Below are 57372 nucleotides of genomic sequence, written 5' to 3' on the forward strand. Positions count from 1 at the left end.
GCGTTTGATACACTGGTGGCGGCGGGCTATCCGCGCGAGGTGGCGTGGTTTGAAACCTGCTACGAACTGAAATTGGTCGTCGATCTGTTGTGGGAGCGCGGCATGTCCGGCGGCTTCGAGAAGATTTCCAATACCGCTGAATACGGGGCCTATCTGACCGGCCCGCGCATCATCGGTGACGCCTCAAAAGCGGCCATGGACGCGGTGCTGAAGGACGTGCAGTCGGGCGATTTCGTCCGCACCCTGATGGCCGATTACGAAGCGGGGGCGGTCGATCTCAAACGCCGCCGCGCGGCTCTGGCTGACAATGCGCTGGACCAGACCAAGCGGTACTTGGATGGGGTGGCGGACAAGGCGTAGCGCGCGCTATGTGCCTCTACCGCTTCACGTCGATGATCACCCGCTTATAGCGCGTCAGGGCCGGCGTGCCTTTGTCCGTCACGGCCACGATGACGTGCAGGGTGCCGGTGCGGAAGACGCTGTTTTTCGGGATGGTCAGGCTTATTTTGGGCTGATCGGCATTGGCGATGGTCGCCATGCGGCCATTGCGCCCGTTTGAGGTCGTAAAGCCGCCGGCTTCACCATAGACAAACCACTCAAAGCTCAGCGCGTCCTTATCGGGGTCGGTGGAACCCTCGGCGCTGAGTGCCAGCGTATCGCCCAGCCGCGCCGTTAAACGATCCGGATGCGACAGCTTGGGCTCTGGCGGGTGATTGGCCTCGGCATAGGGCTTGATCGTCCAGTCCATGCGTGCGGCAAAGTCGTTCTGATAGGCCTGACGCCAGCGCCAGATGGTCGCGTGATTATCGGTGTGCCAGTTGCCATCGACCCCCAGCACCTCATCCTCGGCATTGGTCCACAGGGGCCGCGTTTCCGGGATCAGGTGCCAGCGGGCGGGCGGAGGGGTGTAGAACTCATAGCGACCGCCCCAACTGCCCCAGTCGGGGTGTTCGGGCGCGCCCAGACCGTTATTGATCAGGTACAGGAAGCTGGGGGTATCGCCTTCCATCAGGTAGATGGGTTTCGGGTATTCGGCCCCCAGCGGCCCTTTGCTCATAATGTGGGTTTGCAGCCACGGCCCATCGACCAGACTGAAATCCGCCCCGACAAAACGCCCGTGAAAACGGTCGCCGCTGATGCCTGACCAGGTGGCGTGGTGATAGGCGCCGCCGTCGTGCATACCGGGGCTGGCGATATAAAAGAGGTCCGGAAAGGTTTGACGCAGCCACGGGCCGGAATCGTCCTGATCCGAGATGGTATAGACGCGCAGCTTGGCCACAAAGCGCTTCAGTTCGGCCTTGCTCCGCGTGGCGCGCACCTTATGCAGGGCCTGAGCCAGCGTGTTGGGCCCGCCCCAGACCAGCACCCACAGGGGGCGCCCATCGCGGCGATCCACCGCCCGGATCAGTTGCTCAGCCCCCGGCGAGGTCAGGCCCTTCCCCACGGCTGTCAGGCCGTAGGCCTGTGGGCCTTCGCTGACCACGGACAGCAGGTGTTCGGCGGACGGATAGCCGGGCTCATGGCGGTTGAGGTTTGGCTGTACCTGCCCATAGGCGCGCACGATCTGACGGATACGCTCCGGGGCCGTATGATGGCGCATATGGATGGAGGTCGTGGCGACCAGCCCCTCTATATCCCACTGATTGGCATAGGTCAGGAACCGCACCAGAGACTCCGCGTCATCCGGTTCATTCTCGATGTCGGTCAGGACGAAGACGCGCGGCTTTTCTGCCGGGGCCGTTGCGGCTTTGGCGACCGGCTCTGCGGCCTGCGCCAGCGGGCTTCCCCACACCATCAGACACAGGGCCGCAGCCCATCCGTGCAGTCTCATCCGTCTCATCCCTTTATTCTTGGCCCGGCACTGTGGTGGGCCACGGGAGGAGCGTCAACCGAATTAATCCCGCAGCAGTTCGTTGATGCCGGTCTTTGAGCGCGTCTGGGCATCGACGCGTTTGACAATGACGGCGCAGTAGAGGTGCGGGGCGTTCGGGTTCTTGTCATTGGCCGAGGGCATGGAGCCCGCCACGACCACCGAATAGGGCGGGACTTCGCCATAGAAGACTTCGCCGGTGGCGCGATCAACGATGCGCGTTGATTGCCCCAGATAGACGCCCATGCCCAGCACCGAGCCTTCACGCACGATGACGCCTTCGACCACTTCGGAGCGCGCGCCTATGAAGCAGTTGTCTTCGATAATGGTCGGGTTGGCCTGAAGCGGTTCAAGCACGCCGCCGATACCGACGCCGCCCGACAGGTGCACGTGCTTGCCGATCTGGGCGCAGGAGCCGACCGTCGCCCAGGTATCGACCATGGTGCCTTCGCCGACATAGGCGCCGATGTTCACGAACGACGGCATCAGCACGACATTCTTGCCCACAAACGCACCATGACGCACAATGGCGCCCGGCACCGAGCGGAAGCCGGCGTCCTGATAGTCTTCGGCCTTCCACTTGGCGAACTTGTTGGGCACCTTGTCCCAGAAGGGACCGATGGGGGCCTCTTCAAACAGGCCGCGACCCGTGTGCATCAGGTGGTTGCCATTGAGGCGGAAGGAGAGCAGCACGGCTTTCTTCAGCCACTGATGCGTAACCCATTCGCCGTCGATCTTTTCAGCGACGCGGAAGCGGCCGTTGTCGATCAGGCCCAGCGCCTTCTCCACCGCATCGCGCACCGGACCGGTGGTGGACGGCGACAGGGTGTCGCGGATTTCCCAGGCGGCTTCGATATCGTCGTGGAAGGCGGCGAGGTCGGACATGGCGGCTCTCATAAGGTCTGTCAAAGAAGGAATGACAGGGCCTTAAGACCTATGATCCTTCGGATCAAGGTTTCTTTTTTTGCTCGCGCTCAGGCGCTGTTTATTGAGAGCGTTTGATCACATACGCCTCTGTGGCCAGTTCGTGTTTGAGCATAAACGCCGACAGGCTCTCATAGGTGGCGGTGCGGATTGGGCCGGGATGATCGTCGGTGCGCAGGCGCGCATCGGCCATCGGCCCCAGCGTGCGTTGCAGGAAGCCGGCTCTGACGGTGGTCGGTTCAAACCAGCGCGTCAGATTGGCCTTGATCTGCGGGTAGGAGTCCGTCTCCCACGCTGCCGCTGCGACGACATCCAGCACAAATTCCACGCAGTTCTGGTATTTCGCATCCAGCGGATTGGATACCAGCGAATAGTCGGTGACGTGCAGGCGCGCATAGGCGGGCGTGCCGATCAATGTCCGCAGCCGCCGCTGCATTTCCGGCGTCGGGAGGATGACTCCGACATCGTCTTCGGCGGAGATGCTGGCGAAGTTCAGCGGGAAGTCCTGCTTCAGGTAGGACTGGCTGACCGGCACGGTCTTTCCGTCGCCATGATAGAGATTATAGACCGCATAGCCCTGAAGATGGCGTCCGTCGGCGGTGGTGATGTCGCTGTGGACCCAGAAGGCCCCGTGCGTATAGGCGATGCCGGGCGGCAGCTTGTCATGCGGACGGCTGGTGCGAAAGACAATGGCCACTCGCGCGCCTTTGGCCGCCAGATTTTGCTCGATCTGTTTGGCGAAGGCGGCGGCTTCGGGCGGGCTGAAATGCGGTTTGGTGTTGGCGGCACTGTCGCCGGATTCGTTGCCCGCCCACGCACCGGTGGGAAGGAGCAGGGATACGGCCAGCAGGGCCGCCCGCCACATCTTACTGCGCCTTCTTTTGCGGTTTTTCGGCCTCGCGCGGGACATCCGGCGCGTCCTGCGCTACCACGGTTTCGGGGCTGACCGTCAGCGGTTTATTGGCTTCGTCCCAGACGGCCTCGCCGGAATCGCGGAGGGCCGCACCGGTGCTTTCGGCGGAAGCCCCAACAGCGACGAAGGGCAATGCGGCGCTGCCCGCGACCACCATCACGCCCGCGCCCGACAACTGGGCGGTGGCTTCGACCGAATTGGCTGCGGCTTTGGAGGTGTTTTCAAGGCTGTCCTGCGCGGCGGCGGGCAGGGCAAGGGCTGACGCGAACAGGATAAGGGCAATCGGTTTGAACATGACCATGAGCTCCGTGACACGCCTGTGAACGGCGTTAGAGCGCACCCCGAAAAGTGTGACGCACTTTTCGGAAAGAGGTGCGCGTCAAAAAAAAAATTTAGAGGGCACTTCCGATCCGGCAGGAGCGGAAAGGCGCTCTAAATGAACATGGTTCAGAATTTCCGGCGCGTCAAGTTAATTTTGAACGCCGTTCATTCCGTAAGGAAAACTTTCAGCGACGCTGCCCGGATATGCACGAAATCATCGGCATTGGCTTCGGCGTGCGGGCCGACGAGAATGGTCGTCATGCCCAGCTCGTGCGCGGGTTTGAGGTTCTTCGGGCTGTCTTCGAAGAAGGCGGTTTCGGGACCGGTCACCGCGTGCTTTTGCATCATGCGGTGAAAGGTGACGAGGTTCGGCTTGGGGATCAGGTCCGCATGGCCCAGATGGAACACGTCCTCGAACAGGGTGGTCATCTCCAGCTTGTCGAGGATGCGATAGGCGTGCTGTTCGTCGCCATTGGTGAAGACCAGCTTGCGACCGGGCAGGGCGGTGATGGCGGCATTCAGGGTCACGTCGGGGACAAGCCCGTCCAGCGACACGTCGTGCACCTCGTTCATAAAGGCATAGGGGTCGATGTCGTGATAGGCCATCAGCCCGGCGAGGGTCGTCCCGTGCTCATAGAGGTATTTTTTCTGGAGCGCTCTCGCCTCTTCGCGCGGCAGGCCCGTCTGACGCATGACGAAATCGGTCATACGGCCTTCGACCAGGGCCATGACCTCGGCTTCGGGCGGATAGAGGGTGTTGTCGAGATCGAACAGCCAGGTGGAAACGTGCGGGAGGTTTTGAACATGCGGGCTCATACCGCCTGTTTCGGATTTTACCTGTTTATGTTCAAGCGATTTGTTGGGCGTAGCGATAAAAGGTCTTGGCCACGAAAAACACGAAAAGCTGAAAAAGTAGGCTTTTTGTGCCTCGTTTTACGAGAGCTAGCCCTGTGTGAAGGAACTGAATTTTCGAGCTTTTCGTGTTTTTCGTGGCTAAATTTAACCTAATCCCGCGTGATCAGCGTGCCCGCGCCGTGTTCGGTAAACAGCTCGACCAGCATGGCGTGTGGGCGGCGGCCATCGAGGATAACCACGGCTTCCACACCCGCGTCGATGGCGGCAATGGCGGTTTCGAGCTTGGGGATCATGCCGCCGACGGCGACGCCGGTTTCGATCAGGGCCTTGGCTTCAGACACCGTCATCTGACGGATCAGGCGCTTTTCACCGTCCAGCACGCCGGCAATGTCGGTCAGCAGCAACATGCGCTTGGCGTTCATCTTACCCGCCACCGCTCCGGCCACGGTGTCGGCATTGATGTTATAGGTCGCACCGTCTTCGGCCACGCCGATGGGGGCTATGACCGGCACATAGTCGTGCTCCAGATCACCGATCAGGGTGCGCAGCAGCTTATCGTCCACGCGCTTGGGCTCACCCACAAAGCCGAGATCGACCACCTGTTCGATCATCGAATCCGGGTCTTTTTTCAGGCGTGTCGCCTTTTCGACGGTAATCAGGCTGGCGTCCTTGCCCGACAGGCCGACGCCACGCACATCGGCTTCCTGACCGGCGCGCGTGATCCACGAGGCGATTTCCTTGTTCACCGCGCCCGACAGCACCATTTCGGCGATTTCCATGGTCGCTTCGTCGGTGACGCGCAGGCCGTCGATAAAGGTCGATTTGACGCCCGCCCGACCCAGCATGGCCGAAATCTGCGGCCCGCCGCCGTGCACGACGATCGGATGGATGCCCAGCAGTTTCAGCAGTACGATGTCCGAAGCAAAGATGCGCGCCGTTTCTTCCTGACCCATGGCGTGACCGCCGTATTTCACCACGACGATTTCGCGGTCGTAGATCTGGATAAAGGGCAGGGCTTCGGCCAGGGTTCTGGCCGTGGCCCAGCCGTTTTCTTCGATGGTTTCGGTCGTGGCGGTCTGAATGATCATTTCAGGAAGACTTACCCCGGTTACACCTGACGGCGTATCAGCAAAAGGTGACAGTACGATGAGCGCGCGCATTACAGGATATGCGGCGGCGTGTCATTAGCGTTTTATGCCTGATGCGCCGCAAAATTCAGGCTAAGCTGAGGGCTGCAAAGGAGACGCGCCATGACCGACGCCCAGGCCATCATCGCCGAATTGAAAATGCAGCAGCATCCGGAAGGCGGGTACTATGTCGAAACCTTTCGGGATAATGTCCATGAAGGGCGCGGCGCGTCTTCGGCCATCTATTACCTGCTTCAGGCGGGGGAGCGTTCGCACTGGCACCGCATAGATGCCGTTGAGGTGTGGCACTACTATGCCGGTGCGCCACTGAAACTCAGCCTGCATCATGAAGGGCGCGGGTGGGATGTCGTGTTGGGGCCGGATGTGCTGAGCGGGCAGAGGCCGCAGGGCGTGGTGCCCGTCGGCGGCTGGCAAAGCGCAGAGAGCCTGGGAGACTGGACTCTGGTCGGATGTACGGTCGCGCCGGGGTTTGATTTTGCCGGATTTGAGATGGCCCCGCCGGGCTGGGAACCGGGATAGACCGCCCAAATCGTTTCTATCCGGGTTTGAAATGGTGACTGGGCACCCTATGTCTGAAAAGAGGCCTGTCGATCCGTCCGGGCCGTCCCCTCGCCACACAGGAGCTACGCGACCGAATGCCAGAAACCCACCCCGAAACCCATAACGATACACGTACCCCTTCGCCGGCAGAGAGCCCCAAGCCGCACAGCCCTGCGCACGCGGTCCTGCCCTTATGGACGCTGGTCGTGCCGTTTCTGGGGATGGGGGCCTATCTGGCGCACCTGTCCTATCTGGGGCTGGCCGGGGTGATCGGAGCAGCGGTGATCATGATGGGCTGCGTTCTGGCGGCTGTGCACCATGCCGAGGTCGTAGCGCATCGGGTGGGGGAGCCCTTCGGTACGCTGGTTCTGGCCATTGCCGTGACCATCATTGAGGTGTCTCTGATCGTGTCGCTGATGCTGTCGGGGTCAGGCGATACCGCGACTCTGGCCCGCGACACGGTGTTTGCAGCCATCATGATCATTATGAATGGCATTGTCGGCATCTGTCTGCTGGTCGGCGGGGTGCGCCATCACGAGCAGCGCTTTGTGCTCAAAGGCGTCAGTTCGGCCCTGTGCGTGCTGGCGGCCATGGCGTCTTTGTCTCTGGTCCTGCCGAACTTTACCTCCTCCGTACCGGGGCCGTTCTTTTCGACGTCACAACTGATCTTCGTCGCCGTGGTGTCGCTGATCCTCTACGGGGCCTTTGTGCTGGTGCAGACGGTGCGTCACCGCGACTATTTCCTGCCGTCGGGTGAAGGTGATCTGAAACCCGACGTCCATGCCGAGCCGCCGACGCTGAAAGAAACCCTGATCGCCTTCGGCGTGCTGATCGTGGCGCTGGCCGGGGTGGTTCTACTGGCCAAGAGCCTGTCGCCGCATATCGAAAAGGCGGTGGTGGGCGCCGGCCTGCCGCTGGCCGTGGTAGGGGTGCTGATCGCGGCTCTGGTGCTGGCCCCCGAAAGCCTGTCGGCCATCAAGGCGGCGCGGCGTAACCGCCTTCAGACCAGCCTCAACCTCGCTTTGGGCTCGGCTCTGGCGACGATCGGTTTGACTATCCCGGCGGTGGCGGTCTTAAGTGTCATCATGGGCTGGCCCCTGTCGCTGGGGCTCGATACCAAGTCGATGGTCCTGCTGCTGCTGTCGTTTGTGGTGTCGATTTTCTCACTGGGCACGGGGCGCACGACCGTGTTGCAGGGCGTGACGCATCTGGTGATCTTTGCCACCTATCTGTTTGTAACCGTGGTGCCGTAAGCCCGTCGCCTTTTGCCCCCAACGCAGGAAGAGAAGGTATCCACAGATTACACAGATGGGCGCTTCGCGCCTCGGATTAATCCAGATAAAGCTGCCGTTAGACGCTCTTGATCTGTGCAATCTGTGGTTTTTAACCCGGGGTTGAACCTTGCCTGTCATCGACTTCACGTGGCTTCGCCGCTTCACAGAGGCAAGGACAACAAAAAACCGGCCCAGTTGCCTGAGCCGGTTTTAAAATCTGCAACTAAGTGCTGAGGCTTACTTCTTAAGCCCATGAGCGTCAGCTCACAGTTACTTCTTAAGGAAGCCGCCGAACTTGTTGTTGAAGCGCGACACGCGGCCGGCGCGGTCAAGCAGGGTGTTCTGACCGCCGGTCCACGCCGGGTGCGTGCGGGGGTCGATGTCGAGGTTCAGGACAGCGCCTTCCTTGCCGTAGGTCGAGCGGGTCTGATAGGACGAACCGTCGGTCAGGGTAACCGTGATCCAGTGATAGTCGGGGTGACCGTCTTTTTTCATCTCTATTAAGTCCTTAAAAACGTCCGGCCAGCAGGGATGCGGACGCGAAGAAAGGGTGAAGCTGTTACAGCGAAGCGCGGCTCATAGCGTAAGCGGCGTTGCGGCGCAAGCCATAACGCATTAAACGCGGGTTTATGACCGCACAGACACCCCCGCACAGCGACGCCGATGCCTTCAAAGACCGCCCCGGATCGGGAGCCGAACTGGTAGGGCAGATCACCTCCGCCGCTGCCGGGCGGGAAAAGACGCGCAACCTCAAGCCATTATTGCGCCTGTGGCCCTATATTGCGCGGCTGAAGGTCGATGCGGTCTTTGCCATCTTCTTCCTGCTGTTGTCGTCGGGGGCCACCCTGTCCCTGACGGTCGCCTCGCGTTACCTGATCGACAATGGTTTCGGCTCTCAGGACGCGTCGCAACTGAACCTGTGGTTTGGGGTGATGGCCGGGGTAGCGCTGGTGCTGGCTCTGGCGACGGCGCTGCGTTACTTCTACATCACCAAGCTGGGTGAGCGGGTGGTGGCCAATCTGCGCAAGGATGTGTTCAACCACATTCTGGGCCTCGATCCCGGCTTCTTCCTGAAAATCCGCACGGGCGAGGTGATTTCGCGCCTGACCACGGACCTTCAGATCGTCGATACGCTGGTTTCGACCTCGATATCCATGGCGCTGAGGAACGGCATTTCGTTCGTCGGCGGACTGATCCTGCTGATGTTCGTCAGTCCCAAACTGACGCTGTTCGTGCTGTGTATTTTCCCGGTGGTGCTGGTGCCGCTGTTCACCTTCGGCAAACGCGTGGGCCAGTTGACGCGCCAGACGCAGGACAGTTTTGCCGCTGCCGTCGGCACGGCGGGTGAAACGCTCGATGCGCTGGAAACCGTGCAGGCCTTTGTGCGCGAAGACTATGCGCGTGGGCGCTTTGGCGACGGCGTGGAAACGGCCTTTCGTCAGTCGCTGAAGCGCATGGGCGCGCGGGCCTTGATGACGGCGCTGGTCATTTCGCTGGTGTTTGGCGGCATTGCCTTTGTGCTGTGGCTGGGGTCGCGGGCGGTACTGGCCGGGGAGATGTCGGAAGGCACGCTGATCCAGTTCGTCATGCTGTCCGTGCTGGTCGCCGGTTCGGTAGGCTCGCTGTCGGAAACCTGGGGCGATGTGCAAAAGGCGGCCGGTGCCATGAGCCGCATCGACGAGCTGCTGACGGCGCAGCCGACCATCGTTGCCCCCGCCAATCCTCTGCCGCTGCCGGAACCGGCGCGCGGCGCGGTGGTGTTTGATCAGGTCGATTTCGCCTATCCGGCGCGCCCGGAACAGCCGGTCCTGAGCGGTTTTTCGCTCAGCGTACAGCCCGGTGAGACGGTGGCTCTGGTCGGGCCGTCGGGGGCGGGGAAATCGACTGTGTTCAAGCTGCTTCTGCGCTATTACGAACCCACGGCGGGTACGATTGCGCTGGATGGTGTCGATATTGCCAAAGCCGACCCCAAGGCGGTGCGTCGCCGCCTGTCTCTGGTCGCGCAGGATGCCGCCCTGTTCTCGACCTCACCCGCTGAAAATATCCGTTTCGGCCGGGAAGACGCCACGCCTGATGATATCCGCACGGCGGCGGTGAAGGCACAGGCGCACGCCTTCATCGAGGCCCTGCCGCAGGGCTTTGATACGCCTCTGGGCGAACGCGCCAAGTCCCTGTCCGGCGGGCAGAAGCAGCGCCTGTCGATTGCCCGCGCGCTGGTGCGTCAGGCCCCGGTGCTGCTGCTCGATGAGGCGACCTCGGCGCTCGATGCGGAAAACGAGCGGCTGGTGCAGGACGCGCTGAACGAGGCGATGAGCGAACGCACGACGCTGGTCATCGCCCACCGGCTGGCCACAGTGCTCAAGGCCGACCGCATTGTGGTGATGGACGAAGGTCGCGTGGTCGAGCAGGGGACGCACGAAGAACTGGTGGCGCAGGGTGGGTTGTATGCCCGTCTGGCGGAGCTGCAATTCGGGGCCTGAGGTGCTGAATGCTGTTACCGCCAGACAAAACACAAGATGTCTGGCGGAGCTGCAATTCGGGGCCTGAGGCGCTGAAGGGCCGAAATCCATCAACAATTGTTACGGTTGTGTACAAACGGTATCATAAGCCCGTAAATCGCGTGATCGGGGATAAAAATCTACTCATGCGAGAAAAATTTTCCCTTTTGAAGTCATGTATTTAACGGACTGAATACGTATTCACGTCTTCATATCATTGATATACTGTACGTACAGTTTTATATAGCGGCAACCCGGAACCTCCCCCATCCGGATGAGTTTGGCCGTCCTCACCCGCACCGGCCGCTTTGGGATCGTGTACCGTGTCAGATGATGTGTTGAACGCCGGAGAGGTTTCCGAAGCGTCGGAAAGCCACCGGGTATGGTTCATCGCCGGGGCCTCGCATGGCCTGGGGCGTGAACTGGTGCGTGCCGCGCTCGAACGCGGTGATTTTGTGGTGGCCACGGGCCGCCGCCCGGAAACTTTTGCCACCGGGTTTGAAGACTATGCCCATGCGCTGGTGGCGCTGGCCATGGACTCCGATGACGCCCACGAAGTGCGTGTGGCGGTCGATACGGCCATCCGCTGCTTTGGTCATATTGATATTCTGGTCAATAATGCCTGCGCCAGCCTGATCGGCGCGGTGGAGGAGGCGAGCGACCTCGAAGTGCGCCGCCTGTTTGAAACCAATCTGTTTGGCGTGCTCAATGTCATGCGCGAAGTGCTGCCGCACATGCGCGAACGCCGCCGCGGCCATGTGGTGACGCTGGCTTCGTGCCATCCGGAGCAGGCCGCAGGCTTCGGCCTGACCCATGCCGTGCGTGGCGCGGTGATCGGCCTGTCCGAAGCCCTGACGCAGGAACTGAAGCCACTGGGCATTCAGGTGACAACGGTAGACCCCGGTATGCTGGGTGGCCCGGAGGCGCGCCTCATCGCGCGTCAGGTGATCGCCGATTATGACACGCGGCTTGGGCCGGCGCGTCTGTGGCAGGAAGAGTTGGACGAGATGGTCATGGCCGGGCGCGCGCAAGCCGTGTTGCGCGCCATGGACCTGCCCGAAGCGCCGGGCCATCTGGTGCTGGGGGCGCGCGCCTATGAACGGGCGCTGCGCCGCCTGAGCGCCTTACAGGCCGAACTGTCGGCCTGGCGTAATCTGAGTTTGTATCAATCCGAGGCCGCGTAAATGACCATCGACACACTCTCGCCCCCCGTAAAGCGCCCGCGGGGTCGCCCGCGCTCGGAAAGCGCGCGCGAACAGATCCTTCAGGCGACGCTCGACCTGCTGGAAGCCGGGAACCTGCGCGACATCACGGCCGAAGCCATTGCGCGCAAGGCCGGGGTATCCAAGGCAACCCTTTACAAGTGGTGGCCGAATAAGCTGCATATCGCCTTCGATGCCTTTATGGCGCGCATGAGCGATGAAATCGTCGTGCCGGACACCGGCTCGTCGGAGCGTGACTTCCTGATGGCGATGCGTGATGCCATGGCCTTCTATGCGTCGGCGGCCGGGCGCACGCTGGCGCAACTGATTGCCGAAGGGCAGGGGGATGAAACCTTCAATCAGGCCCTGCTGGAAAGCTTCCTCAACCAGCGCCGCGAAGCCGTGGCGACCATCTGGCGGCGGGGCGTCGAGCGCGGCGACCTGCGCAGCGATATCGACATGCAGATGGGGCTTGATCTGATCTATGGCCCGCTGATGTTCCGCTTTCTGGCCGGGCGCTTCCATATGATGAATGCCGAAGAGGCTGACAAGCTGATCGGGATGGTCTTCCGCGGCATTGCGCCGGTTGCGCAGCCCGTCAGTGCGGACGTCCTGATCGACGCCTGATCGCGTCTGAGTTGTTCGTGAGGCATAGACAAAGGTTAATAGCTCTGGCAGGTTAACCTTTGTAGGCTGGGGGGCAGGATAATGGCGAAGGTCGCAGGAACACTCGAGGTTTGGCTTTATCGCATCTGGATGTGGCTGGCGACGGCCTTCGCTACCTTCGTGTGTATCATAGCCATCGCCGCGTTGTGGCAAACCGTTATTACGACTCCGGCCGCTTTTGTTGACAGTGCCGGTACGGCTGCCCGGGACGCTTTTCTTAGCAAGATATTCGATGTTATCTTCAAAAATGCTTTCACGGCCATAGCTACCTCTACGACCATTGCCCTCATTGTCTCAGTCCCTGTTGTACTCGCCGTAAGGGTCGAATTTCGCAGGGCACGATCCTTTAATCGCGATGCTATCGCGGCTTTTCTGGCACCTTTGGATGAGGCTATTAAAACATCAGCAGAGGTCGGGCTTCTCGAACTTGATGCACGCGGTCAGATTATACGCGGAAATCTAGCGGCCCTGGACCGCTGGGTAAAAGCCTTTAATTCTTCGCTTTCCAAAGATCTCAGGGCTGTGATTGAACTGACGGACCCCAACGGCAAGCGGCCAGTGAACGACATAGAGTCCAATGCCTCTATTCGACTGGATGTGCCCGACCTTACCTTATCAGGGGAAGGGCCCAAACTCAGGCCGGAAGCTAATTATGAGCGGTTGCATCAACTCAGAGCTACTATCGACCGACTTGCGATCAACAGGGTGACGGTTATCAGTGGCCTTTCCAATGCTTTGAACGATGTGCTGAATGAGCTTGAAGCCAGTTCAGCCGGTGTAACCGCAAAGAGTCTGGCGCTGCGTCAGTTATGGTTATTGATCGGCAGCGCCATTATGGTGGGGTTCACGGCCGCATGGATATTCCTCATCCTGGCGAATGGATGATCACTTCGCCAGTTGCAGCTTTTCCAGCAGTTGCGGATAAAGCTCGTGATTGGCGGCCAGCATTTCGCCGGTGATCAGCGGCGACTGATCACCGTCCAGCGAGCCGATCTTGCCGCCCGCTTCGGTGATCAGCAGGGTCCCGGCGGCCATATCCCACGGCTTCAGACCGCGTTCCCAATAGCCATCCACCCGACCCGCGGCCACCATGGCGAGGTCGAGCGAGCAGGCCCCCAGACGGCGGATACCCGCCGTGCGCTGCATGATCTGATGCAGTTCTTTCAGGGCCTGTGCGTGGCCGGTCTTGCCGATAAAGGGCAGGCCGGTGGCGATCAGGCTGTCTTCCATCACCTTGCGTGCCGAAACGCGCAGGCGGCGGTCATTGTGGTAGGCGCCCTTGCCCTTTTCGGCCCAGTAGAGGTCGTTGGTGATCGGGTTATAGGTCACACCGGCGACGATCTCACCATCGCGTTCCAGCGCCACGGTGCAGGCAAACACCGGGATGCCGTGCATGAAGTTGGTAGTGCCGTCGATGGGATCGACGATCCAGCGGTGCGTCTTGTCCGTGCCTTCGCGCAGGCCCTGTTCTTCCCCCAGAAAGCCGTAGCCGGGGCGCAGGCGGGTCAGTTCCTCGAACAAGGCGGCTTCGACGCGCTTGTCGGCGGCGGTGACGAAGTCGCCGGGGCCTTTGCGCGAGACCTGAAGCTCGCTGATTTCGCCGAAGTCGCGGGACACGCCCTTGCACGCCTTGCGGATGGCGGCGACCATGGCCTGAATGAGGGCGGATTGGATTACCATGTGGTGTCCTTCATCCTCCCCTGTGAAACGGGGGAGGTGGCATTGAGCGAAGCGAAATGATGGAGGGGGCTGTGTTCATGACGGTCCCCCATCCACCGCCCATAGAAGCGTGCTAACGCTTCGCTTCTAGAGACATTGCGGTCCCCCCTCCCCGCAAGCAGGGAGGGATGTGAAACCTAGTCGGCGCGGCGCATATATTCGCCGGTTTCGGTCGAAACGACGATGCGCTCGCCCGTGCCCATAAAGGGCGGGATCATGACGCGCATACCGTTGGAGGCCTTGGCGGGCTTATAGGAAGACGAGGCGGTCTGGCCCTTGATGGTCGGCTCGGTTTCGATGACTTCGAGCACCACCGTGTCGGGCAGGCTCATGCTGATCGGCTTGCCTTCGTGCGATTCGATGACGACGATCATGCCGTCGTGCAGGAAACGGACCTGATCTTCGCCGACCCAGTCCTTCGATAGCGAAATCTGCTCGTAGTTTTCCTGATCCATGAACACCAGCATGTCGCCATCTTCATACAGGTACGAGTGATCGCGTTGCTCCAGCACCGCACGCTCGACCGTATCGTCGGAACGGAAGCGCTCGTTCAGCTTGGTGCCGGTGACGAGGTTCTTCATTTCGACCTGGGCAAAGGCACCGCCCTTGCCGGGCTTCACGTGCTCGGTCTTCACGACGGCCCACAGACCGTTCTGATATTCGAGGATCATGCCCGGTTTGATGGTATTGGCGTTGATTTTCATGGATTCGACTTGTCAAGGAGCGAGCGCGGAGGCCCAGAAGAGTTTGCGCGCGTTACTACACGCTTACCCCAGACGAGGCAAGGGGCCGCGAAGCCGCAGCGGGAATCGACTTTTTATGCGCGCCAGCGCATGGTAACGCCCGTTGAGACAAAGAGGAGCGCGACATGCTTAAGCCGACTGGTATAGCCCTTATGGCCCTTCTGACCCTGACGGCCTGTGGCAAGCCGGACACGCCGGCGGCATCGGACGAAGGCTCAGGCGTGTCGTCGTCATCCATCGCGGATCAGGGCGCGCAAATCCTGTCGTGCGAAACGCCGGTGGCCAGATCAGCCACAGCGGCACAACTGCTTCAGGCCTTTGCCGGTAAGACGCGCGAAGAAACGGTGCCTGGGCCGGAAGGCACGACCGAAAGCGCCGTCGTCCTCTATCCCGACGATCCGGCGCGCAAGGTGGTGGTCACCTTCTGGGACGAAGCCAAAACGCAGGTGGCGGATGTGCGCATCGGTCGCGGCGCGGTGCAGTGGTCCGGTCCCGGCAATATCCGCATCGGGTCTGCGCTGAAAGCGGTTGAGGCGGCCAATGGCAAGGCGTTTGACCTTTATGGTTTTGACTGGGACTACGGCGGCTATGCGGCGGACTTCAAGGGCGGCACGCTCGGTATGATGTCGGGCGACTGCGTGCTGAGCCTACGCTTCGCGCCCCCGGAAAGCCACACCGGTCAGTTGACCAGCGATATTGTCGGCGACACGCAGGTCGCATCATCCAACCCCAATATGCAGGCGCTGCAACCGGTCATCGTCGAAATGTCGGTCGGCTGGCCGTCACCTTCGGCGGCGGTGGAGTAGGTCAGATCGCGCTCAGCAACGCCCTGACGCCGGCCGCCGGGCCGTCCGGATGGGTCCAGACGGCGCCGGACACGGCGATAAAGTCGGCCCCGGCTGCGGACACTTCGGCCGCATTCGCCGCGGTGATGCCGCCGATGGCGACGCAGGGCACTTCCATCGTCTCCTGCCAGATGGTCAGGGTGTCTAGCTCGGCCATATGTTCGACCATCTTAGTGGCGGTCGGATAGAAGGCTCCGAAGGCAACATAGTCGGCCCCGGCCTCGGCGGCCTCCATGGCTAGATGGCGGCTATTGTGGCACGTGACGCCGATCATGGCTTCGGTCCCCAGCCGCTTGCGCGCCTCCTTGTAGGGTGTGTCGGACTGACCCACATGCACGCCATCAAGCCGCAACTCCTTGGCCAGATCGACATGATCGTTCATCAGCACCGCCGTGCCGTGCCGGTGAGCGATCGGCGTGATCAGCCGCGTCAGGGCACGGATTTCATCCAGCGACACGTCTTTGAGTCGAATTTGCAGGGCCGGAACCGACCCGGCCGACAGGGCGTCGTCCAGAGCGCGCGCAAAGGCGGTGTGGTCGGCAATGGTCGGTGGCGTGATGAGGTAGAGTTGCAAGGTCATCGCCTCGTCCTGCCCCAAAAGCGGGCCGGGGGCAAGTTTTTCATCCCACCCGCTTCGCAGGGGAGAGGTCGAAACGGTTGGTAAATGCCCCCTCCGTCGCCGACTTCGCGGCGACACCTCCCCCGTGCGCTTCGCTACAGGGGAGGAGAATATCAGAGGTTGCCAAACGTATTGCGCAGCAGGGCCATCTGATCCAGCACCGGATTTGTCTGCGGCTTGTCGGCCTCGGCCTCTACGAACATACGGCGGTCGAGGTGCGAGATGCGATCATACAGGCGGTTGGAGCGGTCCAGCAGTTCCAGCAGGCCCTGCGGCAGCACCTTAAGCTGGTCGCCATATTCGCTCTGGGCGGCGGCCGACAGGCGATATTTTTCGTCGCAGGCGTCGGTGGCTTCCATATCGCCTTCGCGCACGGCGCGCTGCACCAGCAGCCACGAGGCAATCTGCATCAGGCGCGTGGTCAGGCGCATGGACTCACCGGCATAGAGCAGGGCGTCTTCGCGGCTCAGGATGCGTGAGTCGCGGCGGCCGTCGCCGTCCAGATAGGAGGCGGTTTCTTCCACCAGACCCATGCCTTCGCGGAAGGTCCGGTCGAACAGGTCCGAACGGGCAAAATCACGCACGAGGTCCGCACGCTGTGACAGGGAAACTACGGCACCGGTATCGGACATGGCTGGCCTTCGGAAAATCTCAAAACACACAATACGTAAGGGGCGCAAACCGCACCCCCAAGATCACTGATCGTCCTGCAACGGGCGTGCCACCCGAAGCGACAGGACGGGGCGCGCACCTGACACGCGGCTCCCTAATAAAGCCCTAACTCCCCTTGAAGGAGAACAGGGCTTCCGCCGCGCTGCGACCACTCTGCTTGGAGTCCAGCATAGTCCGGGTACGCACGATTTCGGCCTCAAGCGCGCCGATGCGCTCCTTAAGGTCGATGACCGAATAACCGCTCAGATCCTCATGGATCAAGGCATTCAGCGGCCCGCCCGGCCCGGTGCCTGAGCGAAAAGCGGGGGTAAACGCTTCCTCGTCCGACATGCGGCGTCTCCTCTGGGGTTATATCAGGGCTTGGAAACCTTTGCAGCCAGCGCGCGAACCGTTGCGCGGGCCGTAAATGTCTCTACATGTCCTATAAAACCCCCATGGGGCGAAGAAAGCAAGCGGCACGGTTGATCATGAAAGCTATTCTCATCCGCGAAGGCGGCCACTCTGCCGATGATCTGTATGTGGGCGATGTGCCGCGTCCCGAAGTGGGGCGGGGACATGTGTTAATTCGGGTCAGCCACGCCGGTGTGAACCGCCCCGACATCCTGCAAAGGCAGGGCAGCTACCCGCCGCCGCCCGGTGCGTCGCCGATTATGGGCCTTGAGGTCGCCGGGACGGTCGAAACCGTCAACAGCGACGAAAATCTGTGGACAGCGGGCGACCGCGTGTGCAGCCTGGTCAATGGCGGTGGCTATGCCGAATATGTCAGCGTCGATGCCCGCCACCTCCTGCCGGTGCCGCGCGGTCTGAGCGAGGCCGAAGCAGCGGGCCTGCCCGAAGTGTGCCTGACCGTCTATGCCAATCTGATGGAGCACGGCGCGTTGCAGGCCGGTGAGACCGTGCTGGTCCACGGGGCCAATTCTGGTATCGGTTCGATGACGGTAATGATGGCCAAGGGCTTTGGTGCCCGCGTCATCGCCACGGTCCGCGGGGCGGAGCGGGCGGCGTGGGTGAAGGCGCTGGGGGCCGATCACGTCATCGACACCCGCGACAGCGACTTCGTGACGCCGGTCAAAGACCTTGGCGGGGTCGATGTGGTGCTCGACATCATGGGCGGCGACTACACGCCCAAAAACATCCTGTGCCTCAAACACCGGGGCCGCATCGTGCAGGTCGGGATGATCCGCGGCAATACTGCCGAAATCGAGCTGCCCCGCCTGATGCAGAAACAGGGCATACTGACCGGTTCGATGCTCAGGCCGCGCAGCGCCGACGAAAAGGCCCGTCTCAGCGCGGCGGTGGCCGAACAGGTGTGGCCGCTGATCGAAGCCGGGGCCATCCGCCCGGTGCTGGCTAAGGTGTTTGACGCCGCCGCCGCCGGCGCGGCGCAGGCCTATCTCGACAGCGGCCAGCACACCGGCAAGGTGGTTTTGAAGTGGTGACCGGGCTGCCCGTTTTGTCGCGGATAATCCTATTCCCTTCGATGAAAAATCGGTCTATAGCGGTATCAAGAATCCCCTCACGCCCGGTCGCAAAGGCCGGGCGTAGCTATTTGTGAGACTGAATATGGCCGATATCCTGATGCCGAAAGCGACCGCCGTGTGGCTGGTCGATAATACCAGCCTCTCGTTCGAGCAGATCGCCGATTTCTGCGGCCTGCACCTGCTCGAAGTGAAAGGCATTGCCGACGGCGAAGTGGCGCGCGACATCCGCGGGGCCGACCCGATCGCCAATGGTCAGTTGACCCGCGAAGAACTGGACAAGGCGGAAAAGACCCCGTCTTACCGTATGCAGGCGCAAAAGAGCCGCCACGCCGAACTGCTCAAGCCGCAGAAGAAGGCCCCGCGCTACACGCCCGTGTCGCGCCGTCAGGACCGCCCGGACGCCATCTACTGGTTCGTCAAGAACCACCCGGAAGTCACCGACGCGCAGATTTCCAAGCTGCTCGGCACCACCAAGACCACCATCGAGCAGGTGCGCAACCGCACCCACTGGAACGCCGCCAACCTGAAACCGGTCGATCCGGTGACGCTGGGCCTCGTGTCTCAGATCGAGCTGGATGCCGCCGTCAGAAAGGCCGCCGAAGTCAAGCGCAAGCAGGCCGAAAAGCTGGGCATCCCGCTGGATGATCCGTCGCTGCAACCGGCCGCCCCGGTCGTGGTGCCGTTCGACGAGGAAGAAGAGACCTTCTCGCGCAAGGCCGACCTGACGGTCGAAGACGTCTTCGGCTCGGCCCCGTCCAAGCCCGTCCATGACGAGGAAGACGACGAATACTGATCGGCCACGCGGCCATCAAACCGGAAAAAGCCAGCGGAAACGCTGGCTTTTTTTGTGCGAGCGGGGCGTAAAATTCAATTGTACATCCGTATTCAGCAGAACGCGCTGGTAAATTATAGATACGAGTTGAATGATTAATTCGCTTTCGATTCGACAATCAAGCTGTTTGGGGTGGGCCTCGGCTCAAACAGGTTAAAGATGTTGGCGGGCTGAAGGACAGAGAATCAGTTAGGATGCCTCATGCCGGTTAATCTTGATAAGCCACATCTATGGAAAGCCGATATATTGCAGTCGGTTGACATGTATAATTCATGGTTTATGAAATTCGCGCCAGATGCATTTCGTGAAACTCGGTTACGTGTGACAGACAGTGTCACAGAAGCTCTTAAGATAACGCATTATTTAAGAGACATTGAACCTGAGACTTTGCGTCGCCACCCGGAAATTCTGCCCAGTCTTCGTATGTCAACCTGTCCGCCAATTGCAGTTGACAGGTTGATCGGGTTATCTGGCGTCTCTCCTGGCTTCGTCAAGTGTATGGAGCAAGACAAGCGCATACCGTTACGGATGGCGTTTGACCATGCAAATGCTCAGTTGGAAAAGATTGCGATAACAATCCGGCGAATGATTGACCCGGATATTTTTGTCTGGCTACAACGTAAACAAAACCCAACTGAAGTCGAAATATACCGTGCCGCCACCATCGTAGCCGACCGGCTCTGTAGTGCCGTGGCGAACCCAATTATCCGCAATGCTCAGGAAAAACGACAATTAGCGGCTATCAAGTCCTGGCTGGAGATGAGAGGCTACACCCAGCTTGCAGAAGGTGCACAAGTCAAATTTAACCAGATGCAGCCCGGTACTTTCAGTTTTCGTATGAATGTCCCAACTACTCACGAAGACGGGAGTAAATCAGTTAATATTCCGGTTGATGCGGTAATAATGCCTCTCTCCCGTGTTGCAGGGCAATTGCCTGTGTTTATCGAGGCGAAGTCAGCGGGCGATTTCACCAATACGAACAAACGCCGTAAAGAAGAAGCTGCTAAAATGCATCAGCTCCGTTCTACCTATGGGGCGGATGTTCAATTCAATCTCTTTTTATGTGGTTATTTTGACAGCGGCTATCTGGGCTACGAAGCCGCCGAAGGCATAGACTGGGTTTGGGAACATAGGATCGATGACTTGGAGAAATTCGGACTGTGAATCCGCGCGTTACAATTTCTCACGAACAAAAACGTCTTATTTTGCAAGAAGACTTGGATGCTGCAAAAAGCCGAGGCGAGCGTAATAAGCTGGGCCAGTTTGCGACCCCCGGAACACTTGCAAATCAGATTATAACTCACGCGGGCGTTCTCTTGGGTGAGACCGAGGATATCCGTTTTCTTGACCCTGCCATTGGGACTGGATCATTTTATTCGGCCCTGCGCTCTCTCTATCCAAATGCTCGTATCTCGGCTGCCCGTGGCTATGAGATAGATCGACATTACGCCGAGTCGGCAATCTGTCTATGGAGGGGGACGAATCTCGAATTACGGCTTGCAGACTTCACCAAAGAAAAGCCTGAACCGTGCTTCAATATGCTGATTTGTAATCCACCCTACGTTCGGCATCATCACATTGCTAATGAAGACAAAATCCGGCTTCGATTGACGGCACACGAAATCTCAGGGGTAAATCTCAGTGGTCTTTCGGGGCTGTATTGTTACTTTATCGCTTTGGCTCACGGATGGATGAGCGATGAAGGTGTCGCTGGGTGGTTGGTTCCCAGTGAATTTATGGATGTAAATTATGGAAAAGCGATCAAACAGTATCTTTTGACTCAGGTCACTTTGTTACAAATTCATCGCTTCGATCCTCGCGATGTGCAGTTTGCAGATGCTTTAGTTTCGTCTTCTGTGGTTTGGTTCCGAAAGGCGCCCCCTCCACCGGGCCATAATGTGAAATTTACATATGGTGGTACATTTGCAGAACCAACGACTTCGCGCCTCGTTTCCATTGATGCTTTAGCACAGGAGTCTAAATGGACACGCTTTCCCGTTCACGAGAGGCGTAGTCCTAATACAAGAGGCATTGTTTCCGATTTTTTTAAAATCAAACGGGGGATTGCTACGGGGGACAATGACTTTTTCATATTGCCCGAAGAAGAAATTGAGCGCCGAGGATTGCCGCTTGAATTGTTCCGTCCCATATTGCCGAGTCCAAGATACGTAAAATCAGATGAGGTTGAATCTGATCCCGAAGGAGTGCCGTGTTTAGAGAAACGCTTATTCTTGCTCGACTCCAAGCTTGCTGAGTCTGAGATAGAGCGTCGTTTTCCTGAACTCTATACGTACCTTCAAGAAGGCCGTGCCAAGGGGTTGCATGAGCGGTATTTATGCCGGCATCGAAGCCTTTGGTATGCGCAGGAAGCTAGGCCACCCGCACCTGTTGTTTGCACTTATCTAGGGCGTGCAGATACCAAAAATGGGCGTCCTTTCCGATTCATATTGAACAAGTCGAAAGCGACGATAGCAAATGTGTATCTTGCAATGTATCCTACGGCTCTGACGGAAAAGGCGATGCAGGCCGATCCAACCTTTGTACGGCGAGCTTGGGAAGCTTTGAATCGGATAAACCCCGATCAGCTTTTAAGCGAAGGACGCGTTTACGGCGGCGGGCTTCATAAGCTGGAGCCGAAAGAGCTTGCAAACGTACCTGTTCCAGAATTGATGGAATTACTCCCTTAACCAATTTTCGTCTGTCTTGGACTGAGGACAGCCTGACTGACCTGTTGCAGCGCGTCACCACGGTCAGCGTGAAAACCGTGGCCATCACCGAGGCGATGAAAGGCTTCCCGCGCAAGCCGTCATAAAACCACTACCCAGCCTTCAAACGCCCGTCACACAACCGTCGGAAGAAGAGCCACCGAAGATAATTCAGAGGGGCTCCCAACATGTCCGATTCGAAGCTGACCGGCCGTCACAGCGACGGTGATCTTGAGTTCAACACCTCGACCAATCCGTCGCTGAGCGAAGTGATCGCTGAGCGCCAGTCGCGCCGTCAACTGCTGGGCGGCATGGTGGCCGTGGCCGGTCTGTTCGGCCTGAGCGCCTGCGGCGGCAGCGACGACAGCAAGTCGGCGTCGGTGGTCAATGCCGGTCAGGTCGGGGCTTCGACCTCGGGCCGCGTCGTGACGCTTAACGGCAGCGCCACCCAGGCGGCGAGCCTGAGCTGGACGCAGGTCGCCGGTCCGTCGGTCACCCTGACCAACGCCAATACGCCCAATCCGACCTTTATCGCGCCTTCGGTCGCGGCGGCCACCAATCTGGAATTCCGCCTGACCGCCGTTGATGGTCAGGGCCGCAGCACGTCTCAGGACACGCTGGTCACCATCAACCCGGCGCAACTGGGCTTCACCGCCGTGGCCAAGAACAAGAACGACATCGTGACCGTGCCGGAAGGCTATTCGGTCAGCGTGCTGTACCGTCTGGGCGACCCGATCCTGTCGGGCGTCGCTGCCTATGCCAATAACGGCACCGACACCAACTTCGCCGCCCGCGCCGGCGATCACCACGACGGCATGGCCTTCTTCGGTCTGGCCGCGACGGGCACGGCGCGCGATGCCAACAGCTCGACGCGCGGCCTCTTGGTCATGAACCACGAAAACATCACGGCCTCCTATCTGCACGCTAATGGCCCGACGGCCGGTGCGGCGCGTCTGGAAGCCGAGGCGATCAAGGAAATCGAAGCCCACGGCGTCAGCGTCGTCGAAGTGACGCAGTCGGGCAATGCCTGGACCTATGTGCAGGGTGGGGCGCTCAACCGCCGCATCACGCCGAACACGCCGATGGCGCTGAGCGGCCCGGCGCGCAGCGACGCGCAACTGAAGACCGTCTATTCGACCGATGGCACCGGGGCGCGCGGCACCATCAATAACTGCGCCAACGGCATCACCGCCTGGGGCAGCTATCTGACCTGCGAAGAAAACTGGGCTGGCTATTTCCGCCGTGCGTCGGGCGACAATGCCAACCGCAGCGCCAAGGCTGTGGTGGCGCTGAACCGTTACGGCCTGTCGCAAGGGGCTGCCGGGGCCAATAACTGGGCCACGGTGACCGCCGCCAGCGCCGCCGATCAGTGGAAGTTCTCCAAGTGGAACACCACGGTCGATACGACCAAGGCCGCCGACGGCACGGGCGACTACCGCAACGAAGCCAATCAGTACGGCTGGGTGGTCGAAATCGACCCCTATGATGCCAATTCGGTGCCGCGCAAGCGCACGGCGCTGGGCCGCATGGGTCATGAAGGCGCCTGGCCGGCGAACTTTGTGGCGGGCCGCAAGCCGGTCTTCTACATGGGCGACGACTCGCGCGGCGAATATTTCTACAAGTTCGTGTCGGCCACGCCGTGGTCGGCGGCGGACGCCAACGCTACGGATCGTCTGGCCATTGGCGACAAGTATCTCGATAACGGCACGCTCTATGTGGCGCGTTTCGACGCCACGGGTCAGGGCGTGTGGCTGCCGCTCGTCTTCGGCACCGGCGTGCTGACGGCGGCCAACACCACCTACGCCTTCGCCAATCAGGCCGATGTGCTGATCAACACCCGTCTGGCCGCCGATGCTGTCGGCGCGACCAAGATGGATCGTCCGGAATGGGCGGCGGTCAATCCGGCCAATGGCGAGGTCTATCTGACCCTGACCAACAACAATGCCTCAAACCGCCCGCTGACCGGCACCAATGCCGCCAATCCGCGTCACTATAATGACCCGGTGGGCACGTCGAACAACTTCGGCAACCCGAACGGCCACATCATCCGTCTGCGCGAAGCCGGGGATACGCCGGAAGCCACCACCTTCCAGTGGGATATCTACGCCTTCGGGGCCGGGGCCGATCTGGATGCGACCAATATCAACATCTCGGGCCTTGACGCCACCAACGACTTCTCGAGCCCCGACGGTCTGTGGTTCTCGCGCAGCAGCAATGCCGGTGGTCTGGTCAATCCGCTGCTGTGGATACAGACGGACGACGGGGCCTATACCGACGTCACCAACTGTATGATGCTGGCGGCCATGCCGGGCCGTGTCGGCGATGGCGGCGCGCGCACCATCACCAATACGGGCACGGGCGGCGCGACGGCGACGCAAAGCACCTTCGTCGGTAAGGCGCCGGGGATGCAGTTGCGCCGCTTCCTCGTTGGGCCGAAGGAATGCGAAATCACCGGTATCGACTCGACGCCGGATGGCCGCACCCTGTTCGTCAATATCCAGCATCCGGGTGAAAACGGTTCGGCCAGCAACATCACCTCCAACTGGCCCTACAGCCAGTCGGGCACCACGGCGGGCCGTCCGCGTTCAGCCACTGTCGTCATCACCAAGACCGACGGCGGTGTGATCGCGCTCTAAAATCATATTATACGACTAAAGTAGGCCGGATACCGCAGGGTGTCCGGCCTTTTTGCGTTTGACCGGCAGGGGCGGGCGGGGTTAGCGTTAGCGCTAACAATAACACAGGGAGTTATCATCATGCGACGACACTGGTTTGCCGGACTGATCGCGCTCAGCCTGCCTATGGCGGCGCAGGCGCAGGACAAACCGCTTCTGGCCGACATGTTCCGCGACCACGCCGTGCTTCAGCGCGATCGGCCCGTCCCCGTCTGGGGCGAGGCGAAGCCGGGAGAGACGGTGACGCTGAGTTTCGGCTCCGCCCGCGTGACGGCGGTGACGGACGCGACCGGGCGCTGGCGCGCTGAACTGCCCCCTCTGTCAGCGGGTGGCCCCTATGTGCTGACGGCCTCGGCCGGCGCGGTGAAGCAGACCGTGTCCGATGTGCTGGTTGGGGATGTCTTCCTCTGTTCCGGTCAGTCGAACATGGAATGGAACCTGAAGGACACCATCGGCGCGGCGGATCAGATCGCGACTTCGCAAAACCCGACCATCCGCATGATGACGGTGCAGAAGACGCAGGCCTTCACGCCGCAATCGCACTTTCTCGCCCCGACCGAATGGCAGACGGCCTCCCCCGCCACCACGCCCAACTGGTCAGCCGTGTGCTATAATTTCGCCCGCGATCTGCAAACGCACGCCAATGTGCCCATCGGCCTGATCAATGCCTCCTGGGGCGGGTCGAAGATTCAGCCGTGGATGAGCCACGCCGCCTTGCAAAAGATTGGCGGCTATCAGGCCGATCTTGATGTGCTCGACACCTATGCTGCCGATCGCAGTCAGGCGGCGCAGGTCTATGGCCAGACCTATATCCGCTGGTGGCAGGCCGCAGGCGGGCCGGGGACACCGTGGGCGGTGACACCGCAGGCGCTGAGCGGCTGGGCCGCCGTCCCGGATGTCAGCCGCAATTTCGAGGACTGGGGAATCAAGGACCTGAGCGACTATAACGGGCCGCTGTGGTACGCGCTGACGGTCAAACTGACCGCTGAAGAAGCGAAACAAGGGGCGACGCTCAGCCTGGGCGCTATCGACGATATCGACCTGACCTTTGTGAATGGTGTGGCCGTAGGCTATACCTCGGCCCCGGCCGATGCGCGCCATTACAAGCTGGCCCCCGGAGCCCTGAAGGCCGGTGACAATGTTATCGTCGTGCAGGCCGTTGATCTGTGGGCCAAGGGTGGCATGTTCGGCGACGCCGTGCGCGAGCTGCGGCTGGCCAACGGCACGGCCAAGCCCTTGCAGAGCGGCTGGCGCTACTGGCAGCCGCCGCAAAACGTCCGCTTCCCGCCGACCGCGCCGTGGGACCCGACCGGCGGCCTGATCACCCTGCATCAGGCGATGATCGCCCCCATCGGGCCGTACGCCCTGACCGGGGCGCTGTGGTATCAGGGCGAGTCCAATACCGGCGAAGCGGCGAAGTACGAAGCGCTGATGGCCGGGCTGATGGCCGACTGGCGGCAGCAGTTCGGGCCGGACTCCGCCTTCCTTCTAGTACAACTGGCCAATTTCGGGCCCATCCCCACCGCGCCCGTCGAGTCGGGCTGGTCTGGTGTGCGTGAGGCGCAACGCCGCGCCGCACTGAATGACAAGCGCGCCGCCTATGCCGTTACTATCGACATCGGCAATCCGCTCGACATCCACCCGCGTGACAAGCTGACGGTGGGTAAGCGCCTGTCGCGCGCGGCGCAAAGCCTGATCTATAAGGCCCCGTTCTCGCCCTCCGGCGGTGTGCCGATCGAAGCCACCCGCGCCAACGCGCAGGTGACGGTTCGCTTCGCTCACCTCGACGGTGCTCTGAAAACGAGCAATGGACAGGCGGCTGTGCGCTTTGAACTGTGCGGCGAGGGCATGGGAAGCTGTCAGTACGCTGAGGCGCGCCTTGCCGGTGACGCCGTGGTGCTCAGCGGACCTTCGGCGGCCACGGCCACGCGCGTGCGCTACTGCTGGGGCGACTCGCCTGTGTGCAATCTCACCGACACCACCCTGCCGGTCAGTCCGTTCGAGATAGAGGTCAAGTAAGAGGCCTCCGGCGGGCAGGGGCATAGCCCCTGCACTCGGTTGGTTCGCAATAAAAAACGCCGGAGGTGTACCCTCCGGCGTTCGTGTTTCTGAAAACCATCACCCCCCATCACTGGAGAGTCTCATGCGTTCGTTCCTGTCGCAGAGTGGCTTTGATGGTGTCGATTTCATCCTTCAGTTTCAACTTCTTACGCTTAAGTTCCTTGAGATAGAGCGAGTCCGCCGAGGGCGAACGCGATTCGCGGGCGATGGTGTCCTTGAGGACCTGATGACGGTGATCAAGTTCACGCACTCTCGCTTCGATGCTCATGAGCTATCTCCTTTGCTCGTAAGACTGGGCCGGAAGAGGATACTGCCGACCGGAACCCCATCCCTTTTTCCCACATCCTCCGTGGTCGGATCGAGGCCTGAACACGTATAGGGAACACCCAAAATGCTTTACTGTGTAATCACGATCCATTACATCCGATCACGGATTTGCGAGATTCATATTTAGTAAAAGCTTAATCTTATGAGCCACTTATTGTGGTGATAAAAAGGACGCGCGGCAATGGCGGAAGCTAATCAAAGACTTATCATAGCCATTTCGGGGGCGTCTGGCGCGGTCTATGGTATCACCGCACTGCGAATGCTGCGTGAGCTTAAGGTCGAAAGTCATCTGGTGGTGTCGCGGGCAGCGGCCCTGTCGCTCAACGCTGAAACCGACCTGACGATTGGCGATCTCAACGCCATGGCCGATCAGGTACATAAGGTTGGTGACATTGGGGCGACGATTGCTTCGGGCTCCTTCCGCACCCTGGGGATGCTGGTCGCCCCGTGCTCGATCAAGACGATGAGCGAAATCACTACGGGCGTGACCTCCAACCTGATCAGCCGGGCGGCCGATGTGGTGCTGAAGGAGCGTCGGCGGCTGGTGCTGATGGTGCGCGAAAGTCCGCTGCATCTGGGGCACCTGCGCACCATGACCGCCGTGACCGAGATGGGGGCCATTGTCGCCCCACCGGTGCCGGCCTTCTATACCCGCCCTCAATCCTTGCAGGAGATGGTCGATCAGAGCGTGGCGCGAGCGCTGGACCTGTTCGGCCTCGATGCCCCGATGACGCGCTGGAACGGGCTTAAGGATGACTGACACCACCTTCTGGGACTGGGCGCTGACGACCTATGCGGGTGAGAACGTGCCGTCCCTGTGTCTGGAGCTACAGGACACGCACGGGCAGAACGTACCGCTGGTGCTGTTTGCCGTCTGGGCCGGGGTGCGCGGCGTGGCGCTGGACGAAGAGACGGCGGAGGCGGCGGTCGATATATCGCGCGCCTACGCCGATACAGTCGTCGTGCCGTTACGCACCATCCGTCAGCGGATGCGCGCTGTCGTCGGCGACATGGACGACGCGCACCGCGCAGCCTTGCGCACGCGCGTCAAGGCGCTGGAGATCGAGGCCGAACGCGCCCAGATGGAAGCCTTGGCGGCATTGGTCGGCGACGGCTCGGCTGAGCCGGAAAAGACCGCGCGGGACAACCTGCTGGCCGTGGCGCGGGTATGGGCGCGGGTGGTGCCACGAAATCCGCTGAATGCCTTCTGCGATGCCCTTTCGGAGCGCGGTTTTTTGAGGTATAATGCTTAATATTCACAGGCCGTCCGGTGCGTACACGGGAACAGCCTGGCCCTCTCAGAATGTCCCATTCAGAACGAACCGGAGCTGGTCCACATGCACGATGACAGCAATATCCGCGCTCTTTTCCGTCCCGACTCGCTGCAACTGGTGAAAAACACACCGGTCGAATCGAGCAGCGACCTCGAACGGCGGGTGATCCATCGTGAAGACCTTGATCACAGCAATCTGGAACTGGTGACCGAAGAGGCACTGGAATACCAGAAGGACGACCTCGAACCCGTTCTGCGCGAAACCGATCCCGCCATCGCCTCCCTGCCGCTGGATGCCGAAACGGTCAATCTGCGCACCCAACTGGCGCACCTGCGTCAGGAGCATAAGGATCTCGACGATTCGATTGTGGCGCTGGAAACCATGCCCCTGCCGGATCAGATCCTGATTGCGCGCCTGAAGCGCAAGAAGCTGGCCGTGCGCGACCAGATCAGCACGCTGGAAGACCGCATCCGCCCGGATATTATCGCCTGATATCTCCTCCCCATTGCGGCGCAACAGGGAGGAGGGTTGAGGTTTACTCCTGATCGCGCTGGCGGCCGCCGATGGCCCCGGCGACGGCGCCGATAAAGGCGCCGATCAGCAGCGACAGGAAGCTGTAGATCATCACCTTGGCCCATGCCTTGCGCGCCTCATCGGCGGCTTCCAGCGTGGCGTCGCGGGCGGTCTTGGCCTGAGCCAGAACCGTATCGACACGCGCCGAGGCATCCGCTTCGCTGAGATTGGTGCGCGCCGCGATCAGTGACGCCAGATAGGCTTTGTCCGCCGGCGACACGTCGCCATGTTCGATGCCGTAGCTGAGGATGCGCCCCGTTTCGGCCGTTACATCCGGCAGGGTCTGATCCGTCGGCGCACCCGCAACCGGTGCGGCGGGATTGGCAGAGGCGCGGTATAGCATATCGGTATAATAGGCCGTTGCCGCATCGGTCTTGTCGCTCGAAGCGGCGACGGCGGCCCCGGCCTGTACGCCGGAACTCACGACCGCACCGGCGACGCTGGCCAGTACGGCAGCGGTAAACAGCGTGGCCACGGCCCAGGCGAGGAAACCCTGCGCCGTATCGCGGAAGAAGGCTTCATCCTTATCAACGCCGACATAGGTCTTGCGCAGGCGTCCGGCCAGATAGCCGCCCAGCGCCGAGGACAGCCACTGCATGACGATCAGCCAGATGGCTGCACCGACGGTCAGCTTGGCGGCGGTTTCACCCAGGGGTTCCCACGGGGATACCGAAGACAGCCCCAGCCCTTGCCCCAGCATCAGCAGCATCAGGGACAAAGCCGCCGCGGCCGCTGCTCCGGCCAGAATTGACGGCCAGCAGGCCCCCGACCCGGGCGTCACCTCGTAATAGTCGTCTTCGTAAAGGTCCGCGGACGCGGGCGTTACCGCCGGATCGAGCGTTTTCATATGTTCACCTCTATTAACGGAACAGAAGCGCCAGCAGGATGATGACGGGGATCGGCACCCCCAGAAGCCAAAGCAGAGCAGCACGGCCCATGATCGTATCTCCCTATGATGATCGGTCGCGTCAGCTTGGTCCTTTCGCGGTGGGTTTGCTGTGCCGGAAAGCGAGCCGTTTGTAATTTCACCGTAAAGGGGACTTGCGGTTTCATCTTGCCGGGCGCGCTGTGGACCGCTACCAGCAATACCGGAGGTGCCCATGCTCAACCGTGTCGAAGACGACGTTTTCATCACCACGCTTAAAGTGCGCGATTCCGAATGCGACGCGCAGGGCGTGGTCAATAACGCCAACTATCTGGTCTATATGGAATATGCGCGGCACGAATTCCTGGAGCATCAGGGCGTGAAGTTCGCCGATCTGATCCCTCAGAACATCTTCCTGATGACTTCGCACATGGAGATCGACTTCGTGAACTCGCTCACCGGTGGGCAGGTGTTCGAAGTGCGCTCACAGGTGCGGCGGGACCGTGCCAAGATCATCTTCGATCAGCAGGTGGTGCGCGTCGCCGATCAGGCCGTGTGCATCCGCGCGCGCGTCGATGTGATCTGTAAGATCGACGGCCGCCTGACGCGCGGTGACTGGTTCGATCGATATATGCCTGTCTAAGGAGCCCTCATGCGTATTGTCTCTCAGGGCTCAGATCGTGGCGGCGTCTATAATGAGGACGCACTGGGGGCAGCGGGGGATGCCGTGTGGCTGCTCGATGGGGCCACGTCGCTGGGGCCATCGCGCATGGCGGGGACCAGTGACGCTGCGTGGTTTGCGCACTTCGTCTCGGACAGGCTGGCCCACACGACCGGCAGCGTGCGTGAGCGCTTCAGTGCGGCCATCGACGCGGCGCGGGCTGTTTTTGAGGCGGCTGGACCCTTGCCCGACGCCCCGTGGGCCATGCCGTCGGCAGGGGCCGCGCTGCTGCGGCAGGATGGGGATACGCTAGAAATTGGCGTGCTGGGTGACGTCAAGGTGTGGTTGATCGCCCCGGACGGCGCGGTCACGGCCCTGCCGGGGGGCGAGGTGCTGGAAGCGCTCGATGCCGCCGCGCTGGAGCGGCTGGTGGCCATGCGCGCCGAACAGGGACCAATAGGACTGAAGGCGGCGCGGACGCAGCTTGATCCGCTGTTGCGCGATAACCGCTCGAAAATGAATAGGCCGGGCGGATACTGGGTCCTGAGCCTCGATAAAGCCTGCCTGACGGGGATGCAGATCACGCGCGTCCGGGTGGCCGGGGTGCGCTCTGTGCTGATGGCCACTGACGGGTTTTACGACCTGTGGGGCGCCTATGGCGTGCCCTTTGCCGAGGTGCGGGAGGGGCTTGCGGCCGGGCAGGGCGAAGCGCTGATCCGGCGCTTGCGTGACATCGAACGCGCCGATGCGGAAGGCCTGCACTACCCCCGTTTCAAGCCGCATGACGACGCCAGTTGGGTGCTGACCGAAATATAAAGGGATGATGCGGTTTGCAGGGCGTGGGATAGGCGTGCCCTTTTTCGGTCGATTTTTGCCTTATCAATCAAGGGGCGTGGCGGAAGTGGGTGGATTCGTGAACAGAAAGGTTTTCGATGACGCGTTTAAAATCCGGGGCCCTGATTGTGGCGATCCCCCTTATGCTGTCGATGACGGCCTGTGCCAGCCACAAATATGTTGATGAGAAAATTACGGCGACCAATGGCCGTATCGACCAGCAGGAGACCCGTCTCACGCAACTCGATCAAACGACGCAGGAGGCGCTGAGCCGCGCCACGGCGGCGGGCAAGCTGGCTGAGGGTAAGTTCAACTACGCCGTCGTGCTGAGCGACGATTCCATCAAGTTCGAGACCGATAAGGCCGTTTTGTCCGAAGCGGGCAAGCAGGTGCTGGCGGACCTCGCCGCGCGGCTGAAACGCGACAACAAGAATGTTTATCTGGAAATTCAGGGCTTTACCGACTCGACCGGGACGGATGACATCAATTACCGCCTGGGCAATGCCCGCGCCGACAGCGTGAAACGCTTCCTGAACAGTCAGGGCGTGGCGCTGAACCGCATGGCCTCCATCTCCTATGGGGCGGAGCAGCCTGTCGCACCGAACACGACGCGCGAAGGCCGCGCCGCCAACCGGCGTGTGGTGATCGTGGTTCTGTCGTAATCAAAACGCCCGGCTGAGCGATCAGCCGGGCGTTTCAAGATGTCGGGTGCTGAACGGCTTCAGGCTGCCTTACGCAGGGCCTCGTCCGACTGACCGCCGATCCAGACGCCGCGCACCTGAAGGTCGGCATCAAGCCATACGAGGTCGGCGCGCGCCCCCAACGCCAGATGGCCGTAGGTCTTGGGCAGCTTCATGAAGCGCGCGGGGGCTTCGGAAGCCATCATCGAAGCCGTTTCCAGCGGCAGGCCCAGCATCTGAACGCTGTTGCGCACTGCGGTGGCCATATCGAGATCGGACCCGGCCAATGTGCCGTCCGGCCCGACGCAGACGCCGTTTTCGACGCGGATATCCTTGCCCATCAGGTTAAAATGCTTGGTGGCAGAGCCCACCGTCGGCATGGCGTCCGTGACCAGCATGAAGCGGTCGTGCGGGCGGCTTTTCAGCGCAATCTTCAAGGCCACCGGATCGACGTGTGCGCCATCGACGATGATACCGGCGTAGATGTCATCGCTTTCGAGCACGGCCCCGACGACACCCGGCGCGCGATGCGACAGGGGCGACATGGCGTTATAGAGGTGGGTGACGCCGGTAATGCCGGCCTCAAAGCCGCCCCGCGCTTCGGCATAGGTGGCGTCTGTATGGCCGGCGGCAATGATCACGCCCGCATCGGCCAACGCCCGGATGTCCTCCGGCGCGGCCAGTTCGGGGGCCAGAGTCACCAGCACCTTACCCGCCTTGAGCGACGACAAAAGCCGCACGGCCTCGGCATCGAGGCGGCGGAACTTGCTTTCGTCGTGGGTGCCCTTGCGCTTCACATTGAGGAAGGGCCCTTCGATATGGATGCCGAGTACGCCGGGTACACCCTGGGCGATGGCGGCTTCGGTGGCGCGCAGGGCCTTGTCCACCACGCTCAGATCGTCCGAAATCAGGGTGGTGAAGAAGCCCGTCGTGCCATAGGTGCGATGCGCGGCCCCGATGGCGGCAATGGCTTCGGCGGTCGGGGTGTCGTTGAACAGCACGCCGCCCCCGCCATTGACCTGCGTGTCGATAAAGCCCGGCAGCAGATAGCCGCCTTCGAGATCAAGCCCGCCGGTTTCGGCCCCAATGGCGGTGATGTGATCACCGTCCATGGTCAGGGAACCTTCGACAACGCCGACCGGCGTGACAAGGCGAGCATTGGAAAGGGTAAAACTCACGAAACAACCTCACTTGTAATACCTAGAGCATCCGTCGGCTCAGTTGAGCCGCCGAATGGCTCTAAGTTTTTGTTTGGTCGCGCAATTTTTCCGAAAAGTGGTATCCACTTTATCGGCTTGCGCTCTAGGGTCATTGAAAATGACACTGGGTATGCCTTTCGCGAATGTCTCATATCTTTGATACGGACGAGACATTCGCGATTTCACAACGGCCGGATGCTGTCAGCATCCTCGGCCGTTGGCATAAGACGACTCAGGCCATTGCCTGCGCCCTTGGCCATCAGCAGCGCGCCTTCGATGGCGTCCTGCTCCGGTGTGGCCAGAAGCGGCCGGGTCCACGGCGCCAGCCAGGGCGTCAGCACCCCGGCCATGCCGCCGACTAGGCAGACCTGCGCGGCCCCCAACTCGTTCAGGCGGCGGATATAGCGGCCCAGATCACGGGCCGCCTGTTCGATCAGGGCCACGGCCACCGCGTCCCCATCCTGCGCGTGCGACAGGATCAGCGGGGCCAGCGTGCCATAGTCCTTGGGGCGCGCCGTCGTCGCCCAGGCCACGACCTGCGACGGCTGATCGTTGAAACGCGCCATCACGGCGTCGGTAAAGGCACTGCGCGGCGCAAGGCCATCATAGGCGTGCAGGGCGACGCGCGTCGCTTCGCGGCCCAGAACGGCGGCCGAGCCGTCGTCGGAGACTTCAAAGCCCCAGCCGCCCACCGCATGGCCCTTGCCCTTTACCCAGGCATAGCCCGCGGAGCCGGTGCCTGTGATCAGAATCGCGCCGTCGCGGCCCGAAAAGGCCCCCAGCACGGCGGCGTGGGCGTCGGTTCCGGCCGCCGCAAAGGCAAAGCGCGGCCCGGCGGCAATGGTGCGCGCGGCGTCTTCGGCGGTGGTGATGCCGGCCAGACCCAACCCGATCGACGTGTGGGCAAAGGCGTCGCGCCTCAATCCGGCCTGCGCCAGCGCCTGATCCGTGGCTTCGAGGATGTGGCCCCAGACGAGGTCGAGGCCCAGACGGATATTGGCCGATCCGCTCATGCCTTCGCCCAGAAGGCGGCCTTCGGCGTCACGCAGACGCGCGCGGCAATTGGAGCCGCCGCCATCTATGCCGAGGAAGTACTTAGTCATATCCACGTCCTTTAACCCTTTGCCGCCACGCGGCTGCCGAACAGGGCGAAGAACAGGATATAGAGATAGGCCGGGGCCATCACGACGAGGAAGGCCGTCTGGAACGGTATGGCCTCAGCCAGACCGACATAGAGGCGCGGCAGGATGGCTCCGCCACAGATGCCCATGATCATCAGAGCCGAGCCGATCTCGGTATGACGGCCAAGCCCCCGGATGCCCAGCGGGAAGATGGCCGGCCACATCATGGCATTGGCAAAGCCCAGAGCGGCCACGAAACCGACCGAGACATAGTCCTTGGTCAGGAAGGCTCCCAGGGTGAACAGCACACCCAAAATGGCCGAAAAGGCGAGGTATTTTTCCTGAGACACAAAGCGCGGAATGACGATCCAGCCGACGATATAGCCGACCAGCATCCCGGCGAGGGTCAGCGAGGTGAACAGGACCGTGCGATCGAGCGGCAGACCAAAGGCCGCGCCATAGGTGCCGATGGCGTCACCGGCCATCACCTCAACGCCCACATACAGGAAGATACACAGAACGCCAAAGAACAGGTTGGGGTGAGCGAACAGGCCCTTGCCGCCCTTCTCTGAAGCAATCTCGGCCTTCGACTCGCCCTTCAGTTCGGGCAGGGGCGATTTCAAAACGAAGACAGCCAGCGCCACCAGCAGGGCGGCCATGCCCATATAGGGCCACAGAACCTTTTGCGCGAAGCCGCTGAGCAACAGTTCGCGGGCGGCGGGGTCGGTCGTGGCCTCCAGCTTGGCCCCGAACTCGGTGATGCCGCTCATCACCAGAGCACCGAAGACGAAGGGCGCGGCGATGCCGGCCAGCTTGTTAAAAATGCCCATGACGGCAATCCGCTGCGCCGCCGATTCAATGGGCCCAACGATGGAGATATAGGGGTTGGCCGCCGTTTGCAGCAGCGCCAGACCCGCGCCGATGGTGAACAGGCCGGTCATGGCCCCGACATAGACGCGATGCGTGGCGAACTGCCCGAACATGGCGGCACCCACCGCCATGACCAGAAGCCCCAGCGCCATGCCCTTCTTCATGCCCGTCACCCGCAGGATGAAGGCCGACGGCAGGGCCAGCACGAAATAGGACATGTAGAACACCATCAACACCATGAAGGCGCCGATATTGTCGAGGTCGAAGGCGAACTTGACGAAGGTGATCAGCGGTCCGTTCAGCCAGGTCACAAAACCGAAGATGAAGAACATCAGGCCAATCAGGCCCATGGTGACGACAAGGCTGGGGGCTTTTTCCGGGGGAGACGCATTCATGATCTATAGGACCTATTCTGCATTTTGGTATTGTCCAGATAGGAGGGCAAAATCGCAATTCTGTCTATAGAAAACTTGGTTTCAATTGTTTGAGGTGGATTTTCGGCCCTTCAATGGTCGTCTGGGATGGTAAAATTGGATATGAATTGGGCTAGATCATTATGATTTCTGGTGGAAACATAATGATCCAGCTTTTTGTTTGGCCCCTCGCCGGGCGGTGGCTTGCGCCACCTTGGCCGCCGCCTCAATGGCGGCTTGAGCGGAATGATTCCATTTGAAATCATTCCGCTCTAAAAAGCAGGTCTAAACCTTGATGATCCAGCCCTTGCGGCGCAGATATTCGACCGGCAGCCAGACGCAGAGGATGAACAGGGCGACCGGAAACAGGGCCGCCACGGCTTCGCCTACCGTGGCACGGCTCAGGACATAGGTCTGGGTCAGCAGGTCCCAGCCGAGCAGCGGGTTCATCAGAAAATGCAGCACATAGGCGGCAATGGCGTTGACACCGAAGGCCGTGGCGAAGGTCGCGGGCAGGCTGAGGGGGCCACGCAGTGGGGTGTCGCGATTATCCAGACACGCATGGAGCGGTACCAGAGCAAGCAAGGTGATCCCCGTCGTCACCAGCACAAAGGACGATGACCAGATGTCCTTGATGACCGGAAAGACAAAGCTCCAGCCTGCGCCAACGATCAGCAGAACCGCTCCCGCACCGGCGAGGGTCAGGGCGCTGCGCCTATGGGACTGCATCAGGAACTCGCCCGCCGCCATGCCGAGCAAGGCTTGTGCGATGGCGGGCAGGGTGCCGAGCAGCCCTTCGGGGTCGTAACCCTCCGGTCCCTTGACGTAGTTGTGGCCGCCGGCACCGAACATCAGGCGATCGACCGAGGCAATGAAGTTGTGGCCGCGTTCCCAGATATCGCCGGGCAGGCCATCGAGTGCGGGAAGCAGACTCAGGGGCCAGTAGAGCAGCAGGATGGCCGCGGCTATCCCCAGTCGCGTTTTCGGCCCGAACCACAGGAACAACACCGCCGCTGCGCCATAAACGAGGCCGATGCGTTGCAGCACGCCCCAGAAGCGCCAGGGTTCGCCATCGAAATGCGCCAGCCAGCCAAGATTCGACAGCAACCAGCCGATGAGGAACAACCGCACGACGCGCCAGCCGATCTTGCGGGCCTGTGTGGCATCGAGCCCCGTCGTCATCTTGGCCTTGTGCAGGGCCATGGGGATAGACAGGCCGACCATGGTCAGGAAGGCGGGAAAGACCACATCGGCGATCTTCAAACCCTCCCAGTGGGCGTGCAGAAGCAGCGGAAAAACCTTGGCCTGAAGGCCGTAATACATGCCTGCTGTGGCATTGACGAGGATCATGCCGATGACCGTCAGGCCGCGCAGGACATCCAAAGAGGGCAGGCGCTGCGCCGTGGTCTTCACATCGTTCACTGGCTGTCTCCCCGCCTGATTATACAGAGGGGGACGATGCCCGATTACGCGCAAAAGTCAAAAGGCGTGTTGCGCTCAAAGATCGTTCAGTTCGGCGACCACATCATAGGCGTCGCCGCGATAATAGCTCTGGGTGAATTCAGCGGCGCGCCCATCGGCCAGAAAACCGCGCCGTTCGATAAACAGGCCGGGCTCACCGGCTGTGACATTCAACTGTTCGGCCTGATCGCGTGTAAAGGAGATGGCGCGCAGGCGCTGAAGCGCGCGCACGGGACGGTGGCCGGAGGTTTCCAGCGCCGCATAGAGCGAATCGCCGACCGCTTCGATGGAGGACAGGCAGTAGCCGGGAATGGTCGAATATTCGAGCGCCATGGTCGAGTCATCGGCATAGCGGATGCGGTGAAAGCGATAGACCAGTGAACCGGGCGACAGGCCCAAAGACAGGGCTTCTTCGGGGGTGACGGCCCCTTCCGACTTGCTGACCCAGACGCTGTGCGGCTTGCGACCACGCGAAATCATGTCTTCGGAAAACGAAGACAGTTTGGAAAAGCTCTTTTCGACGCGCGCGGCGACAAAGGTGCCGGCGCCGCGACGGCGCGTCAGAAGCCCTTCGTTGACCAGCCCGTCAATGGCCTTGCGCACGGTAATGCGTGACACGTCAAAGGCTTCGGCCAGATCGCGTTCGGGCGGGATGGCGTCATCGGCCACAAAGACGCGCGCGCGGATGGCTTCGCGCAACACCTTTTGCAGTTGCAGATAGAGCGGGGCGGGATCGTTTTTTTCGAGGCGACCGACAGAGTCTATGATGGACATGGAGTTTAAGTCTCTCTCGCGACCTGTGCCGCTCTCACTCAAGCCGCAGGTGTCGGCGACTCAGACCCAGTATAATAGCGACCGGGCGGCGTCAAAGTCAAAGCCACAACCGGGGCAGGGTCTTGTCATCCACCTGTGTCGCCAAGGCCTCAGCCCTGACCCACGGCCAAAAGCGTCGGTGGCGTTTCGCTCAGGCAATAGGCCTGTGGTCGTCCGATCAGATAGCCCTGCACGGCGTCGGCCCCCATATCGCGCAGCAGGTCCATCTGTTCCTGCGTTTCCACGCCTTCGGCGATGACCGGTATGTTGATGGCGTGGGCCATACCGATAACGGCGCGCACGATCGCTTCGGCGGGGATGCCGTGCTTGTGCACCTTGCGGTCCGGCGAGGGGGTCAGGCCTTCGACAAAACTGCGGTCGATCTTGATCAGGTCGAAGGGGAAGGTCTGAAGGTAGGAGAGCGACGAAAAGCCGGTGCCGAAATCGTCCATGGCAATGCGCACGCCTATGCCTTTGAGCTGACGCAGCACATGCAGAGCACGGTCGGTATTTTCGATCAGCACGCCTTCGGTGACCTCCAGCTCCAGCCGTTGCGGGCGGAATCCGGTGCGGATCAGTTCCTGCTTTACATAGCGGGTTAGATCGCCTTCACAGATTTGCAGGGGTGACAGATTGACCGCAAGGTTCAGATGCGCGGGCCAGGTGGTGGCGGTTTCCAGCGCGCGCGACAATATCCATTGCCCCAAAGCGGTGATCAGGCCGGCCTCTTCGGCCACCGGAATAAAATCACACGGCGGGATGGCCCCCAACTCCGGATGCGTCCAGCGCACCAGTGCCTCATAGCCGATGAAGCGATTGAGGTTCAGGCAGAACTGCGGCTGATAGACCAGCGACAAACCCCGCTGACCGTGGGCCAGCGCGTCGCGCAGATCGGCTTCAAGGCGGCGACGGCGACGCAGGGCCTCGGCCATGGTGGCATCAAAGGCGCGCCAGCAGCCGCGGCCATCCGTCTTGGCCTTATACAGCGCCATATCGGCATGACGCGTCAGGCGATCAAGCGTCGGGCCTTCGTCGGGGTAGAGGGCAAAGCCAAGGCTGGCGCCGACATCAGGGGCCTGATGGCCGAACTGCGCCTGCATCTCCGATTGAAGGGCGGTCACCAACGCCTCGGCCCTCGCTTCGGCCTGAGCGCGCTGCGTCACACCCACCTGAAGAAAGACAAACTCATCGCCGCCTAACCGCGCCAGCACGTCGCCGGGGCCCGCCTGACGTCTGAGGGTTTCGGCAACGGTAATCAGCACTTCGTCGCCGACCATGTGCCCCATGGTGTCATTGACCTCCTTGAAGCGGTCAAGGTCAATCAGATGCAGGGCCAGTTGCGTCTTCTGCTGGGTGGCGCGTCCGGCCTCTTCGGCCAGTCGCGCCTGAAAGAAACCGCGATTGGGCAGGCCGGTCAGGGAGTCGTGATGGGCCAGGTATTGGATACGTGCCTGATAAGCGTCCTTCTCGAAGGCTAAGGTACTCAACTGCGCACAGATTTCGACGATGCTCTTTAAGAACAGGTTCAAAACGAAGGGCTGGGTTGAATAAAAGGCAAAAGTGCCCATTACCTGACCGGTCTTGCTCTTGACCGGCGTGGACCAGCAGGCCGTAAAGTCGAGATGTGCAGCCAGATCCTGAAAGGGTGCCCACAGCGGGTCAGTACGCATGTCGTTGACCAGCACGGGTTCGCCACGCCAGGCGGCGGTTCCGCACGATCCGACAATCGGGCCTATGGGAAGTCCTTCTATGGCCGCATTGTACCAGTCAGGCAGACCGGGCGCGGCCAGCGGGCTTAGCTTGCCGTCGATGACGCGCAGTACGGACATGCTGACGTCTTGCAGCATATGCCCCACCTCAAGACAGAGCAGGGTCAGGGTTTCAGACAAGGGCTTGTCCTGCAACATGGCATTAAAGACCAGCCGTTGCAGGGTGTCGTTCAGCTTGGTGTAGGTGATGTCGCTGACCGTGGCGATGACACGGCGACGATGGGTAGTATCGGTCATGGTGGTGGCGCTGAAAGACACCCACATGGGGTGACCGTTGCGATCGTGGACCAGCAATTCGCCGCTGCGCTGACCGTTGCGGTGGACGTCGGTCAGTATGTCTTCGAGGTGCTCACAGGAATCTGAATGCAGACGGCACAGGTCCCCCAGCGTATGGCCGCTTAATTCCGAGGCACTGAAACCGAGCAGAGTCCGAAACGCCGCGTTGACATACAGAAACCGGCCGCTGGTGTCGGTAATCACCATGGCTGTATCTATCGCATCCACGGCCTCTCCCTTGAGCTGCATCAGCTCAGTGGCGTCGCCCTCCATATAGCGGCAGGGCAGGGAGGCAGGGGGGGTAAGCGGAACGGTCATGGGCAAAGATACTTACCGCTGGATTGCGGAAGTAACCATGATATCCGATGCGCGTGAACATTCCGGTAAGCGACAGGGTTAACCGGAGCTTACCCGTTAGGGTGCAGGCCCGGCGCTTCCTGACCGGTACGCGCCACATATTCCGTATAGCCGCCGCCGTATTCGTGCACGCCGTCGGGCGTTAACTCCAGCACGCGGTTGGACAGGGCCGCCAGAAAGTGACGGTCGTGCGACACGAACAGCATGGTCCCTTCGAAATCGGCCAGCGCCGTGACCAGCATTTCCTTGGTCACCATGTCGAGGTGGTTGGTCGGTTCGTCCAGCACCAGCAGGTTCGGCGGATCGAACAGCATCCGCGCCATAACCAGACGCGCCTTTTCCCCGCCGGACAGCACACGGCAGGGCTTTTCCACATCGTCGCCGGAGAAGCCGAAGCAGCCCGCCAGCGTGCGCAGCGCGCCTTGCGGGGCCTGCGGGAAAGCGCCTTCCAGCGACTCGAAAATCGTCTCATCGCCGTCGAGCAGGTCCATGGAGTGCTGGGCGAAATAACCCATCTTTACACTGGCCCCGACGGTGACCGTGCCCTTGTCCGGTGTGGTATCCCCCGCCACCAGCTTCAGCAGGGTCGATTTGCCCGCACCGTTGGCCCCCAGGATGCACCAGCGTTCCTTGCGCCGTACTTTGAAGTCCAGTCCGGCATAGATGGACAGGTCGCCATAGCTCTTGTGGACGTCGCGCAGGTTCAGCACATCGTCGCCTGAACGTGGGGGGGCACGAAACTCGAACTGCACCGACTGGCGACGGCGGGGGGCTTCGACGCGCTCGATCTTGTCGAGTTTTTTGACGCGGCTCTGGACCTGTGCGGCGTGGCTGGCGCGCGCCTTGAAGCGCTCGATAAACTTGATCTCCTTGGCCAGCATGGCCTGCTGACGCTCGTACTGCGCCTGCCGCTGCGCCTCGGTTAGGGCACGTTGTTGATCATAGAAGTCGAGATCGCCGGAATAGGTGATCAGCGAGCCGGCGTCGATTTCGATCACCTTGCCGATGATGCGGTTCATGAAGGCGCGGTCGTGCGAGGTCATCAGCAACGCGCCGTCGTAGTTTTTGAGGAAGGCTTCCAGCCAGATCAGGCTTTCGAGGTCCAGGTGGTTCGACGGTTCGTCGAGCAGCATGCCGTCGGGCCGCATCAGCAGGATGCGCGCCAGCGCCACGCGCATCTTCCAGCCGCCGGAGAGCAGGCCGACATCCCCGTCCATGCGCTCCTGACTGAAGCTCAAACCCGCCAGCACTTCGCGCGCCCGCGCCTCCAGCGCATAGCCGTCCAGCTCCTCAAAGCGCGCCTGCACCTCGCCATAGCGCTCTATAACGGCATCGAAATTATCCGCCTGATCCGGGTCGGCCATGGCGGCCTCAAGCTCAGCCATTTCGGCAGCCAGCGCGCTCACGGGGCCTACGCCATCCATCACGGCGGCCACGGCGCTCTGGCCTGACATCTCGCCGACATCCTGACTGAAATAGCCAATGGTCATGCCGGCATCGATCGACACCTGACCGTCATCGGGCGGTTCCTGACCGGTGATCATGCGAAACAGCGTCGTCTTGCCCGCGCCGTTCGGCCCGACCAGCCCGACCTTCTCGCCTTTCTGCACGCCCATGGAGGCGTCGATGAACAGGATCTGGTGGCCGTTTTGCTTGCTGATATTGTCGAGGCGGATCATGCGGAACTTACAATGTAGAGACGGGGAGGGCCGCGCGTTTTGCAGCGCAAGGCGGTTCGCACAGGCCTCTACAATGGCAGGATCATTTAGGAAAGGCTAATAGTCCCGCGAGTATCGGAGATTGACGCTGGTCCCTGTCGTTGTGCCGACCTGAGTCAGAACCGACAGGACGCGCGACAGGGCGATCTCGACCTGTGTTGCCGTAAAGCCGCGCGTATCGGTGACGATCTCGACATAGATGTCGTTGGTCAGGTACTGACCCGCCGCCAATGCCGTGCCGCGGCCTGTCGAGGCATCGGCCCCCAGCACGCGCAGGCGGTCAATACCGGTCACCGAGCGCAGCTTGCCCAGCGGGTTGAGCCCGCCGCCCCCCTGAAGCGCCTGAAGCGAGGCCGCCAGTTGCAGGGCCTGCGTCGCCGACAGGTTGGCGACATTCTGCCCGAACAGCAGACGCGACAGCACCTCGTCCTGCGGCAGGGCCGGGGTGGAGCCAAAGGCGATCTGCGGGTTCTGGGCGCGGCCTGATACGCCGATGGTGCCGGTGATATCATCGACCTTAGTGGTGGCGGTCAGGGCGATTTCCGGATTGCTCAGACTGCCGCCATCAAAGATGATCTCGCCCTTGTCGATGGCAAATTCGCGACCGGAGAAGGCATAGGTGCCGCGCAGGGCATTGAGCCGCCCGACGACGCGCGGGTCGCGGGTGGTGCCGCCGACATTTACATTCATCTTCCATTCCGACTCCAGTCCCATGCCGGAAACGAAGATCTGGTTATCGGCGCGCAGACGGATATCGAGGTTCCACAGGGTCGGCGCGGCACGGGCGGTCTTTGGGTCCACGACGCGCGCGCCCTTGATACGCACACCTTCCAGCTCATCGACCTTGGACGCGCCTTGAAACACCACCTGATAGCGGAATTGCGGCAGGCTGAGATTACCGCGAATCCACGGGCCGTTCTGTGCATCATGGGTGATGTCGAGCGTGCCCGAAACGGTCGATGCCAGGGCGTCGGAGGCCGCGAGCCGGGCATTGTCGAGTTTAGCATTGAGTTTCAGCGGGAAGTCGTCGTCGGCGCTTAAGCCGACAAAACCGGTGGCTGAGACACGACCGTTTCCGGCGCGGCCCTCAAACTTTTGCAGTTCCAGACGGTCGTTGGAGAAACGGCCTTCGAGGGCAATGTCGCTGATGCGCGTGCCGAAGGTCAGGTGTTCGTACACCAGGCCGTTGCCACGCACCAGACCGTTGAGCCGCGGCTGGCGCAGCGTACCCGACAGGTCAGCCGCCAGCGCCACATTGCCGGTCATCTGCTGATCCCCAAGACCGGCAAGCGAAAACAGTACGCTGGACGGGCCGTTGAAACGCAGGCCACCGGAAACAGCGCCGTTCTGCAATTGCTGCGTCCACGCCCCGTCACCGCGCGGGTCGATGCTGAGGGTGAAACGACCTATGTCCGCATTGCCCTGCCGCAGCAGGCCGCGCGCTTCGGAGCGGTTTTCACTGACGCTGGCCTGCATCTGGATGTCGAGGGGCGTCGAAACGCGGGCGATGGTGGTGCGCGTCAGATTGTCGAAGCTGAGCTGCATCTGGGCCTGCGGGAAGGCCTTGCCGCGCTGGGTGTAGTCGAGCCCGCCGGACACCGTGCCATTGACGCCCAGATTGGGGTCTATGATGTTCAGGATACTCAGGTCAAAGCGATCAAACTGCGCCTGCGCGCGAATGATCTCACCGAAACGTCCGGCCAGATTGACTTTTCCCTGCGCGGTCATGAGGACGGCGGGGGCCAGCACCCAGTCATTGCCCTGACGCACCACGCGGGCGGGGCGTTCCAGCGCAAACGGCACCTGCCCGGCGCGACCGGACAGGGCGATCAGGGCGTCATCGGGTGACACCTGCGCATTGGCCGCCAGATTGAACGACGTGCCGGCGTCGCCATTGGCGATCATCTGCACCGTGCCGCGCATCCCTTTGAGGTCGATGCGGGCGCGGGCTTTTTCAATAGAGTTCTGGCCATAGACCACGTCGGCCAGTTGCACATCGCCCTTGATGGTCGGTTGGTCGTCAAGACGCGCCGTGGCTTCGATAATGGCGCGACCGATGCGGATTTCGGCCTCGCCGGGCAGCAGGGCATTGTTGGCGCGGGCCGAGACCTGCGCGCCCTGAACGGCGTCAAAGGCCAGCAGACGCGCCGTGCCGTTGATCCCGCGTCCCGTGAGGTTCAGCGTGCCCGTGAAGGGGCCGCTGTCTGATTGCGCCACGCGGCCCTGCGCGTTGAAGCCTGCCACCTGCGCCGTGCGCACGTCAATGGTCAGCGGGCCGTCGCTTTTCAGCACCAGCACATCGGCCTTCAGCGGGCCGTACTGCGAGCCGCCTTCCGCCGTAATGGCATAGCCTTGCGGCGTGGTATTGATGTGCGCCACCACCTGTTGTAGCCCCAGCCCCAGACCCGGCTTTTCCGCGCGCAGGGTCAGGGTCGGGGCCTTTAATGTCCCTCCGGCGTCGGCGCTCAGCGGGCCATATTTGGCCGACTGCGCCCCCAGCTTGAAATCCAGCCGCCCTTTCGACAGGCGACCGTTCGCTGAGGTCAGGCGAAAATCGGGTGCCGTCAGGGTCAGGCGTTGCAGGATGACATCCCCAGTAGCCGTGGTGTTCATCGCCCCGGAGAATTTGAAATTGCCGCCGAAGAACGACTTCAGACCGCCATTGTCGAGGCGCAGGCTTTCGCCATCGACCTTGCCCACAATACCGAAGCCGCCGGCCCTGAGCTGACGCAGATCGGCATCAATCATCAGGTTGAACAGGCCCACGCCATCGACCAGATACGAATTGATGCGCCCCTTGAGCGCCCCTTCGTAGCGGCCTTCCGATGGCTGGGCGAGGATGATGGCCGTGCCATTGATCTTGTCCGAACGGATTTTGAGATTGTCCGACAGGATCAGGCCGTCCGACCAGGCCAGATCGCCATTGATCGTGATGTTGCTGACTAACGACTCTGCGGCGGCATTCAGCCCCGTCATATGCTTTGCCGAAGCCTTGACCGGAATCAGGATGTGGTCGCCATCAAGGCGCGATTTACCCTCGGCGCGTAGCTGATGCACCACTACGTCATTGAAACCAATACTTCCCGCTGACAGCTTATAGTCGATCAGGGGGCGCTTGAACGCCCCATCCAGCCGCACGGTTGCCACAATATCCTTGCCGTTCAGCCCCTTGGCGATATGGGCGGGTTTGAGCAGGGCGGCGTTGATAGCCAGATCGCCGAACGCCCCTTTTCCGAGATCGACGCGGCCCTTGGCATCAAGAGTCAGAGCATCGGCGGCCAGAGAGAGCGTCCCGTCGGCGACGCGGTCTTTAAACGTCGTCGAAAGATCGACGCTGACGGCCGGAGACAGCATGTCCGACAGTGATGGCACAAGGGCCTGCGGTCGCGCCGTGCCCTTCACACCGAACAGGCCGTCGCGCGCCGTCAGACTCAAATCGGCCAGCGGCTGATCCCCCGCCGTGCCACTGAGGCGGCCGTTCCATACTTTCCAGTCGCCCTTGCCCTCCAGCCGCACCGTCAGGGGCGTCTCCAGTTTGGCCAGTCCCGTGATGGCACCGCCCTTGGGGGCATCGACCGCCGCACTCAGGTCAAAGCGGTTGGCATCGGGCTGGGCGTCGAGTTTCAGGACGGCGCGGTCGCCGCGATCGCCGCTCAGACGGGCGTCGATCAGGGCGCGCTTGTTTTTCAGATGGGCCGTACCGCTAAGCGTCAGGGTCTGGGCCTCGCCGATCACCGGCGGGGCCAGATAAATGGCCCTTATATCCACCTTTTCGGCATCGATCCGCAGATCAGGCAGGGTGAAGGGTTCGGACGGCGTCGTCTTGGCCGTTTCGCTCAGGGCGGGTTGCCGCAGCCATTCGACGCGCGGCGACGACAGTTCGCGCACATCGAGATGCTTATTCAGCAACCCAAAGGGCCGCCAGTTGAGCCGCACCGCCGGGCTTTTGAGGAAGACGCCTTGAGGGTCGGACAGGGTCAGGTCGTGGACGGTGAAATCGCCGTAGATCGAGCCGTCGATGCGCCCGACACCGATCCTCAGGCCGTTATCGGGCTTAAGGCCGGTGATCTGAGAGACGATAAACCGCTTGCCCGGCGCGCTATCGAGCGTCGCCACACCGATCCCGCCCAGCACCAGCAGGCCGCCTGCAGTGCCGCCCGCCCACATCAGCACCTTACGCCATGCGAACGGCTTGCGCACCGGGGCAGGACGTTCCAGCGGCGGCAGGTCGTCGCTCGTTTCCACGCGCGCGTGGTCCTGCGTCTCTTTTGACGCGGCATTCGCGAGCTCAGGCGTGTCGGGAGTCGGGTCCTGCGTCATCAGAAGGCCTGCCCGATACCGACATAGAGGGAGACGGGCGATTCCCCATCACGGCGTGAGATCGGCGTGGCGATGTCGATGCGGATGGGCCCGAAATTGGTGTAATAGCGCGCCCCGACGCCCACGCCAAAACGCAGGTCGGAAAACTGCGGGAAGGGTTTGTCATAGACCTGACCGGCATCGACGAAGGGCACAATGCCGATATTGCCCATGCGATAGCGCGCCTCAAAGGCCAGTTCGACCGAGGAGCGCCCGCCGATGGGGTTGTTGTTATTGGCCGGGTCACGCGGCCCCAGTTCCTGATAGCCGAAGCCGCGCACCGAGCCGCCACCCCCGGCATAGAGACGCCGCGATGGCGCGATATTGGAGGTTTCGGCCCCGTAGATAGAGGCAAGTTGCGCCCGCGCCGCCAGCACGACCTTCGGGCTGACCTGACGATAAAAGGTGGCGCTGCCGACATTGGCAATAAAGTTGCCCGCCCCGCCATTGAGCGCCACGGTCGGGGTCGATTGCACACCGGCGCGCCAACCGCGCACCGGATTGAGCAGATTGTCCGAGCGGTCGTAGTTCAGCTTCAGCGGCACGGAGGCGTAGAAGTAGTCGTCCTGCACATTGGCGTTGCGGCGCTTCGAAAAGCCGGTTTCGCGCGTCGCCAGCACCTCGGCTCCGTAGGACCAGGTCCAGCGCTTTTGCCATAGAGGGGTAGAGACGCGCGACACGTTCACGCTGAACGAGATGGTCTGCGCTTCGTAGGAATCGTAAGTCTGATTGTTGAAGGCCGCACCATACTGAAAGGTGCGGTCGCGGCGTTTGGCGTTGGAGCGGCGGAAGGTGACGCCAAGACCCTGTTCCTGCGTCCCGGCGATGACCGAGGCGATCAATGCGCCTTCGGGCGGGCGGAAGTTGCGGTGCGTCCAGTTCAGTTCGGTGCGCAGGCCCTGACCGGTGGAAAAGCCGATATCGCCGGCCAGTGTGCGCGGGCGTCCGGCGTTCTGTGTGACCTTAAGATCAACGACCGTCGTGCCATCGGGATTCTTTTGTTCGGTCAGGACCGGCTCGACCGCTACCGAGGCAAACAGGCCGGTGGCCGACAGGGCCTGACGCAGGTCGTCTACCTGACGGCTGTCGTACAGGTCGCCGCTGTCGAAGCGGGACAGGACGCGCACATGATCGTCACTAAAGGCCTGACGCTGGCCTTCCGAACGAATGGCCCCAAAGCGGGCGCGCGGGCCGGTGGTAACGGGCAGGGTATAGTCGCCCGTGCGCGTCTGCGGGTCGATCAGCACGTCGCGCATCTCCAGATCGGCAAACGGATAGCCCTGTTGCGGCAGGACCAGCGCCAGATTGGCCTCAGCGGATTTGATGAGGGTGGCGTCCACCGGATCGCCGGTTTTCAGCGGCAGATTATCGGCAATCAGGCTGGGTGGTTCTGTGGGGTCGGCCTTCACGGTGACGGACGACAGGGTGTAGCGTTCTCCGGCGCGGGCGGATACGCGCACCTGAACCCGGCCCTGCGTGCGCCCGGTCGCGTCCTGAAGGCTCTCACCCGGTTGCAGGACGGGGGATTCGATCCGCGCCACGACCACGGCGTCGTAATAGCCTTCGCCTTTCAGCAGGCGCAGCGCCGTCTGCTCATCCTCGGTCAGGCGGGCGCGCAGCATGGCGGCGTTGGCGGCGGCACCTTTTCCGGATTGCAGGGCGCTCAGGTCCTTGAAGCGGGTTTCGAGATCCAGCGCCGCCAGACCATCTATGTGCAGGTCATAGTGGATGGCCGGCATCACCTGCTGATTTTCGCTGATAATGACGGGGGCGGCCTGCGGGTTGAAACTGTCGAGCGGCGGCAGGGCAGCGGTCAGGGCTGGGTCTTCGGCGGGTTTAAGCGGGGGCAGTTCCAGCGTTTCGGCGACCGGGGCGGGCGTGGCGACCACCGGCGTTTCGGACTTTTCTGTCCCTTGTGTCTGTGTCGTCGTCTGCGGCTTGATGGCCGGGGAGGTCAGGGACGGCAGGGCCTTTTCGAAGTCGTCATCACTGATGATGGGCGTCTCAGTAGCCGGGATGTCCGTCGCGGGCGGTGTGGACGCAGGGCTGGCCTCCGACGAAGGCGGAGCGGGTGTCTGGGCCGTCGCCTGTCCTGCCAAGCAGGTAAATGCCATCAAGGCCGGAGCCGCCAGACGCAAGGGATTATCCTGTCAGTAAGTACCGTAATATGCCGGGACTACACCCGCACCGCGCTTTATGCACGCCGGATATATAAAAAAGCACTTAGATAGTTTTGCCGAGTTCGGATAGCGGGGCACCGTGTCTTTTTCGCCCGCCCGGCTCAGCAAAAAAGCGCCCGGCGGGCACCGGGCGCTTCGGAAATCCGTCTTTGCGGAAGTCTATTTCCACCACCAATTGCCGCGCTTGGGCGGGTCTTTTGGCAGATCGGTACGCCCACGCGCCACCGTGGCATCGGTGCACGACACCGGGCGTGAACCGCCGACCTTGCCTTCCATGCCCAGTGAGGTCGCGTCAGGCTTGTTCTGGGCCGTAACGGTGACCAGCTTGCCATCCTGATTCAGGTGAACTTCGGTCTTGCTCTGCGAGTCGTAGGTCATCACCTGAGGCGCCGTGCCGTTCGGCTCAAACTGCGCCACGCAGGCGTCGGCGCGCTGCGCCTGAGTGCGGGCATCGACATAGTCGTAACGGGGCGTAGGGCTACAGGCCGAAAGCCCCCCCATTAGCGCAACGCCCCCCATGATTACCAATGCGCGTTTCATACCTATCCCTCGAAATGCCGCCGCTAAAAATATGGTTAACGCCTATAGTGGCACAGATGCCGCCTGAGTCAAAGCCTTAGAATGTGACGTTTTTCGTCTGTCGCTTCCCGGCATCACCCCTTGTAGAAGATGAAACCGGCCCCCAGTGCGATCAGCGCAAACCCCACAATGTGCTTCCAGCGGATGGCTTCGCCGAGATAGAAGACCGAGAACAGCACAAATACCGACAGGGTAATGACCTCCTGAATGGTCTTGAGCTGCGCTGCGGAAAAGACGCCATAGCCGATGCGGTTGGCCGGCACCATCAGGCAATACTCAAAAAAGGCGATGCCCCAACTGACCAGAATGATGATCCAGAGCTTCTCGTGCTTGACCTTCAGGTGCCCATACCAGGCAAAGGTCATGAAAATATTGGAACCGATCAGCAAAAGCACGGTCATCAGACCGGGGGGCAGGGCAGGCATAGGCGAGTCTCACGAAATGAGAGCCCTATGCTCTCCGCTTCGCCATAGGGTATTCAGTTATAAGATTTCAAGTTGTCTTGAGATAAGCCGCACGTTTCGCCGGGGTCAGGCGCTCAGACGTTCGGCGTCCCGACGGGCGTTTTCGGCCATGGCCTTCAATCCGGCATGATCCGGTACGCGCGCCGACAACTCGGCAAAGACGCGATGAGCGTGCTGATAAAGCGGTGCCGCCTTCGGGCCTTCGCCCAGCAGTTCGCGTACCTGCGCCTGTTTGGCCAGGGCGATGGCATGAGCGGAACGCTTTTGCAGATTGTCCGGGTCTTCGGCCGACAATTCGCCCCGGATGCGGCTCAGCTCTTCCAGCGCCTGCGCCGTATGGCCAAGGTGGCCGCCCGCCTGTGTCAGTTCGGCATATTGCGTCAGCAGGTCAAGCCGCGTGTCTCGGTCGGTCACCACGCCTAACGCCCGGCCGATGACCGGCAACAGCTTGTCCGTTTCATTGACCATGCGGTAGCGGTGGATGAGATACATATGAATATTGGCGTCGGCCGTATCCAGCGCCGACACCTGCTCATAGGCGTGCATGGCTGCTGTATCGTCACGGCCCATATGCAGGGCCCCATAGATGCGCCACAGCTCGGCGGATTTTTCCGGCAGGCGGGCGTCGGCAAAGGCCTGCGCTTCCTGCGCGATGACCGCCGCTCCGCCGCTCAGATCGCCCTGAATGATGCGCGCAAAGGCTTCGCGGCTTTGCAGGGCATTGTCGTGATAGAGTTGTGCCAAGCGCACACGCAGTTCGCCTTCGGCAATGTCGCGCGTGGCGTCAGGCCAGTGGGTGAGGGCCGCCGCCAGAGCGCGGTCGATTTCGGCCTGCGGATTGACGGAGGACAGAGAGACGGCGTCAGCTTCGACCTCAGGTTCGGATTCTGATGCGGCTTCGGCCACCGGTGCGGCTGCGGCCGGAGCCGTTTCCAGCACCACCGAGTCAAGCAAGGGCGCAGCCTCTTCGAAGCCGCCATTGTCGGCCAACGCTTCTGACAAAGCCTTGTATTCGGCCGTTGATCCGATTGGGGCCTCATGCATCCGGTCGCTCAGCGACTCCGTTTGCGCAGCGCGCGGCGGGGCATCGGAACCGACCTCCTGCGTGCGCACGGCGTGGACTTCCTCGACACTTGTCACCGAGGTCGGGTCGGGCTTGTCGATAAAGCGCATAGCCGAATGGATGACCGCATTGATATCCGGGGCGGCCTCTGGTTCGGTCCGCGCTTCGGGGCCTTCGTGCAGCAGGGCCGCCGCGATGGGGTCGCCCGCCGCCACGGGCGTTTCTGCTACCTCAGGCTCGGTCTCAGCCGCCGGTTCGGGGAGGTCTGCGACGGGTTCAGGCGCCGCCACCTCTGTGGGTTCGGGCGCAGGTTCCGCCCGGAAGGGGATGATTTCGGCGCTGGGCAGGGGTTGCGCCGGGGCTTCGGGCTCAGGCGACGCGCTGACGGGCAGAGGCGGCGGGGCGGCGGCGACCGGCGCTTCGAAGCGCAAAGACGCCTTGCGTGTGTTGTCAGCCACCAGTTGCGCCACCGGCACGGGCGTCTCAGAGGCCTCAGAGGCGGCGACCGGCTCCGCTGCGATGGCGGGAGCGGGTGCCGGGGCGACGGTTTTGGCGGGGGCGCGCCTGACCGGCGCTTTACGCGCCGGCGTCATCAGGCTGACCACCGTGCCCACGATTCCGACCAGCAGGCCGACCAGCCCCAGGGCCAGAAGGCCCGACATGGACGGCGTGATGCGTACCCAGTTGATCCAGTCCGGAAGATAAAGCCCGGCGGACAGAGGCGCACCGCCGTTGATCAGCGCAAATGCCACCGCGGCCCCCGCGGCGATGGCAATACCGATAAACAGGCCTGCATTGGCGCGGGAATGTCCCTTATGTGCCGCCATGTCCATAACCCCCATCAAGAATTTACTAACAAACCTTAACCCCAAGCCGGTGTTCTTGACAATCGCTTCCTGCGTCACTTTGAGGCAGGCAGGGGCATCAAGGCCTGGTTTGAGCTCGCTTCGCGACTGTGGGTGCAGGTTTCACGCCACGGTTTGGCGGCTCAAAGCGGTTAACCCCGGCGGCAAGAATTGCCGATTGCGCGGGGGGCAGTGAAGGGGTAATGCTGAACGAATGCAGAACAACAGGATTCGCATTATCGGTCTCGACCCCGGCCTGCGCCGTCTGGGCTGGGGCGTTCTGGACGTCGAAGGGGCGCGGCTGAACTGGGTCGCGCACGGCGTCATTCTGCCTGATGAAAAGGCGGAACTGTCGGTGCGTTTGCTCTATCTGTTTGAAGAACTGGGCAAGGTCATCCTTCAGTATCGCCCGCAGGAAGCCGCGATCGAAGAGACGTTTGTCAATATGAACCCGGCCTCGACGCTGAAGCTCGGTCATGCGCGGGCGGCCGCCATGCTGGCCCCGGCGCAGGCGGGTCTGAGTGTTGCCGAATACGCGGCGCTGGATGTCAAGAAATCCGTGGTGGGCGCCGGGCGCGCCGACAAGGATCAGATACTCTTTATGATCAAGCGTCTGCTGCCCCGCGCGGCGACGGCTGAAAACGGACTGACGGCGGACATGGCCGATGCGCTGGCCGTAGCGGTGACCCACGCGCACAAGCGCAAGCATAGACTTCTCACCAAAGGGGCGGCGGCATGATCGGACGGTTGCGCGGTATTCTACTGGAAATCGAAGACGACGAAGCTGTGATTGAGGTCATGGGGGTCGGCTATATCGTCAAGTGCGGGGTGCGCACCCTGGCCAACCTGCCCGGCAATGGTCAGGAAACGATCCTGCACATCGAAAGCCAGACGCGCGAAGACGGCACGCGGCTGTATGGCTTCCTGTCAAAGGATGAACGCAAGACCTTTCAGCAGCTTCTGACCGTGCAGGGTGTGGGGCCCAAGGCGGCGTTGTCGGTGCTTGATATCCTGACGCCGCACGAACTGGCCATCGCGGTGGCCCATGAGGACAAGACGAAGGTCAACAAGGCCAACGGCGTGGGTCCCAAGCTGGCCCAGCGCATCGTCATCGAACTGAAAGGTAAGGCGCTGGCGGTCGGTGAAGCCTTTGTGCCTATGGCCCCAGGTGCGGTGCTGGCCTCGGTGAACCCGGCGGCCAGCCTCAATGGCGAGAGCGTGGCGGCCCTGATGGGGCTGGGTATCCCCGAAGCGCAGTCGCGGCAGGCGGTCGAGGCGGCGGTGAAGGAACTGGGCCCCGAAGCCGAACTGGCGGCGGTGATCCGGGCGTCACTGAAATTGATCGGTAAGTAAAAAGATGGCGCGTATCATTTCAGGCGAACCGACGGACGACGAGGTCGAGGCCTTTGCTTCGGACCGCGCCTTGCGCCCGCAGAGCTTTGATGACTTTGTTGGGCAGGCCCCGCTCAAGGCCAATCTCAAGGTCTTCGTGCAGGCCGCCGCGGCGCGCAAGGAAGCGCTGGATCACGTGCTGTTCTACGGTCCGCCGGGGCTGGGCAAGACGACGCTGGCGCAGATCGTGGCCAAGGAACTGAAGGTCGGGTTTCGCGCCACGTCCGGCCCCATGCTGGCCAAGGCCGGTGATCTGGCGGCCATCCTGTCGAATCTTGAACCCAATGACGTGCTGTTCATCGACGAAATCCACCGCCTGAGCCCGCAGGTCGAGGAAATCCTCTATCCGGCCATGGAAGACTATGTGCTGGACCTGATCATCGGCGATGGGCCGGCGGCGCGCACGGTGCGCATTGATCTGGTGCCGTTTACGCTGGTCGGGGCAACGACGCGGGCGGGCCTGTTGTCGCAGCCCCTGCGCGACCGCTTTGGCATTCCTCTGCGGTTGGAATTTTATACGCCCGAAGAACTGGTGCGCGTGGTGATGGGGACGGGGCGTAAGATGGGGGCGGTGATGAGCGAGGACGGCGCCTTTGAGGTCGCCTCGCGTTCCCGCGGTACGCCGCGTGTGGCCGGGCGTCTGCTGCGCCGGGTGCGCGACTTCGCCACCGCCGAAGGGGCCGAAATCATCGACAAAAAAGTCGCCTCACGCGCACTGGCACGGCTGGAGGTCGATCCGTCCGGGCTGGATCAGCTCGACCGCCGCTACCTGACGGCCATGATCGAAAACTACAATGGAGGGCCGGTGGGGCTGGAAACCATCGCCGCCGCCATTGCTGAGGCGCGCGATGCGGTCGAAGACATGATTGAGCCCTATCTGATGCAGCAGGGCTTTATTCAGCGCACGCCGCGCGGGCGGATGGCCTGCGCGCGGGCCTATATGCATCTGGGGCTCAACCCGCCGGCCAATGGTACGATGACGCCTTCGACCGGTGATCTGTTTGAGTAAGCCTTTCGGTTTTTCCGGAATTTTATAATCCGCGCGCCACATTAATGTCGCCAAACCCGTGTCAGGATGTGAAGCCTGCGGGTAAAACGCTGCATTGCAGCAAAAAACACCCATTTTGCGCCTTTAAAAATTTGGTCGCATGGTTAAGCTAGGGTGAATCCGGCCCCGACCTAACTATTGCCTCAGGAGTTGTTCATGGAAGCCGCCCACGCCGCCGAGTCCCTCAGCTTTATCGCCCTGTTCCTGCGGGCCGACTGGGTTGTGAAGGGCGTCATGCTTCTTCTGGCACTCGGTTCGCTGTGGTCATGGGCCATCATCATCGAAAAGGGCTTCAAGCTGGCCAAGCTGAATAAGGAAGCCGCCGGTTTCGAAGCCGAACTGGCGGCCGGGCGCGCCCTCGAAGACATCGCGGCCAAGCACGGCACGCAGCCGACCGCGCCCTTTCCCAAACTGCTTGTGACGGTGACTTCGGCCTGGGGCGAATATAAGGGCAAGAGCATTTCCGCCCCCGAAGGCGAGCTTCTGTTGTCGCGCGTCGATCGCGAACTGAACCACGTCATTTCGACCGAGGCCGACGCCATGGAAGACGGCCTGAGCCTGCTGGCCGTCGTTGCTACGGCTGCGCCGTTTATCGGCCTGTTCGGTACGGTGTGGGGCATCATGAACGCCTTTTCGGCCATCGCGTCGCAGGGCGACACCAATCTGGCCACCGTCGCCCCGGCTATTTCCGAAGCCCTGTTTGCCACGGCCATCGGTCTGGGCGCGGCCATTCCGGCCTATATCTTCTTCAACCTCTACAATGCCAAGGTGGCGCGCTTCGTCGGCCGCCTCGAAGGCTTTGCCGATGAGCTGATGGTGTCGGTCACCGGTCGCCTCGGCGGCAAGCTGGCTGGTCGCTGAGAGGGGTACGCACATGGCAATGGGTAATGCAGGCACAGGCGGCGGACGCCGGCGCGGCAGGCGGCGGGCGCGTCGCGGCGCGCTGGCGGAAATCAACGTAACGCCGATGGTCGATGTCATGCTGGTGCTGCTGATCATCTTCATGATCTCGGCCCCGCTTCTGACGTCGGGCATCAAGATCGAACTGCCCAAGACCGAGGCGGCAGCGCTTAAGGACGAGGGTGATCCGATCACCGTCTCCATCCAGCGTGACGGCGCGCTGTATGTCATGGACGATGCGGCCACGTTTGAACAACTGACGCCGCGCCTGATGGCCATGACCGATAACGACACCTCCAAGCCTATCTATGTGCGCGCCGAAGGGGCCGCGCCCTATGAGACCGTGGCCAAGGTGATGGCGCGCCTGTCCACCTCTGGCTTCACCAAGATCAACCTTCTCACCGAAAATCTCGGCAAGACGCAAAAACCGGCGACGGCCGGGGAGGCGGCACCGTAACCATGAAGATGGGTCGCGCCCTTATCGGTTCGCTTCTCCTGCACGCGGGTGTGCTGGCGCTTGCCTTCCTCAACTGGAACACCCTGCCGGACGCCAAGCCGGTGGTGTCGGTGCCGGTGCAGATTGTGGCCGAGCTACCCGAACGCTCGATGGCCGCCGCACCGGTCGATGAGCAGGCCGTGCTGGAGCCGGTACCTGAGCCCGCACCAGCGGAACCTGTGCCGACCCCTGAGCCGGAACCGGTCCCCACACCGCCCGCGCCGAAACAACCGGTGCCGGAGGTGAAGAAAGAAACCAAAAAGCCTGAGCCCAAAAAGCTGGAGCCCGTCAAACCGGCCAAGACCAAGCCGGACCCCAAGGGCACGCAGAAGCCGAAGCCTCAGACGCTCGATCTGGGCGCGCTCAGCCAGTATCAGTCCTCACCGCCCAAGTCCAATACGCGCACCCCGGCGCGACCAACGCGCACGCCTACCGACGGGTCATCAGCTCGCGGCAGTGCGGCGGCGGATACTGGCCCGGCCCTGAACGCTCTGACGGCCAAGCTGCAACGCCTGTGGTCGCCTAACTGCGATGTGCCCGGCGGCAATCAGGTACGCGCCGTCATCGCCTTCACCATTTCGCCCAATGGTCGCGTGATCAAGGGGCCGGAGTGGCAAAATCCGCGCAATGATCCGGTCTGGCAGGCGGCCGCCGGTCGTGCGCAGGCGGCGGTCAAGAAGGGCGAGCTGTACGACAATCTGCCCGACGGACTTTATAACCAACCTCTGGAAATCACCTTCAACGCGCAGAAGGCTTGCGCAGGTGCATGAGGACGTGGGTCATTACCATGAGCGCGGCATTGCTGACCGGACTGTTTCTGACAACGCCGGTGCAGGCTGAATCTCTGGGGCAAGGATTAACGCGTCTTGTCGGAAAAATTCAGCGCAATTGGAAGCCTGATTGTAAGAGACCTGGCGTAGCAGAGGTCAATATAGTGTTAAAATTCACACTGGCTCCAAACGGCCATGTAAGTGAAGGTCCTGAGTGGGTTAAGCCGAGGGTTGAGCCTGTTTGGGTAGATGTTGCTGAGTCTGCCTTGGCAGCCTTTAAACAAGGCGAGCCTTACACAGATTTGCCGCAAGGCCTGTACAATGTACCTATAGAAGTCAGTTTCAATGCGCATAGGGCGTGCGCCCGTGATTAAACCTGAAGAGGTAGCGAACCATGCGATCCTTTAAAACATTTTCTGTCCTTATAGGCGCCTTTCTGGCTCTGGCGGGTGCGCCGCTGGCCGCCTTTGCGCAGGCCCCGATCCGCGCCGAGGTCAATGAGGGCGTGATCGCGCCCCTGCCCATCGCCATTGACATCGAATCGAGCGGTTCCGATCTGGGCGACAAGATCACCAAGGTGGTCATGGCTGACCTTGAGCGGTCGGGCTTTTTCAAGCCCATCGACCCCAATGCCTTTATCGAACAAAGCGTCGGCATCGACGCCACACCGACCTTCGCCAGCTGGAAGACTATCAATGCGCAGGCCCTCGCCAATGGCGTAGCGCGCGTCGATGGCGAAGGCCGTCTTCAGGTCGATTTCCGCCTGTGGGACGTCTTTTCGGAAAAGCAGCTTCTGGGGCAGTCGGTAACAGCGACGCCCGAAAACTGGCGTCGCATTGCGCACAAGATCGCCGACGCCATCTATGAAAAGCTGACCGGTGAAGAGGGGTATTTCGACACCCGCATCGTCTTCGTGGCCGAAAGCGGGGCGCGCGGCAAGCGCGTCAAGCGTCTGGCCATCATGGATCAGGACGGTGCCAATCCCTCCTATCTGACAGACGGCTCATATAAGGTCATGACGCCGCGCTTTTCGGCCGACTCGCAGGAAGTGGCCTATATGGTGCTGCGCGAAGACTCGGCGCGCATCTATGTTTTTAATATCGAAACGGGCCGTCAGGAGGCCGTGGGCCAGATCAAGGGCATGGTCTTCGCGCCACGCTTTTCGCCCGACGGTAGCAAGCTGGCCTATTCGGTGGCGCAGGGCGGCAATACCGACATCTATGTGATGGACCTGCGCACGCGTGCCACGCGCCGCGTGACGACCGATCCGGGCATCGATACCTCGCCGTCCTTCTCGCCGGACGGTTCGACCATCGTATTCAACTCCGACCGGGGCGGGTCACCGCAACTCTATGCCATGAATGCCGACGGTTCGGGTGTGCGCCGCATTTCGTTTGGCGGCGGCATCTATTCGACGCCGGTGTTCAGCCCCAAGGGCGACAAGATCGCCTTCACCAAGCAATCGGGTGGGCGGTTCTCCATCGGCGTGATGGATGCCGGTG

At 61.6% G+C, this 57372-nt stretch carries 53 protein-coding genes and 1 pseudogene (1 of these 54 only partly in view); 28 read left to right on the forward strand and 26 right to left on the reverse strand.

All coding sequences use genetic code 11. The features are described 5' to 3' along the window. A pseudogene (locus tag Q0072_RS19010) lies at positions 1 to 360 on the forward strand (ketol-acid reductoisomerase); the annotation flags it as partial. 16 nt (positions 361 to 376) lie between these two features. Here Q0072_RS19010 and Q0072_RS19015 read toward each other — a convergent pair. The 6 genes from Q0072_RS19015 to argB form a co-directional block, all read right to left on the reverse strand. Continuing rightward, the gene (locus Q0072_RS19015; protein WP_298333116.1) at positions 377 to 1831 is read right to left on the reverse strand and encodes a nucleoside hydrolase-like domain-containing protein; all 1455 of its coding nucleotides are present in this window, start codon (positions 1829 to 1831) and stop codon (positions 377 to 379) included. A 63-nt stretch (positions 1832 to 1894) separates the two neighbouring features. Then, positions 1895 to 2755 carry a 2,3,4,5-tetrahydropyridine-2,6-dicarboxylate N-succinyltransferase gene (gene dapD, locus Q0072_RS19020; RefSeq protein WP_298333117.1) on the reverse strand — a complete coding sequence of 287 codons (861 nt, stop codon included), beginning with the start codon at positions 2753 to 2755 and terminating at the stop codon, positions 1895 to 1897. 100 nt (positions 2756 to 2855) lie between these two features. Further along, the gene (locus Q0072_RS19025; protein WP_298333118.1) at positions 2856 to 3659 is read right to left on the reverse strand and encodes a DUF2145 domain-containing protein; all 804 of its coding nucleotides are present in this window, start codon (positions 3657 to 3659) and stop codon (positions 2856 to 2858) included. Position 3660: 1 nt separating this feature from the next. Further along, positions 3661 to 4002: a hypothetical protein gene (locus tag Q0072_RS19030; RefSeq protein ID WP_298333119.1), complete on the reverse strand. Its 342-nt coding sequence runs from the start codon at positions 4000 to 4002 to the stop codon at positions 3661 to 3663. Positions 4003 to 4193: 191 nt separating this feature from the next. Next, positions 4194 to 4844, reverse strand: a complete 651-nt coding sequence (locus Q0072_RS19035; protein ID WP_298333120.1) for a pyrimidine 5'-nucleotidase — start codon at positions 4842 to 4844, stop codon at positions 4194 to 4196. A 188-nt stretch (positions 4845 to 5032) separates the two neighbouring features. Continuing rightward, positions 5033 to 5971, reverse strand: a complete 939-nt coding sequence (gene argB / locus Q0072_RS19040; RefSeq protein WP_298333121.1) for an acetylglutamate kinase — start codon at positions 5969 to 5971, stop codon at positions 5033 to 5035. Positions 5972 to 6133: 162 nt separating this feature from the next. Here argB and Q0072_RS19045 point away from each other — a divergent pair, with 162 nt between their 5' ends. Further along, positions 6134 to 6550, forward strand: a complete 417-nt coding sequence (locus tag Q0072_RS19045) for a cupin domain-containing protein (RefSeq protein WP_298333122.1) — start codon at positions 6134 to 6136, stop codon at positions 6548 to 6550. A gap of 116 nt (positions 6551 to 6666) precedes the next feature. After that, complete coding sequence (locus tag Q0072_RS19050) at positions 6667 to 7824, forward strand: ionic transporter y4hA (protein ID WP_298333123.1); 1158 nt, start codon at positions 6667 to 6669, stop codon at positions 7822 to 7824. A gap of 291 nt (positions 7825 to 8115) precedes the next feature. Here the strand turns inward: Q0072_RS19050 and rpmE are convergent, their stop codons facing one another. Beyond that, positions 8116 to 8340 carry a 50S ribosomal protein L31 gene (gene rpmE, locus Q0072_RS19055; protein ID WP_013479216.1) on the reverse strand — a complete coding sequence of 75 codons (225 nt, stop codon included), beginning with the start codon at positions 8338 to 8340 and terminating at the stop codon, positions 8116 to 8118. A gap of 134 nt (positions 8341 to 8474) precedes the next feature. On the opposite strand from rpmE, the gene Q0072_RS19060 reads away from it, so the two are divergent. The 4 genes from Q0072_RS19060 to Q0072_RS19075 all read left to right on the forward strand — a co-directional run bounded on the left by Q0072_RS19060 (position 8475) and on the right by Q0072_RS19075 (position 13096). Next, on the forward strand, positions 8475 to 10325 hold the full coding sequence (locus Q0072_RS19060) for an ABC transporter transmembrane domain-containing protein (RefSeq protein ID WP_298333124.1): 1851 nt from the start codon (positions 8475 to 8477) through the stop codon (positions 10323 to 10325). 341 nt (positions 10326 to 10666) lie between these two features. After that, positions 10667 to 11527, forward strand: coding sequence for an SDR family NAD(P)-dependent oxidoreductase (locus tag Q0072_RS19065; RefSeq protein WP_298333125.1), 861 nt, complete (start codon positions 10667 to 10669; stop codon positions 11525 to 11527). Beyond that, positions 11528 to 12172 carry a TetR/AcrR family transcriptional regulator gene (locus Q0072_RS19070; RefSeq protein WP_298333126.1) on the forward strand — a complete coding sequence of 215 codons (645 nt, stop codon included), beginning with the start codon at positions 11528 to 11530 and terminating at the stop codon, positions 12170 to 12172. An 81-nt stretch (positions 12173 to 12253) separates the two neighbouring features. Beyond that, complete coding sequence (locus tag Q0072_RS19075; RefSeq protein WP_298333127.1) at positions 12254 to 13096, forward strand: hypothetical protein; 843 nt, start codon at positions 12254 to 12256, stop codon at positions 13094 to 13096. Here Q0072_RS19075 and Q0072_RS19080 read toward each other — a convergent pair whose 3' ends face one another. Further along, on the reverse strand, positions 13097 to 13891 hold the full coding sequence (locus tag Q0072_RS19080; RefSeq protein WP_298333128.1) for an inositol monophosphatase family protein: 795 nt from the start codon (positions 13889 to 13891) through the stop codon (positions 13097 to 13099). It lies immediately after the preceding gene. A gap of 176 nt (positions 13892 to 14067) precedes the next feature. After that, positions 14068 to 14634, reverse strand: a complete 567-nt coding sequence (gene efp / locus Q0072_RS19085; RefSeq protein ID WP_298333129.1) for an elongation factor P — start codon at positions 14632 to 14634, stop codon at positions 14068 to 14070. A gap of 164 nt (positions 14635 to 14798) precedes the next feature. On the opposite strand from efp, the gene Q0072_RS19090 reads away from it, so the two are divergent. Beyond that, on the forward strand, positions 14799 to 15479 hold the full coding sequence (locus Q0072_RS19090) for a hypothetical protein (protein WP_298333130.1): 681 nt from the start codon (positions 14799 to 14801) through the stop codon (positions 15477 to 15479). Position 15480: 1 nt separating this feature from the next. Here the strand turns inward: Q0072_RS19090 and thiE are convergent, their stop codons facing one another. From thiE to Q0072_RS19105, 3 genes are all read right to left on the reverse strand, one after another. Beyond that, on the reverse strand, positions 15481 to 16098 hold the full coding sequence (gene thiE, locus Q0072_RS19095) for a thiamine phosphate synthase (RefSeq protein ID WP_298333131.1): 618 nt from the start codon (positions 16096 to 16098) through the stop codon (positions 15481 to 15483). A gap of 152 nt (positions 16099 to 16250) precedes the next feature. Further along, positions 16251 to 16769, reverse strand: coding sequence for a DUF1465 family protein (locus Q0072_RS19100; RefSeq protein ID WP_013479208.1), 519 nt, complete (start codon positions 16767 to 16769; stop codon positions 16251 to 16253). A 145-nt stretch (positions 16770 to 16914) separates the two neighbouring features. Next, positions 16915 to 17139, reverse strand: a complete 225-nt coding sequence (locus tag Q0072_RS19105; RefSeq protein WP_298333132.1) for a DUF1192 domain-containing protein — start codon at positions 17137 to 17139, stop codon at positions 16915 to 16917. Between the two features lie 137 nt (positions 17140 to 17276). Here Q0072_RS19105 and Q0072_RS19110 point away from each other — a divergent pair, with 137 nt between their 5' ends. The 6 genes from Q0072_RS19110 (at position 17277) to Q0072_RS19135 (ending at position 26521) form a co-directional block, all read left to right on the forward strand. Then, entirely contained in the window at positions 17277 to 18248 is a 972-nt protein-coding gene (locus tag Q0072_RS19110; protein WP_298333133.1) for an NAD(P)H-quinone oxidoreductase, read from the forward strand. 124 nt (positions 18249 to 18372) lie between these two features. Then, a complete protein-coding gene (locus Q0072_RS19115) occupies positions 18373 to 19083 on the forward strand; it encodes a cell cycle transcriptional regulator TrcR (RefSeq protein WP_013479204.1) in 711 nt (236 codons plus the stop codon). Between the two features lie 240 nt (positions 19084 to 19323). After that, entirely contained in the window at positions 19324 to 20286 is a 963-nt protein-coding gene (locus Q0072_RS19120) for a XamI family restriction endonuclease (protein ID WP_298333135.1), read from the forward strand. Next, positions 20283 to 21809 carry an Eco57I restriction-modification methylase domain-containing protein gene (locus Q0072_RS19125; protein ID WP_298333137.1) on the forward strand — a complete coding sequence of 509 codons (1527 nt, stop codon included), beginning with the start codon at positions 20283 to 20285 and terminating at the stop codon, positions 21807 to 21809. Before Q0072_RS19120 ends, Q0072_RS19125 begins: the two co-directional genes overlap by 4 nt. 206 nt (positions 21810 to 22015) lie before the next feature. Further along, a complete protein-coding gene (locus Q0072_RS19130) occupies positions 22016 to 24463 on the forward strand; it encodes an alkaline phosphatase PhoX (RefSeq protein WP_298333139.1) in 2448 nt (815 codons plus the stop codon). A gap of 120 nt (positions 24464 to 24583) precedes the next feature. After that, a complete protein-coding gene (locus Q0072_RS19135; protein ID WP_298333141.1) occupies positions 24584 to 26521 on the forward strand; it encodes a sialate O-acetylesterase in 1938 nt (645 codons plus the stop codon). Between the two features lie 109 nt (positions 26522 to 26630). On the opposite strand, the gene Q0072_RS19140 is transcribed toward Q0072_RS19135, so the two are convergent. Next, positions 26631 to 26831 carry a DUF465 domain-containing protein gene (locus Q0072_RS19140; protein ID WP_298333143.1) on the reverse strand — a complete coding sequence of 67 codons (201 nt, stop codon included), beginning with the start codon at positions 26829 to 26831 and terminating at the stop codon, positions 26631 to 26633. Between the two features lie 240 nt (positions 26832 to 27071). On the opposite strand from Q0072_RS19140, the gene Q0072_RS19145 reads away from it, so the two are divergent. The 3 genes from Q0072_RS19145 (at position 27072) to Q0072_RS19155 (ending at position 28656) form a co-directional block, all read left to right on the forward strand. Continuing rightward, the gene (locus Q0072_RS19145; protein ID WP_298333145.1) at positions 27072 to 27650 is read left to right on the forward strand and encodes a UbiX family flavin prenyltransferase; all 579 of its coding nucleotides are present in this window, start codon (positions 27072 to 27074) and stop codon (positions 27648 to 27650) included. Further along, positions 27643 to 28143 carry a TIGR02444 family protein gene (locus Q0072_RS19150; RefSeq protein ID WP_298333147.1) on the forward strand — a complete coding sequence of 167 codons (501 nt, stop codon included), beginning with the start codon at positions 27643 to 27645 and terminating at the stop codon, positions 28141 to 28143. Before Q0072_RS19145 ends, Q0072_RS19150 begins: the two co-directional genes overlap by 8 nt. Positions 28144 to 28227: 84 nt before the next feature. Further along, positions 28228 to 28656 (forward strand): DUF465 domain-containing protein, encoded by a 429-nt coding sequence (locus Q0072_RS19155; RefSeq protein WP_298333149.1) that lies wholly within the window; start codon positions 28228 to 28230, stop codon positions 28654 to 28656. Between the two features lie 43 nt (positions 28657 to 28699). Here the strand turns inward: Q0072_RS19155 and Q0072_RS19160 are convergent, their stop codons facing one another. Beyond that, a complete protein-coding gene (locus Q0072_RS19160) occupies positions 28700 to 29584 on the reverse strand; it encodes a hypothetical protein (protein WP_298333151.1) in 885 nt (294 codons plus the stop codon). A 253-nt stretch (positions 29585 to 29837) separates the two neighbouring features. Here Q0072_RS19160 and Q0072_RS19165 point away from each other — a divergent pair, with 253 nt between their 5' ends. The 3 genes from Q0072_RS19165 (at position 29838) to Q0072_RS19175 (ending at position 31759) form a co-directional block, all read left to right on the forward strand. Further along, a complete protein-coding gene (locus Q0072_RS19165; protein ID WP_298333153.1) occupies positions 29838 to 30245 on the forward strand; it encodes a thioesterase family protein in 408 nt (135 codons plus the stop codon). 9 nt (positions 30246 to 30254) lie between these two features. Then, the gene (locus Q0072_RS19170) at positions 30255 to 31079 is read left to right on the forward strand and encodes a protein phosphatase 2C domain-containing protein (RefSeq protein WP_298333155.1); all 825 of its coding nucleotides are present in this window, start codon (positions 30255 to 30257) and stop codon (positions 31077 to 31079) included. A 116-nt stretch (positions 31080 to 31195) separates the two neighbouring features. Then, the gene (locus Q0072_RS19175; protein ID WP_298333157.1) at positions 31196 to 31759 is read left to right on the forward strand and encodes an OmpA family protein; all 564 of its coding nucleotides are present in this window, start codon (positions 31196 to 31198) and stop codon (positions 31757 to 31759) included. A 59-nt stretch (positions 31760 to 31818) separates the two neighbouring features. On the opposite strand, the gene nagA is transcribed toward Q0072_RS19175, so the two are convergent. From nagA to Q0072_RS19235, 12 genes are all read right to left on the reverse strand, one after another. Beyond that, positions 31819 to 32955 (reverse strand): N-acetylglucosamine-6-phosphate deacetylase, encoded by a 1137-nt coding sequence (nagA, locus tag Q0072_RS19180; protein WP_298333159.1) that lies wholly within the window; start codon positions 32953 to 32955, stop codon positions 31819 to 31821. A gap of 203 nt (positions 32956 to 33158) precedes the next feature. Then, a complete protein-coding gene (locus tag Q0072_RS19185) occupies positions 33159 to 34079 on the reverse strand; it encodes a BadF/BadG/BcrA/BcrD ATPase family protein (RefSeq protein ID WP_298333161.1) in 921 nt (306 codons plus the stop codon). An 11-nt stretch (positions 34080 to 34090) separates the two neighbouring features. After that, positions 34091 to 35362 carry a sugar MFS transporter gene (locus tag Q0072_RS19190; protein WP_298333163.1) on the reverse strand — a complete coding sequence of 424 codons (1272 nt, stop codon included), beginning with the start codon at positions 35360 to 35362 and terminating at the stop codon, positions 34091 to 34093. 303 nt (positions 35363 to 35665) lie between these two features. After that, a complete protein-coding gene (locus tag Q0072_RS19195; RefSeq protein ID WP_298333165.1) occupies positions 35666 to 36802 on the reverse strand; it encodes a heparan-alpha-glucosaminide N-acetyltransferase domain-containing protein in 1137 nt (378 codons plus the stop codon). Positions 36803 to 36877: 75 nt separating this feature from the next. After that, positions 36878 to 37615, reverse strand: coding sequence for a GntR family transcriptional regulator (locus Q0072_RS19200; protein WP_298333167.1), 738 nt, complete (start codon positions 37613 to 37615; stop codon positions 36878 to 36880). Between the two features lie 149 nt (positions 37616 to 37764). Continuing rightward, entirely contained in the window at positions 37765 to 40017 is a 2253-nt protein-coding gene (locus Q0072_RS19205) for an EAL domain-containing protein (RefSeq protein ID WP_298333169.1), read from the reverse strand. 89 nt (positions 40018 to 40106) lie between these two features. Further along, positions 40107 to 41735, reverse strand: a complete 1629-nt coding sequence (locus tag Q0072_RS19210) for an ABC-F family ATP-binding cassette domain-containing protein (RefSeq protein WP_298333171.1) — start codon at positions 41733 to 41735, stop codon at positions 40107 to 40109. A gap of 96 nt (positions 41736 to 41831) precedes the next feature. After that, on the reverse strand, positions 41832 to 46094 hold the full coding sequence (locus Q0072_RS19215; protein ID WP_298333173.1) for a translocation/assembly module TamB domain-containing protein: 4263 nt from the start codon (positions 46092 to 46094) through the stop codon (positions 41832 to 41834). After that, positions 46094 to 48271 carry a BamA/TamA family outer membrane protein gene (locus tag Q0072_RS19220; RefSeq protein ID WP_298333175.1) on the reverse strand — a complete coding sequence of 726 codons (2178 nt, stop codon included), beginning with the start codon at positions 48269 to 48271 and terminating at the stop codon, positions 46094 to 46096. Before Q0072_RS19220 ends, Q0072_RS19215 begins: the two co-directional genes overlap by 1 nt. Before the next feature lie 201 nt (positions 48272 to 48472). Further along, entirely contained in the window at positions 48473 to 48853 is a 381-nt protein-coding gene (locus Q0072_RS19225) for a hypothetical protein (RefSeq protein ID WP_298333177.1), read from the reverse strand. A 113-nt stretch (positions 48854 to 48966) separates the two neighbouring features. Further along, positions 48967 to 49317: a DMT family protein gene (locus Q0072_RS19230; protein ID WP_298333180.1), complete on the reverse strand. Its 351-nt coding sequence runs from the start codon at positions 49315 to 49317 to the stop codon at positions 48967 to 48969. A 105-nt stretch (positions 49318 to 49422) separates the two neighbouring features. Beyond that, positions 49423 to 51246: a hypothetical protein gene (locus tag Q0072_RS19235; RefSeq protein WP_298333182.1), complete on the reverse strand. Its 1824-nt coding sequence runs from the start codon at positions 51244 to 51246 to the stop codon at positions 49423 to 49425. Positions 51247 to 51478: 232 nt separating this feature from the next. On the opposite strand from Q0072_RS19235, the gene ruvC reads away from it, so the two are divergent. The 8 genes from ruvC to tolB form a co-directional block, all read left to right on the forward strand. Next, positions 51479 to 52003: a crossover junction endodeoxyribonuclease RuvC gene (gene ruvC, locus Q0072_RS19240; protein WP_298333184.1), complete on the forward strand. Its 525-nt coding sequence runs from the start codon at positions 51479 to 51481 to the stop codon at positions 52001 to 52003. Beyond that, positions 52000 to 52617, forward strand: a complete 618-nt coding sequence (gene ruvA, locus Q0072_RS19245) for a Holliday junction branch migration protein RuvA (protein ID WP_298333186.1) — start codon at positions 52000 to 52002, stop codon at positions 52615 to 52617. The genes ruvC and ruvA overlap by 4 nt, the downstream gene beginning before the upstream one ends. 4 nt (positions 52618 to 52621) lie before the next feature. Beyond that, positions 52622 to 53665, forward strand: coding sequence for a Holliday junction branch migration DNA helicase RuvB (gene ruvB, locus Q0072_RS19250; RefSeq protein WP_298333188.1), 1044 nt, complete (start codon positions 52622 to 52624; stop codon positions 53663 to 53665). 195 nt (positions 53666 to 53860) lie between these two features. Beyond that, positions 53861 to 54565 (forward strand): MotA/TolQ/ExbB proton channel family protein, encoded by a 705-nt coding sequence (locus Q0072_RS19255; protein WP_298333190.1) that lies wholly within the window; start codon positions 53861 to 53863, stop codon positions 54563 to 54565. 13 nt (positions 54566 to 54578) lie between these two features. Next, on the forward strand, positions 54579 to 55061 hold the full coding sequence (locus Q0072_RS19260) for an ExbD/TolR family protein (protein WP_298333192.1): 483 nt from the start codon (positions 54579 to 54581) through the stop codon (positions 55059 to 55061). A 2-nt stretch (positions 55062 to 55063) separates the two neighbouring features. After that, a complete protein-coding gene (locus Q0072_RS19265; RefSeq protein ID WP_298333194.1) occupies positions 55064 to 55870 on the forward strand; it encodes a hypothetical protein in 807 nt (268 codons plus the stop codon). A 17-nt stretch (positions 55871 to 55887) separates the two neighbouring features. After that, positions 55888 to 56244 carry a hypothetical protein gene (locus Q0072_RS19270; protein WP_298333196.1) on the forward strand — a complete coding sequence of 119 codons (357 nt, stop codon included), beginning with the start codon at positions 55888 to 55890 and terminating at the stop codon, positions 56242 to 56244. A gap of 20 nt (positions 56245 to 56264) precedes the next feature. Continuing rightward, positions 56265 to 57372: the 5' portion of a Tol-Pal system beta propeller repeat protein TolB gene (gene tolB, locus Q0072_RS19275; RefSeq protein ID WP_298333198.1), read on the forward strand. 203 nt of this gene lie beyond the right edge of the window; the window shows 1108 of its 1311 coding nt (coding positions 1-1108); it begins with the start codon at positions 56265 to 56267; its stop codon lies off the right edge, out of view.

Origin of the sequence: Asticcacaulis sp. (genome assembly GCF_027484505.1) — a bacterium.
In the GTDB taxonomy this organism is placed as follows: domain Bacteria; phylum Pseudomonadota; class Alphaproteobacteria; order Caulobacterales; family Caulobacteraceae; genus Asticcacaulis.

Bases quoted from the DNA above. Each gene is read 5' to 3' on its own strand.
- Q0072_RS19175 (WP_298333157.1), top strand. From the start codon at position 31,196: ATGACGCGTTTAAAATCCGGGGCCCTGATTGTGGCGATCCCCCTTATG.
- Q0072_RS19145 (WP_298333145.1), top strand. From the start codon at position 27,072: ATGGCGGAAGCTAATCAAAGACTTATCATAGCCATTTCGGGGGCGTCT.
- Q0072_RS19155 (WP_298333149.1), top strand. From the start codon at position 28,228: ATGCACGATGACAGCAATATCCGCGCTCTTTTCCGTCCCGACTCGCTG.
- ruvA (WP_298333186.1), top strand. From the start codon at position 52,000: ATGATCGGACGGTTGCGCGGTATTCTACTGGAAATCGAAGACGACGAA.
- Q0072_RS19060 (WP_298333124.1), top strand. From the start codon at position 8,475: ATGACCGCACAGACACCCCCGCACAGCGACGCCGATGCCTTCAAAGAC.
- Q0072_RS19115 (WP_013479204.1), top strand. From the start codon at position 18,373: ATGGCCGATATCCTGATGCCGAAAGCGACCGCCGTGTGGCTGGTCGAT.
- Q0072_RS19190 (WP_298333163.1), bottom strand. From the start codon at position 35,362: ATGAATGCGTCTCCCCCGGAAAAAGCCCCCAGCCTTGTCGTCACCATG.
- Q0072_RS19265 (WP_298333194.1), top strand. From the start codon at position 55,064: ATGAAGATGGGTCGCGCCCTTATCGGTTCGCTTCTCCTGCACGCGGGT.
- Q0072_RS19130 (WP_298333139.1), top strand. From the start codon at position 22,016: ATGTCCGATTCGAAGCTGACCGGCCGTCACAGCGACGGTGATCTTGAG.
- Q0072_RS19215 (WP_298333173.1), bottom strand. From the start codon at position 46,094: ATGACGCAGGACCCGACTCCCGACACGCCTGAGCTCGCGAATGCCGCG.
- Q0072_RS19075 (WP_298333127.1), top strand. From the start codon at position 12,254: ATGGCGAAGGTCGCAGGAACACTCGAGGTTTGGCTTTATCGCATCTGG.
- Q0072_RS19205 (WP_298333169.1), bottom strand. From the start codon at position 40,017: ATGACCGTTCCGCTTACCCCCCCTGCCTCCCTGCCCTGCCGCTATATG.
- Q0072_RS19110 (WP_298333133.1), top strand. From the start codon at position 17,277: ATGAAAGCTATTCTCATCCGCGAAGGCGGCCACTCTGCCGATGATCTG.
- Q0072_RS19015 (WP_298333116.1), bottom strand. From the start codon at position 1,831: ATGAGACTGCACGGATGGGCTGCGGCCCTGTGTCTGATGGTGTGGGGA.
- ruvB (WP_298333188.1), top strand. From the start codon at position 52,622: ATGGCGCGTATCATTTCAGGCGAACCGACGGACGACGAGGTCGAGGCC.
- Q0072_RS19170 (WP_298333155.1), top strand. From the start codon at position 30,255: ATGCGTATTGTCTCTCAGGGCTCAGATCGTGGCGGCGTCTATAATGAG.
- ruvC (WP_298333184.1), top strand. From the start codon at position 51,479: ATGCAGAACAACAGGATTCGCATTATCGGTCTCGACCCCGGCCTGCGC.
- Q0072_RS19235 (WP_298333182.1), bottom strand. From the start codon at position 51,246: ATGGCGGCACATAAGGGACATTCCCGCGCCAATGCAGGCCTGTTTATC.
- Q0072_RS19255 (WP_298333190.1), top strand. From the start codon at position 53,861: ATGGAAGCCGCCCACGCCGCCGAGTCCCTCAGCTTTATCGCCCTGTTC.
- Q0072_RS19105 (WP_298333132.1), bottom strand. From the start codon at position 17,139: ATGTCGGACGAGGAAGCGTTTACCCCCGCTTTTCGCTCAGGCACCGGG.
- Q0072_RS19050 (WP_298333123.1), top strand. From the start codon at position 6,667: ATGCCAGAAACCCACCCCGAAACCCATAACGATACACGTACCCCTTCG.
- Q0072_RS19200 (WP_298333167.1), bottom strand. From the start codon at position 37,615: ATGTCCATCATAGACTCTGTCGGTCGCCTCGAAAAAAACGATCCCGCC.
- Q0072_RS19025 (WP_298333118.1), bottom strand. From the start codon at position 3,659: ATGTGGCGGGCGGCCCTGCTGGCCGTATCCCTGCTCCTTCCCACCGGT.
- Q0072_RS19140 (WP_298333143.1), bottom strand. From the start codon at position 26,831: ATGAGCATCGAAGCGAGAGTGCGTGAACTTGATCACCGTCATCAGGTC.
- Q0072_RS19135 (WP_298333141.1), top strand. From the start codon at position 24,584: ATGCGACGACACTGGTTTGCCGGACTGATCGCGCTCAGCCTGCCTATG.
- Q0072_RS19150 (WP_298333147.1), top strand. From the start codon at position 27,643: ATGACTGACACCACCTTCTGGGACTGGGCGCTGACGACCTATGCGGGT.
- argB (WP_298333121.1), bottom strand. From the start codon at position 5,971: ATGATCATTCAGACCGCCACGACCGAAACCATCGAAGAAAACGGCTGG.
- Q0072_RS19070 (WP_298333126.1), top strand. From the start codon at position 11,528: ATGACCATCGACACACTCTCGCCCCCCGTAAAGCGCCCGCGGGGTCGC.
- Q0072_RS19185 (WP_298333161.1), bottom strand. From the start codon at position 34,079: ATGACTAAGTACTTCCTCGGCATAGATGGCGGCGGCTCCAATTGCCGC.
- rpmE (WP_013479216.1), bottom strand. From the start codon at position 8,340: ATGAAAAAAGACGGTCACCCCGACTATCACTGGATCACGGTTACCCTG.
- thiE (WP_298333131.1), bottom strand. From the start codon at position 16,098: ATGACCTTGCAACTCTACCTCATCACGCCACCGACCATTGCCGACCAC.
- Q0072_RS19230 (WP_298333180.1), bottom strand. From the start codon at position 49,317: ATGCCTGCCCTGCCCCCCGGTCTGATGACCGTGCTTTTGCTGATCGGT.
- Q0072_RS19210 (WP_298333171.1), bottom strand. From the start codon at position 41,735: ATGATCCGCCTCGACAATATCAGCAAGCAAAACGGCCACCAGATCCTG.
- dapD (WP_298333117.1), bottom strand. From the start codon at position 2,755: ATGTCCGACCTCGCCGCCTTCCACGACGATATCGAAGCCGCCTGGGAA.
- Q0072_RS19165 (WP_298333153.1), top strand. From the start codon at position 29,838: ATGCTCAACCGTGTCGAAGACGACGTTTTCATCACCACGCTTAAAGTG.
- Q0072_RS19120 (WP_298333135.1), top strand. From the start codon at position 19,324: ATGCCGGTTAATCTTGATAAGCCACATCTATGGAAAGCCGATATATTG.
- Q0072_RS19045 (WP_298333122.1), top strand. From the start codon at position 6,134: ATGACCGACGCCCAGGCCATCATCGCCGAATTGAAAATGCAGCAGCAT.
- Q0072_RS19160 (WP_298333151.1), bottom strand. From the start codon at position 29,584: ATGAAAACGCTCGATCCGGCGGTAACGCCCGCGTCCGCGGACCTTTAC.
- Q0072_RS19080 (WP_298333128.1), bottom strand. From the start codon at position 13,891: ATGGTAATCCAATCCGCCCTCATTCAGGCCATGGTCGCCGCCATCCGC.
- Q0072_RS19090 (WP_298333130.1), top strand. From the start codon at position 14,799: ATGCTTAAGCCGACTGGTATAGCCCTTATGGCCCTTCTGACCCTGACG.
- Q0072_RS19030 (WP_298333119.1), bottom strand. From the start codon at position 4,002: ATGTTCAAACCGATTGCCCTTATCCTGTTCGCGTCAGCCCTTGCCCTG.
- Q0072_RS19225 (WP_298333177.1), bottom strand. From the start codon at position 48,853: ATGAAACGCGCATTGGTAATCATGGGGGGCGTTGCGCTAATGGGGGGG.
- efp (WP_298333129.1), bottom strand. From the start codon at position 14,634: ATGAAAATCAACGCCAATACCATCAAACCGGGCATGATCCTCGAATAT.
- Q0072_RS19270 (WP_298333196.1), top strand. From the start codon at position 55,888: ATGAGCGCGGCATTGCTGACCGGACTGTTTCTGACAACGCCGGTGCAG.
- Q0072_RS19260 (WP_298333192.1), top strand. From the start codon at position 54,579: ATGGCAATGGGTAATGCAGGCACAGGCGGCGGACGCCGGCGCGGCAGG.
- Q0072_RS19035 (WP_298333120.1), bottom strand. From the start codon at position 4,844: ATGAGCCCGCATGTTCAAAACCTCCCGCACGTTTCCACCTGGCTGTTC.
- Q0072_RS19100 (WP_013479208.1), bottom strand. From the start codon at position 16,769: ATGTCCGATACCGGTGCCGTAGTTTCCCTGTCACAGCGTGCGGACCTC.